This window comes from Novosphingobium sp. (genome assembly GCF_024642085.1).
Classification (GTDB): Bacteria; Pseudomonadota; Alphaproteobacteria; order Sphingomonadales; family Sphingomonadaceae; genus Novosphingobium.
In genome coordinates this window covers 1-56,881 of sequence record NZ_JAHEBV010000014.1, presented here as the reverse complement: position 1 = coordinate 56,881, position 56,881 = coordinate 1, and the positions used below count along the sequence as shown (strand labels likewise).

The following is a 56,881-nucleotide window of genomic DNA, read 5'->3' as shown; positions in this document are numbered from 1 at the left end:
CTTCCTTGCAGCGACGCAGCCGTTCCCGGAACGGTTCTATCGCTGGACCACCCCGGTGCAGATTGGCGCAGCGCAATCCTGGTCCACCTGGCTTGCCGATAGCGGTATCGATCCCGATTCCATCGCAGGCACGATCCTGTCGCACTTCCACGGCGATCACGTGGCCGGCATGGTCCATCTGGCGGACCGCCCGATCCATTGCGCGCGCGCCGGGCTTGAGGCGTTGCGCCGTCCGGGGCGGATCCGGCAGTTGCGCAGCGGGCACCTGGCGGCGCTGGTTCCAAAAACGGCTGACGCCCACGCCCGGTTTTTTGAGGATGCACCGGCAGTGCAGTTGCCTGCGGCCTTTGCTCCATTCGCGGAAGGGCGTGACATTCTGGGCGATGGCAGTTTGCTGGCGGTCGAACTTCCGGGGCATTGCGCGGGGCATTGGGGGCTGGCGCTGCGCACCCAGGATGACCGCGACGTGCTGCTGGCCGCTGACGCTGTCTGGGCGGGCAAGGCGATCGACCTCAGGCGCGCCCCGCCGATGCTGACCACGGCATTGCTGGGGCAAACCCGGCCCTATCGCGAAACGCTGCACCGCCTTCACGCCGCACGGTGCAACAACGCCGATCTGGTTATCCTCCCCTCGCATTGTGCCCATAGCGCGGCGGCGTTCAATGCAGATTGACCGCGCGCTGGCCGCATGGTGGCGCACTCGCCGCGCGCTGCGAATGGACAGGGCGCAGATGGCCGCGGCGCGCGCGCGCGCCTGGCACAAACTGCAGCCCGCGCTGGCCCAAACGCCGGCGCTGGCAGACTTCGCCGGTAAGGCGCTGACCGCCTTTCCGATCACCGATCAATCTGATCTGCGCGCCGATTACGGGCAGTGGAACAGCCTGGGGTTGAGCGATCTGCACCTGCGCTGCATGGCCGATGCTGCCGAGCATGGAGCGGCCACCGGCGATCTGGCGGCCGGCTGGTCCACTGGCACCGGCGGGGGTACACGGGGGATGTTTGTTGCGGGCAGCGCCGAGCGCGCCGATTATATCGGGCAGAGCCTGGCGCGACTTCTGGCGCCCGCCGACCTGCTGAAGCGCCAACGCATTGCCCTGCATCTGCGTGCCGCAAGCAGCCTTTACAGCGATGTGCGCGGCGGGCGGTTCGGCTTCGCCCATTTGCCGCTGGCACCCCCCATAGAACAAACCTGTAGTGAACTTGAGCTATTCGATCCGACCGTTCTGATTGCGCCGCCCCACCGCTTGCTGGCGATGATGGAGCGCGGCCTGCGCCTGCGCAGCCTGCGCCGCCTGTTCTTCGGCAGCGAGCCGCTTAGCTGGGCCGAGACCGATGCCCTGACCGCCCATTTCGGCCTGCGCCCCCGCGCGATCTATCAGGCGACCGAGGGCTTTCTGGGCTTCGGCTGCATGCAAGGCCGACTGCACCTTAACGATGACGCGCTGGTCATCGAACTGGAACCGGTAGAAAGAACCGCCGGCTTCCGCGCGGTAATTACCGACCTTCACCGCCGCAGCCAGCCCGTGGTCCGTGTGCGCGGCGACGATATCATCGAGCCGACCGGCGAGCAGTGCCCCTGCGGCTATGCCGGGCGGGTAATCGCGCCGCTGGCGGGGCGGGTGCAGGATGTGTGGCACCTTTCAGGCCGCAAGGTGCTGCCTTCGCAAGTTGTAGCTGCGGTCGAAGGTGTGCTCGGCGGAACCACGCACTGGCAGGCTGCAGCCTCGGCAAAGGCGATCACCTTGCGTACCGCGCCAGGCTGTGCGGGACACGACGCGGTAACGGCGCTTGCCTCGCTGACCGGCCGCGCGGTGCCTGTGCGCGCGATGGATGATCTCCCGCCCTGGCCCGGGCCCAAGCGCCGCAAAGTGGTGTGGTGCCATGACTGAACGCGTCCTCATCACCGGCGCGCGCTCTGCCGCCGCGCTGGATCTGGCCCGCGATTTCCGCGCGCTGGGATTTGAACCGCACTTGGCCGATTGCAGCCCGGCGTGGATCGCGCGCCTGTCGCGCCGCGTGGAAGCGGTGCACCGCTACCCCTCGCCGGTGTTCGATCCCTCCGGCTTTCGCGCCGCCATTGCCGCGCTTGCCCTGCGCCTTTCGCCGCGCCTTATCGTACCTGCGTGCGAGGAGGTGTTCCATCTTGCCGCGCCGTCGCTGCGGCCCGCGATAGGCAGCCGGCTGTATGCGCCCCGGCTGGAAACCTTGCGCCGTCTGCACGACAAGCTGGCATTTGCCGAGGCGTGTGGTGATTGGAGCCTGCCTGTCCCACAAACGCAGGTGCTTGGCGACCGCGATCGCTATGCAGCCAATAGCACCGAATGGGTGTTCAAACCACGCTTCACCCGCTTTGGCGAATCTGCCCTGATCGGCCCCAGCGCCGCGCAATTGGCTGCCTTGCACGTTCCGGCGGGGCAGGGCTGGATAGCGCAGCGCCGGGTGCGCGGGACCGAGGTGTGCTTTCACGCCGCGGCCAGCCACGGCCGGGTCACCGCCTTTGCCGCTTACCGATCAGCCTGGCGGATGGGCGGCGGGGCGAGCTTCGCCTTCGATACGGTTTCCGCGGAGCGCTCACAGCAGCTCTTCTCCATCGCTCAAACGCTCGCCGCGGCAGCCATGATCACCGGGCAGTTCGCTTGCGATGCGATCATCGATGCGCAGGGCCAGCCGTGGCTGATCGAATGCAACCCGCGCGCCACCAGCGGTGTCCATCTGTTGACGGGTGATGGCTTGCTGGCCAGCGCCATTCTTGGCAATCGTGATCAGGTTCACGCGCCCAGTGCCGCACCGGCCCACCTGGCGCCGGCGATGCTGGTTTACGGCCTGCCCATGGCTGTCGGCGAAGGCCGCCTCGCCGAATGGTGCCAGGCCATGTCCGCTGGCCGCGACGTCCTGGCGCGGCCCGGCGATCGCTTACCCTTGCTGGGCGCGCTGCGCGATGCGGCCCAGTTTGCTTTCACCGGTCGGCGCCGCGGCATTTCCGCCACCGCCGCCACTACACGCGATATCGAATGGAACGGGGAAGACCTGCCATGACAATGATGCCTGCAATCAGCACCACCGCCCTGCCCGATGCCGTGCGCAATGCATGGCATATCGCTGCGCTGTCGCGGCAGGTCCGGCGCGGCAAGGTGCGGCGCGTCGTTGTCTGCGGCACCCCGATTGCGCTGTTCCGCAACGATGACGGGGTGGGCGCGTTGGTCGATCGCTGCCCGCACCGAAATTATCCCCTGTCTGCAGGGCGGGTCCACCAGGGCGGGCTGGAATGCCCCTACCATGGCTGGCGCTTTGCCCGCGACGGCGCCTGCGTGGCCATCCCCGGCTGCACCCTGGGCGCAGAGCAAGCCTCGCGGCTGGCCGCGCAGGCCGTGCGGGTGTGCGAGCGTCATGGCGCCATCTTTGTTGCACTGAGTGACACGGCTCCGGCCGAGCCGCCACTGCCGCCCACCCTGGCCCGCGCCGACTGCGATCACTTCTGGTGGCAGCAGGGTACGTGGAAAGGCCGCGCTTTCGATGCGGTCGAAAACGTGATGGATCCATTTCACACCAGCCACCTGCACCACGGTTTTATTCGTCATCGTGAACGGCGTCTTCCGGTCAGTCTGGAAGTGGCCAGCGACGGACCGACCATCACCATGACCAATGTGCAGACTCAGCCCGACGTGGGCCTGATGTCGCGCTTTCTGGAACGCGAGCGCACCCATTCCGCCTCGCGCTATTTCCCGCCAACGCTGGTTGAGGCGCGGTGGGAAAGCAAACGCGGGCTGACGCTGTGCGTCAGCGCGTTCTTTACCCCGTCCAGCGATGACAGCTTCATGCCGTTTGCGCGGTTTTCTTCACCCCACCGGATTTCACCGGGCTGGCTAAAGGAACTGGCGATCCGGCTGTTCCTGTCCCCGGTCATCGCACAGGACCGTCAGGCGCTGGCCCGCCAGCATGCCGTGATGGAAGAGTTTGGCCGCCCGCAATTCGTCACAGGACCGGGCGATATCCTGGGCAACCGGCTTTACCGGCTATGGAAGGGTGAAGCGCTGGAACCGGGCGCTGATGTGCCCGTTGTCAGCGATCTTTAGAACCGCAGCGCTGCAACCCGGTCACCCACCTGCGCCGCGGGCGCATCTTTCAGCCGCCGGGCCAGCCATTGGGTTGCAGACAGCGCCCCCTGCACGCCCGAATCCTGGTTGCCGATCGGTAGCAGGCCGGCAGGGGTCCAGATCATCCGGGCAAAGGTTTCGCGCTCCCCCGTGGGCGGCATGGGTGCGGCCAGTGGCAATAGAACCCATTCCAGCAGGAAACTGGGATCGCGGCCTTGGAGCGCGGCCATAAGCGCGGTCAGGAACAGCCGCGCGGTGACCATGGCCGATGTCGGGTTGCCAGGCAGGCCCAGCACCCATTTGCCGTGTGCCTGCCCCAGCCACACCGGCTTGCCCGGCTTGATCGCAACCTTGGCAAACAAAGCCGCAAGCCCGTGTGCCGCGAACATCGGCTTGGCGTAATCACGGTCTCCCACCGAAGCACCGCCGGTAATCACGACAACATCTGCGGCGGCAAGTGCTTCACCCGCCGTGGCCGTCAGCGCAGCCAGATCATCTCCGCCGCTGCGCCGCAGGATCAGGTCGCCGCCCTGTTCCGCCACCAGCGCGGCCACCCCAAAGGAAACCGATTCGGGGATGGTCAGCGGGTTGGCGCGCGCTGTGCCCGGCGGAGCCAGTTCATCGCCAGTGGCAATCAGTGCGACGCGCGGCCGCCGATAGACCTGGGCTTCGGCGCGGTCCGCCGCGGCGAGTGTGACCATGGCCAGCGGATCAAGCCGCCGCCCGGCTGGCAGCAATAGGGCACCTGCGGCAAAGTCGCAGCCCTGGCGGCGGATATGAGTGCCGGGGCCAAAGGGCCGCGTAATCGTCACGGCGCCGCTGCTCGCGGCGCAGTTTTCCTGGATCACGACAATGTCCGCGCCTTGGGGCAGCGCAGCCCCGGTAAAAATCCGCACCGCCTGCCCCGGCCCGATGATGGGCGGCATCGATCCGCCAGCGAAGCTTTCCCCAACCAGCGCCAATTGCGCGCCAACGGCGGCGTCTGAACTGCGCAGGGCATAGCCATCCATCGCTGATACATCGCGGCGCGGGCTGTCGAGCGCGGCAATCACAGGCTGCGCCAGAACACGGCCTGCCGCTTCGTTCAAAGCCAAGGTTTCCGTACCCAGCGGGTGCACCGCAGCGGCCAGCAGCGCCTGCGCTTCGTCGAACGAAATCACGCGCACAGATCGCGCAGGCGCGGCAATGCTCCGGCAATCGAACAGGGCTTGTGGCGGCTATCCAATTCCAGTTCCAGCAGCCCGTCCCAGGCATCGCGGCAGGCACCGGTCGATCCCGGCACACAAAAGATGAAGCTGTCCCCGGCCTGCCCGGCAAAGGCGCGCGACTGCATGGCGGCAACCCCGACGGTCTTCAGGCTTTTGGTCTGGAAGGCAATGGCAAAGCCATCCATTTCGCGGCGGAGCAGCGGCTTGACCGCTTCGGGGGTGTTGTCGCGCGGGGAAAAGCCGGTACCGCCAGTGGTCAGGATGATCTCGATAGCAGGATCGGCTATCCATTCGCTCAGCTGGGCCTGAATGGCCGCAATATCGTCGCGAACAATGGACCGCGCACGAAGCGTGTGCCCCGCCCCGGTCAGTCTTTCACACAGCAGAGCGCCCGACGTATCGGTGCTGTGGTCGCGCGTGTCCGAGATAGTCAGCACGGCCATGCCAAGGGGGTGGAAGGTCAGCGAAGGATCGATTCCGGGCATGGGCTGTGCGATGCCACGAATGGGCGGAACGCTCCACCCCTCGTTCTTGCTAGCCTTCGTCAAAAGCAAATGGCGCGACTGTGCGGCGGATGTCGTCTGGCAGGATCTCGCGTCCGACCGGCGGCACGGCGCGCGCGGCGCAGGCAGGCCGGTTGCACAACCGGCAGGTCACGCCAATTGGCGTGGCCGCCGCCGACTTGTGATCGCTGCCGCGGGCATAGGCCAGTTGCGGGGCATGTTCAGCAGCGCAGGCCAGTGCAATCGCGCGGGTTATCGCCGGCCTGTCCCAGCTTCCGCCCCCCGCCCGAACCGTGCGGGCAATGGAGAAAAAGCGCTGGCCGTCAGGCAGTTCAAGGAACTGGGTGACAATCTCGCCGGGGGTGCGGAACACCGAATGGACAGTCCACAGCGGGCAGCCGCCGCCATGCGCGGCAAAGGGAAAGCCCGCTCCGTCCAGCCGCTTTGATACGTTGCCGGCAGGATCGACGCGAATGAAAAAGAACGGAATACGCAGTTGCCCCGGCTTGTTCAGCGTAGTCAGGCGGTGGGCGACCTGTTCAAAACTGGCGCCAAACTGGCGGCTGAGCGCCTCGATATCGTAGGCGCGCGCCTCGACCGCGCGGGCGAACCGGTCGTACGGCATCAGGATTGCCGCCGCGCCGTATGCTGCCAGCGCCCGGCGCACGAGGCTGGCGGCGGTCGGGCTGGACAGTGCAGCACCGTCCAGCGTCGCGGTGATTTCACGTTTCAGCGCGACATAGGCGATGTGGCTGGCGACCTGGAAGGCACGGCTAGCCCCGTCGAGCGTGTCATCGATGAGCAGCTGGCTGTTGTGCCGGTCATGCCGGCGTAGCGCGTCCATCATCACATCGGGCGGCAGATAACGCAGCCGCAGGCCCAGTTCGGCACGCAGCCATTCGGCGTTCGATCCGGCGCGCGCAATTGCAGCGGCAATTTCTTCCGCCTTGATGTCGATCGCGTGAAAGTAGTTACGTTGTTCTGCCACGAAACGGCGCGCTTCGGCCACCGGATCGTTATTCAGCCCGCCGGGCGCTTCGCGCTGCTGGGCAAGGGCCCGCTGTTCGCGCGAATACGCGCCGTGCAGGCGCAGCAGGGCTTCGCTTATTCCGGGAAAACTGGTGGCAAGATCGGCCACTTCCAACGCGGGCAACGCGATATCGGTGAACAGCGGATCGCGCAGTACCTGTCCAATTCGCTGGGTATAGTCCCCGGCATCGTCGCCGGCGAAGTCCGCAAGATCAAGGCGGTAACTGCGCGCCAGGCGCAGCAGCAGGTCGGCGGTCATCGGCCGCTGATTACGTTCAAGCAGCGCAACATAGCTGGGTGAAATCCCCAGGTCGCCCGCCATGGACTGCTGCGTCAATCCCAATTCGCGGCGCAGGCGGCGCATGCGTGGGCCGATATAAAGAGGGCGCGTTTCGCTCATGCTTGCTCCATTGTCATTATCACACAACTTTACAAGGAATAGTTGTAAAGATTGACAATGCGACTCTGCGGCGGGTTATCAGCGACGCTCCCATTGCGCATGCCCGTTTGCGACACGCTGCCCGCAAGGGCGGTTTGAAAAGGGACCACGCCAATGACCTACCAGCAAGCCATCGCCGACGCGGGCAAACAGATCGCGCCGTTCGCTCCGACCTGGAGCGGGATTGACGCGGAAAGCGTGGCGCGGATGCAGCTGCAGAACCGCTTTCAAACCGGGCTCGACATTGCGCGCTATACCGCCGCAATCATGCGCCGCGACATGGCTGCTTATGATGCCGATCCGGCGCAGTACACCCAGTCGCTTGGCTGCTGGCACGGCTTCATCGGCCAGCAAAAGATGATCTCGATCAAGAAGCATTTCGGCACAACCAAGGGCCGCTACCTGTATCTGTCGGGCTGGATGGTCGCGGCGCTACGCAGCGATTTCGGCCCGCTGCCCGACCAGTCGATGCACGAAAAGACCAGCGTTCCTGCGCTGATCGAAGAGCTTTACACTTTCCTTCGCCAGGCCGACGCGCGCGAGCTGGGGATGCTGTTTCGTGATCTGGACGCCGCCCGCGCCGCCGGGGACGAGGTCAAGGCCAAGCAGGTGCAGACCGCGATCGACAACCATGAAACCCACATCGTTCCGATTGTCGCCGACATCGACGCTGGCTTTGGCAATGCCGAGGCCACGTACCTGCTGTCCAAAAAGATGATCGAGGCGGGCGCCTGCTGCATCCAGATCGAAAACCAGGTTTCGGATGAAAAGCAGTGCGGCCACCAGGACGGCAAGGTCACCGTTCCGCACGAGGACTTCATCGCCAAGATCCGCGCCGTGCGCTATGCCTTCATGGAACTGGGCGTGCCCGATGGCGTCATCGTAGCCCGAACCGATTCGCTGGGCGCGGGCCTGACCAAGCAGATCGCTTTCACCCGCGAAGCCGGTGACATCGGCGATCAGTATAACAGCTTCCTTGACTGCGACGAGGTTGACGCGGCCGATCTGGGCCACGGCGACGTGCTGATCAGCCGCGACGGCAAGCTGCTGAAGCCCAGGCGCCTGCCATCGAACCTGTTCCAGTTCCGCGCGGGGACGGGGGAAGACCGCTGCGTGCTCGATTGCATCAACAGCCTGCAGAACGGTGCCGACCTGCTGTGGATTGAAACCGAAAAGCCGCACATTGGCCAGATCGGCGGCATGGTCAGCCGCATCCGCGAGGTCGTTCCCAACGCAAAGCTGGTCTATAACAACAGCCCCAGCTTCAACTGGACGCTGAACTTCCGCCAGCAGGTGTTCGACGCCTGGACCGCACAAGGCCGCGACCTGTCGGCCTATGATCGGGCCAAGCTGATGAGCGTGGATTACGACACCACCGACCTTGCAATCGAAGCTGATGAGCGCATCCGCACCTTCCAACGCGATGCCGCAGCCCAGGCGGGGATTTTCCACCACCTGATCACTCTGCCGACCTATCACACCGCGGCGCTGAGCACCGATAACCTGGCGCGCGAATACTTCGGCGATCAGGGCATGCTGGGCTACGTCAAGGGCGTGCAACGTCAGGAAATCCGCCAGGGCATCGCCTGCGTCAAGCACCAGAACATGAGCGGGTCGGATATCGGCGACGATCACAAGGAATATTTCGCCGGGGAAGCCGCGCTCAAGGCCGGCGGCTCCGCCAATACAATGAACCAATTTGCCGCCTGACCGGCTGCGCGGGAACCAGTTCGCGGCATAACGCCTGCAAAAAGTCTTCCTGGGGAGGAAGTTTGGCCCGTCACGCGCCCCTTTCGCGTGGCGGGCCAAGTCAATTTTAAGAGCTTGGTAAGGGTTGCGCGCCCAGAATGCCGGTATGGCTCACGCGTTCACCCTTGTTGCCCGCCAGACGATCGCACTATCGCCCGACGCCGCGCGCCGCGTGATGATCTATACCTGCGCGCTGGCGCTGATCGGGGCGAGTTATTTCGCACCTGCCGCAGCTGCCAGCACGGTGTGCATGGCCGACAGGGCTTTCGCCGCCTCGTTCAGCTAAGCTTGCAGCAGGCGGTACAGCGCCGCCGCCGCCGCCAATCCCAGTACAATGCCGGTGAAACTGCGCCACACGGCCTCGCCAACCTTGCCGAAAGCTTTCGCGCCCAGCCAGTTGCCCAACAGCACAGCCGGAAATAGCATCGCGGCCAGCAGCGGTTCGCGCCAGGTTGCGACCCCAAGCGCCAGGGCCGCCACGACACCGGCCGCCGAAGTCACCAGGAATATGGTCATCATCGAGGCCCGCGCAAGTTGCGGCGGGATTGCGCGGCGCAGGTAATAGGGCACGACCGGCGGGCCGGGCATTCCGGCAAACCCGGTCAGCACGCCCGATAACAATCCCGTTACCCCTGTTTCTGCAGCGCCAGGCAAATGATGCGCGGGCCGCTTGGGCAACAGGACAAGTACGAACGAAGCGAGCGCAATAAGGGCGATGAGCATCCGCGCCAGCGCCGGATCGGTTACTGCCAGCAGCCACACGCCTGCTGGCGTGGCGACCACCGCCAGCGCGGCGATGTGAAACGCGCTGCGTTCGCTTTGCCCGATGATTTTCCTGAGGCCGACAAGCCCGATTAGCAGCCCAAGCCAGTTGGCCACCACCACCGCCTCACGCGGCGGGATCGCCAAGCCCAGCACCGGTACCAGCAGGATCGCCATGCCGAAGCCGGCCAGCCCGCGCACGAATGCCGCGGCAAGCGCCGCGGCCAGTGCGATGGTGATTTGGGCAGGAGTCAGACCGGCAACAAGAATGGCGCAAACTCCAGATGGTTCACGGCGTTCACAGGCCCGCCTTCATCGCGATGGCCCGAACGGTCACCATGTGGAACGCCGCGATCGCTAGATTGCTGAGCACGACGGGATTGGCCAGCGTACCGACCGTAACCGGTGTAGTGATTTTGTAGACGATCTGTACGATCAGCAGCGCCGCGACAAAGGCCGGAACCGGCCTGAACAACAGCCCGGCAGAGACTAGCAGAATCGCCAGATAGATCGACAGCAGGATCCCCCGCGCCGGACTGGGCGGGCCATAAGCATCTCCAGTCCAGCCCGCGCCCGACAGCAGGCTTCCGCAGACCGGGACCAGCACGGCAATGTTGAGGACCAGTGAAGCCTTGATCAACGTTTCCATCGTCATCCCCCCAGTGCGGCGTGCCGGCCGCTCAGCCGGCGCGCATGTCCGGCGGGGTAGCCTCTGCGGTGAGCAACGCGATCGCTTCGGCCAGCGGCATAACCTTCTGATGTTCAGCGCCAAGTGTCCGAAGCGCCACGGTACCCTCTTCAGCCTCGCGCTTGCCGACCACCAGCAGGTGCGGAACCTTCTTCAGGGAATGATCGCGGACCTTGTAGTTGATCTTCTCGTTGCGGGTATCGCTCTCCACCCGGATCCCGGCGGCGGCAAGCTGCGCGGTAACCTGTGCGGCATAATCATCCGCGTCCGATACGATCGTTGCCACCACGGCCTGAACCGGGGCCAGCCAGACCGGCAGCTTGCCGGCATAGTGCTCGATCAGGATCCCGATAAAGCGTTCGTAGGAGCCGAAAATCGCGCGGTGCAGCATGACCGGGCGATGCCGTTCGCCATCTTCGCCGATGTAACTGGCGTCAAGCCGTTCGGGCAACACGCGGTCGGACTGCATCGTGCCGACCTGCCAGGTCCGTCCGATCGCATCGGTCAGGTGCCATTCCAGCTTGGGGGCATAGAACGCGCCTTCGCCGGGCAGCTCTTCCCAGCCGTATTCCTCGGTTGCCAGACCCGCGTCGATCACCGCCTGGCGCAATTCCTGCTCGGCCTTGTCCCAGTCCGCGTCGGAGCCGAAGCGCTGGTCGGGACGCAGCGCCAGCTTGACCGCGTAGGTGAACCCGAAATCACGGTAGACCCGGTCGGCCAGACCGCAGAAATTGCGCACCTCGGTCACGATCTGGTCTTCGCGGCAGAAGATGTGGCCATCATCCTGGGTGAACTGGCGCACCCGCATCAGCCCGTGCAGCGCGCCGTGCGGCTCGTTGCGGTGGCAGCAACCGTTTTCGACCAGGCGCAGCGGCAGGTCGCGGTAGCTTTTGATCCCCTGGCGGAAGATCAGCACGTGGGCTGGGCAATTCATCGGTTTGAGCGCCATCCAGTCGGCATCGCCGCTGATCACCGGGCCCTCATCTTCGGTGTTGGGCACCTCGTCAGGAATGACGAACATGTTGGCGCGGTACTTGCCCCAATGGCCCGATTGTTCCCACTGCCGGGCGTCCATCACCTGCGGCGTTTTCACTTCCCTGCAACCTGAGCTTTCGACCGCGCGGCGGATGTAATCCTCCAGCTGGCGGTAGATGACATAGCCTTGCGGGTGCCAGAACACGCTGCCGTGGGCCTCGCTCTGGAGGTGGAACAGGTCCATCTCCGCCCCCAGCTTGCGGTGATCGCGCTTGGCCGCTTCTTCCAGCCGGGTCAGGTGCGCATCAAGCTGCTTCTTGTTCAGCCAGCCGGTGCCGTAGATCCGCGTCAGCTGCGCATTCTTCTGATCGCCGCGCCAGTAAGCGCCCGCCACCCGCATCAGCTTGAACGCCGCGGGATCAAGCTTGCCGGTGCTGGGCAGGTGCGGCCCGCGGCACATGTCGAGCCAGTCGGTACCGCTGCGGTAAACCGTCAGCTCCTCGCCCTCGGGCAGTTCGGCGGCCCATTCGGCCTTGAAGCGTTCGCCGTCGGCCTGCCACTTGTCGATCAGCTGCTGGCGCGACCAGACCTCGCGCGTCAGCGGCTTGTCAGCGCGGATAATCGCGCGCATCTGCTCCTCGATCGCGGGCAGATCTTCCATGCTGAAGGGCGCGCGGCCTGCCGGGGCCATCACATCGTAATAGAACCCGTCGTCGGTCGAAGGCCCGAAAGTGATCTGCGTGCCCGGGAACAGCGCCTGCACCGCTTCGGCCAGCACGTGCGCATAATCATGGCGGGCCAGTTCAAGCGCATCGGCCTCGTCGCGATTGGTCACCAGGGCCAGCGCGGCATCCCCGGTAAAAGGCCGGGTCAGGTCGACCAGTTCGCCATCGATGCGCGCGGCAATCGCCGCCTTGGCCAGGCCCGGGCCGATCGCCGCAGCGACATCGGCCGGAGTGGCGCCAGCAGGCATTTCGCGAACGGAACCATCAGGCAGACTGATTTTCAAAGCATTGGTCATGGCACAGGCCCTTAGCGGGCAAGCGCGTCCGCCTCAACCGCTGACAAACTTGCGCTGTCCGGCCAGGACCGTCAGCCGCTTTGTTCCCGCCAGCGCGGTGCCGCGCTGGCGGACCGTTGCCAAGAAGCGCCATTCGCCGGTCGCCGCCTGGGGCGTCAATTCCACCGCCATATAGCCGCGCTGCGCCGTGTCGCACCATTTAAGCTGCGGGTTGCGCGCCACGATATCGCGGGCCAGCTCTGCGGGCTTGCGCCAGCCCAGCTCTTTCTCAGCCCCGGGAGAGGTGACGCTGTGCCCGGCCATTTCGACCCCGACGCGGGCGCCCTTGCGGTCAAGGTCAAAGGCCCAGGCATTGTGGCTGTCGCCCGAAAGGACCAGCAGGTTGGCGTTGGCTTCAAGTGAAGCGCGATAAAGCCGGTCTCGCGCCGCAGGATAGCCGTCCCACGCGTCCATGTTGAAAGGCAGGCCATCGCCGGCCGCTCTGGCGTAGACGGTCAGACGGTCGCGCAGCCATTCCGGCGCCTTGGCGGGCAGGCCTTCCAGCACAGCATCGGGCATGGCGAGCGCGCCCATCACCACTTCCTGGCCAAGTATCTGCCACGGCTTGCGCGCGCGGGCCGAGGTTTTGAGCGCCCGGGCCAGCCAGCTTTCCTGCGCAGCGCCAAGCAGCGTGCGGTCCGGTGCTTGCCAGACCCCGTCCCGAAACGCGTTCAGCGCGGTGTCGAGCTGATCTGGCGCCGCTGACTTTGCCGCGCCGAACAGGTCCAGCTGCTGCGATCGCGCCAGATGCCGACTTTCCAGACGGTAAAGCGAAGCCAGATCGCCGATTTCATAAGCGGCATAATAATCGTCGGAAACAGGCATCCATTCGCGGTAGACCTGCTCGGACAAGCGCTTGCGCGTGGCCCAATCGCCTTCGCCGGGCTGGTGATTTTCCGCCCCGCTTTCCCAGGTATCGTTGGCCGTTTCATGATCGTCCCACATCGCGATCATCGGCAGGATCTGATGGATCCGCTGCAAGTCGGGATCGGACCGGTATGCCGCGAACCGGGCGCGGTACTGGGCCAAGCTGACTGCCTCATCCAAAGGAGATTCGCGCCCTGAAACGACATCCCGGGCCGAGGGATATTCGCCGCGGTGGTATTCATAGAAATAATCGCCAAGATGCACCGCCAGGTCGAAATCCCCGGCTTGTGCTGCATGGGCATAGGCGTTGAAAAACCCGAACCCCAGGTTGGAGCATGAGAATACGGCCAAGCGGAAGCTCGCCACTTTGCCCATTGGCAGCGTGCGGGTGCGGCCCACATCGGACATCGCGCCGTTGGGCGCGATGAAGCGGTAGAAATACCATGTCCCAGGCCTTAGCCCGGTGGCCCAGGCCTTGACGCAGCAGTCATTGGCGGGCGAGGCGGCTACAGTTCCGCCGCTGACGACGCGGGCGAAATCGGCGCTGTCCGCCACTTCCCAGCGCAGCGCGGTATCGGCTGGCGCGGCAAAGCGCGTCCACAGCAGCACCCGATCCGGCCCCGGTTCCCCGCTGGCAACCCCGTGCGTAAAGCCGTGCGGCTGGACCGCGACGAGAGGCACCCCATATGCGGCCAGCCCCAGCGCGCCGCCGGCCAGCAACTGGCGGCGGCTGGCGGTAACTGGCGGCGCGGTCGGGGGCCTGTGGGGCATTGAAATCTCCTAGGAAAGGCGGCGAGCCTAGCGCCCCTGTATGACACTGCAATGGCGATCTTTGACAAAGTCGCATGTCTTTATGTCAACCGTGCTTGACAAAATAGTCGCCCATGTGTAAAGCACCCTTGTCATTCAGACAAAGGAGCTTTCCATGTCCCGCAAGATGTCTCCCGCCGCCCGCCGCTATACCTTGCGCCTTGCCGTGCTGATGACGGCCTATGTCGGCCTGCTGTTTTTTGCCAGGACGATTTTCGACCACGGGATGGCCCATGGCCCGATCGCCTACATCCTTGCCCTCTTGCCCGCGCTGCCGATCATCGGCGTGTTCTGGGCTGTAATGCGCCTGATCGTCGAGGAAACGGACGAGTTTGTGCGCCTTCTTCACGTCCGCCAATGCCTGGTTGCCACCGGGTTCTGCCTGACGGTGATGACCATCTGGGAATGGCTGCAGAACTTCGACCTGGTCGCGTCGGGCAACGGCGGGTTCGGTGCTGCCTTCTTCTGGTTCGCCGGGCTTGGAGTGGGCGCTCTTTACAATCGCCTGACACTGGGAACCGCCGGCGGCTGCGCATGAGAAACCGGCTCAAGGTTTTGCGCGCCGAGCGCAACTGGAGCCAGCAGGACCTGGCCGACCGGCTCGACGTGTCACGCCAGAGCGTCAACGCGATCGAGACCGGCAAGTACGATCCATCGCTTCCCCTGGCGTTCCGCATCGCCGACCTGTTTGCCTTGCCGATCGAAGACATTTTCCAGCGCGACTGATCGCGTCAACCTAAGGACCAAGCCATGAAGCATCTTGTCGCCGCCTGTGCGGCCACCCTTTCGCTCGCCCTGCTGATCCCCGCCGCCCCGTCCCATGCTCGCGCTATTCCCCTTGAACAGGCCGCGCAGCGCCTTAGCCACATTTCGGTTGTACGCCGGGGTGACGCCGGATCGCCGGTCATCCTGATCCCCGGTCTGGCAACCCCGCGCGCGGTGTGGGACGGCGTAGCGGCAAAGCTGGCGAAGGATCACCGGGTCTACCTTATCCAGGTCAATGGATTTGGCGGCGATGGGCCGGGTGGCAATCTGGATACGCCGGTACTGGCCGGGATCGTCGCAGACCTTCACGCGCTGATCCGGCATGACCGATTGAGCGGCGCTGCCGTGGTGGGCCATTCGTTGGGCGGACTGACCGCCATGATGCTGGGCCGCGATCATCCCGAAGATGCCGGACGATTGATGATTGTCGATGCGCTGCCGTTCTTCGGTGTACTGGCCACGCCGCCGGGACGGGAAGCCAGTGTCGCCGGGGTTGAACCCACCGCACAGGCAATGCGTAACGCGGTGGCGGCGACGTACGGCAAGCCAGCTGATCCCGCCATAATCGAACGTCAGACAGCGGGCCTCACTCAAACGCCAGAGGCAGCTGCGCTGGTCCGCACCTGGGCGGCCAAGGCCGACGCAAGGGTTGTTTCGCGCGCGCTGTATGAAGACATGATCACCGACCTGCGCGCCGAACTGCCGCGCATCACCGCGCCAATTACGCTGGTCTACCCCTGGACTGAGGGCCGCTTGACCGCAGACCAGACCGCCGCGTTCTATGCCGCGCAGTTTCGCGGGGCGCGCAGTTTCAAGGCGGTCGAGGTGCGGGGCGCCGGTCACTTCGTAATGCTCGATCAGCCAGCAGCTTTCGCCGCAGCGCTGGATGACTTCCTGCGCTGAAGGTTGCATCACCGCCCGCGCGCGGTCAAAGCATTCCAGGCCATTTCCTACAGCCTTGACTGCTGCCACACTTGACCCATCGCGCAAGGATTGTCGCCATTCTTGATTTTCCGGAACGCCGTGATCTTTGTCAACTTCGAGTGAGAGAGTTTTTGCCATGGAAGGTGTGATGCAACACGTGCTGCCCGATGGCCGCCGCATCGCTTATCGTCATGTAAATGGCGCCGGGCCGACAATCGTGTTCTTGCCCGGCTACATGTCGGACATGACTGGCAGCAAAGCAGTCGCAGTGTTCGACTGGGCAGAGGCGCAGGGCCGGGCCTGTCTGCTGCTGGATTATTCGGGCTGCGGGCAAAGTGACGGACTGTTTGGTGACGGCACGCTGAGCCGCTGGCGGGACGAGGTGCTGGCGCTGATCGAAGCAACCTGTCCAGGGCAGGTGGTACTGATCGGCAGTTCGATGGGCGGATGGCTGATGCTGCTGGCCGGGATGGCTTTGGGTCAGCGGCTGGCAGGCATGGTGGGGATCGCTGCTGCACCTGATTTTACTGATTGGGGCACAACAGCCGATCAGAAAACCGAATTGGCCGCCGGGCGCACGGTTTATGAAGACAACCCTTACGGCCCGAAGCCGACGCCAACCCATCCCCGGTTCTGGGCCGACGGACAGGCGCAGCGGCTGTTGGACAAGCAAATCCCGATTGATTGCCCCGTTCGCCTGCTCCACGGCCAGAACGATGCCGATGTGCCATGGGAAGTGTCGCTTCGTCTCGCCAAGGCAGTGTGTTCAGCCGATGTGCAGGTGACGCTGATCAAGGACGGCGATCACCGCCTGTCGCGCGATGCGGATATTGCGCTGCTGCTGCGCACCTTGGCCGTACTGGCCTGAATACCGGAACTCATCGATGCCTTTGCCCTTTGCCGTGCTGCTTCCCCTGTTGGCCCAGGTTGGTCCGACTGGCACCCAGATCCAGGCCCCCCTGGACATGCCCAAGCGCAAGACCGTGGTCAGCGCGCCTGCCATTACGCCGCCCAGTCCGGTGGCAAAGCGGCTGGGCGAGTGCCTGGACCTGGCGCAGTCCGATCCGGCCGCCGCCGTTACGATTGCCACTGGCTGGCGCGCCGGGACAAAGGGTTCGGCGCGCGTCCCGGCCGGGCACTGCCTGGGCCTGGCGCTTAGCGCGCAGCAATCATGGTTGCCCGCCGAAGCCGCTTTTCTGGAAGCGCGCGCGGATACTTCGGTCACCGATCAGGCCGACCGCGCCCGGCTTGGCGCAATGGCCGCCAATGCAGCGTTGGCGGCTGGGAACGCGGACCGCGCGCTGACACTGCTCGACACCGCCCACGCCGAGGCGCTGGCAGCCGCCGACGCCAGGCTGGCAGGCGAAGTGGCTATCGACCGCGCCCGCGCGCTGGTTGCCCTGAAGCGGGATAGCGACGCTTCTGCCGCGCTGGCCGAGGCGCGCACCAATGCGCCGTCAAACGCTACCGGCTGGCTGCTGTCCGCCACACTGCTGCGCCGCCAAGGCAAGCTGGGTGAAGCGCAAGGGCTGATCGAAAGGGCTGCGGTGCTTGCCCCGCTCGATCCGGACGTGGGGCTGGAAGCCGGGGTTATTGCGGTGCTGGGCTTACGGGACGAGGCGGCACGGCGCAGTTGGCAGTCGGTAATAGCTGCTGCGCCCGGCAGCGATCAGGCGCGAATCGCGAAGCAATACCTTGACCAGTTGGGCCCCGACACGTCACCATCAACCCGGTGATCCCGCTTTCCGTCCTTGATCTTGTTCCCGTGCGCGAAGGCTTTGGCCCGGCCGAGGCGCTCGCTGACGCGGCACGATTGGCGCAATGCGCCGAGAAGGCTGGCTACAAGCGATTCTGGGTGGCCGAGCACCATGCCATGGAAGGAATTGCCGGCGGCGCAACTTCGGTGGTGCTGGCGCATATCGGCAACGCCACGTCGACGATCCGGATCGGGTCTGGCGGGATCATGCTTCCCAACCACAATCCGTTCGTAATTGCTGAACAATTCGGCACGCTGGATGCGCTGTTTCCCGGCCGGATCGACCTGGGGCTGGGCCGTGCGCCCGGTGCCGACATGCGGATTGCCCAGGCGCTGCGCCGCGATCTGGCGCGGGTGTCCGAGCTTTTCCCGCAGGACGTGGTCGAGCTGCGCGCGTTGCTGACCGGCGAGCCCGACATGGGCCTGCGCGCAACGCCAGGTTACGGCGCAAAGGTGGAGATGTGGCTGCTTGGCTCCAGCCTGTTTGGTGCGCAGCTATCTGCTGCGCTGGGCTTGCCTTATGCCTTTGCATCGCACTTTGCGCCCGATCTGCTTGACCAGGCGCTGGAAGTTTACCGCCGCACGTTCCGCCCCTCTCCCGCGCTGGACAAGCCGCATGCCATGGTCGCGATGAACGTGATCGCCGCCGACAGCGACGAGGAAGCCGCGTTGCTTTGTACCTCGATGGACCAGAGCTTTGTGGGATTACGCAGCGGCAATCCCGGCAAGCTCAAGCCGCCGGTACCCGGCTATCGCCAGACTTTGCCGCCCACCGCGCTCGCCATGCTTGAGCATATGCGACAGGTCAGCGCGATCGGATCGGCGGCGACTGTCGCCGATGCCATTGCGCGGATCGCCGATCGGACCCGCGCTGACGAGATCATCGTATCGGGATCAACGTTCGATCCCGCAGCCCGCCAGCGCTCGCTCGAACTGACCATGAAGGCGCTGGCATAGCCGCTTGATGCGCGGGCAAACGCCTTGCAGTCGCATCCGCTTGCTTTTACAGTGCGCAAAATTGCTGCACCAGACAGCAATAATCTAACAAGCAGGATGCGGTGGCCCCGGCTGCCTGAGGAGCGCATAGGATGACAGCGAAGACCGCACGCAGCGGCACGAAAGCCAGCCTGGATCAGGCGATGGCCTCGCGCCTCACATCGGCCATGCTGCCCGGCGACGCGCCGTTTGCCAAGGACGACCTGGCCCGCGCGGTTGATTTCATGCTTGCTGCTGCTGCTGTGCGCAACGGAAAAGAGCCGACGATCACTCTGGAAACTGTGTCGGGCAGCGCCAGCGAACGCTTCATGCGGATCGCGGTTATCAACGATGACATGCCGTTCCTGGTGGATTCCATCGCTGCGACAATCGCTGCTGAGGGATTGGCGATTGATCGGCTGCTTCACCCGATCGTGTTGGCCAGCCGCAATGCTGCGGGCAAGCTGACCGCTATTGCAGCGGATCAGGGCCAGGCCGAATCGATGGTCTACATGGAAGTGCAGCGCGGCGACGCACGCCAGCGCCGCAAGCTGGAGCAGGGCCTGGCTGCAACCCTAGCCGATGTCCGGGCCGCAGTGCATGACTGGCCGCGCCTGCAGGCCGCGATGGCCGCCGATGCCGATCGCTGCGTCGATGCAGAAGGCGCCGCTCTGCTGCGCTGGTTCAAGGATGGCATGCTGACCCAGCTGGGCCATGTCACCCGCCGCCGCGAAGGTAACCAGACTGGCGCCTTGGGCATTTGCCGTAAAAGTGCCAGGGTCTTGCTGCGCGACGTGTCCTTTGACCGTGCCTTTGCCTGGTTTGACAAAGCGAAGAAAGGTGCGCGCCAGCCACTGATCATCAAGTCCAACCTGATCAGCACGGTCCACCGCCGTGTGCCACTCGACCTGTTCATCCTGCCGGTGATCGAAGGCGGCAAGGTTGCCGCATTGTCAGTCCATGCCGGGATCTGGACCAGCGCAGCGCTGGCCGCTGCGCCCGGTGACGTGCCGCGCCTGCGTGCCCAGCTGTCAGGCCTGGCCAAGCGGCTCGGTTTCCGGGAACATGGCCACGCCGACAAGGCGCTTGTCCATGCCCTGACCCGCCTGCCCCACGACCTGCTGATCAGCTTCACCGATGCCGATGTCGAGCGCGTCGCGGCTGCCGCGATGAGCCTGACCGATCGGCCTCGCCCAAAGCTTGCGCTCGTTCCGGCACCGCTCAAACGCCATCTGTTTACCTTTGTCTGGCTGCCGCGCGATGCAATGTCCACGGCGACGCGCCTGCGCATACAGCAGCGCCTGGTCGAGGCATGTGACGCTCCTGTTCTGGACTGGAGCACCGAGATCGAGGGCAATCTGGCGCTGCTTCGCTCGGTCCTCGACTTGCCCGAAGTGGCAAACATTCCGGATGAAGAAGCGCTCGACGCCGAACTGCAGGCCATGCTGCGCGGCTGGACCGAAGCGGTCGAAAGCGAAATTGCCGCTAGCGAGGAACCAAGCCGGGCTGCCGCCATTGCCATGCGCCACGCCGAGGCGTTCCCGCTGGCCTATCGCAGCGAATACGGCGCTGCCGAAGCCGCTCTGGATATTGCCCGTCTGCGCCGCGTGGCCGCGGATGGCGAGCCCGGCCCGCGCCGTGCCACACGCCTGCACATGATGGCCGAAGACGGGCCCGGCATGGCCCGGCTCAAGCTCTACCAGAGGCACGGCTCCCTCGCCCTGTCTGACGTGGTTCCAGCGCTGGAGAACTTCGGATTCCGCGTGATTGAAGATGTGCCAACCGATCTTGACGATGGACGCCTGGGAACGATCCACGATTTCCTGCTGGGCCTGCCAGCCGGGCTTGAGGCCGCACAGTTGCTCAAACGGTCTGACGCGATTGAGGCGGCCGTGTCCGATGTGCTCAACGGCGCGGCCGAGGACGATCCGTTCAACCGCCTGATCACATCCGTCTTGCTCCACGCGCACGAAGCAAACTGGCTGCGCGCGTGGTACCGCTACCTGCGTCAGGCGGGGAACAACTTCTCGATCGCGACTGCGGTCGATGCCCTGCAGCGCGCGCCGGTGGTTACCCGCGGACTGGTCGAACTGTTTGTAGCCCGTCACGACCCTGCTTTTCGCGGCGACCGGGCCAAGGGCGAGGCCCACGCCCAGACCATCATCCGTGACGGCCTTTCGCAGGTTTCGGCAATCAACGACGACCGTTTGCTGCGGCAGTTCCGCGCGCTGGTCGAAGCGATGCTGCGGACTAACGCCTTCGCCCCCGCCGCGGCCGAGGCGCTGGCCTTCAAGCTTGATTCTGCGCTGGTCCCAGGTCTGCCCAAGCCGCTGCCGTGGCGTGAAATCTTCGTCTATTCGCGCCGGGTCGAAGGGGTCCACCTGCGGGCCGGACCGGTGGCGCGCGGTGGGCTGCGTTGGTCAGACCGGCGCGACGATTTCCGCACCGAAGTGTTGGGCCTGATGAAGGCACAGCGGGTGAAGAACGCCGTGATCGTGCCGACCGGGGCCAAAGGCGGGTTCTATCCCAAACAGCTGCCCGATCCCCGTCAAGACCGCGATGGTTGGCTGATTGAGGGCAAGGAGAGCTACAAGGTCTTCATCCGCACGCTGCTGTCAATTACCGACAACATCGTCGGGGCCAATGTTGTTCACCCAAACGCCGTGGTTATACGCGACGGCGAAGATCCCTATTTCGTGGTCGCCGCCGACAAGGGCACTGCAACCTATTCAGACACAGCCAACGCGCTGGCAGAGGAACGTGACTTCTGGCTGGATGACGCCTTTGCAAGCGGCGGCTCCAAGGGTTACGACCACAAAGCGATGGGCATCACTGCCAAAGGTGCGTGGCTGTCGGTTCAGCGGCACTTCCTGGAAATGGGCATCGACGTGCAGTCCGATCCGGTGCGCGTTGCAGGCTGCGGCGATATGTCGGGCGACGTGTTCGGCAACGGCATGCTACTGTCGAAATCGATCAGGCTGGTTGCGGCATTCGACCATCGCCATATCTTCCTCGACCCCGATCCCGATCCAGCCAAGAGCTGGAAGGAGCGCGCGCGGATGTTCGCCCTGCCGCGTTCCAGCTGGGAAGACTACAACGCCAGGCTGATCAGCAAGGGTGGAGGTGTCTTTGCACGCACGCTCAAGGACATTCCGCTGTCGCCCCAGGTTCAGACCATGTTGGGCCTCGACCAGCCGAGCATCGATCCTGACGGGCTCATCACCGCCATACTCAAGGCGCAGGTCGATTTGCTGTGGTTCGGCGGGATCGGCACCTATGTGAAGGCCGCGGCTGAAAACAACGCCCAGGTTGGTGATCCGGCCAACGACGCGCTGCGGATCGATGGCGAAGAACTGCGTGTACGCGTGATCGGCGAAGGCGCCAATCTGGGAACAACCCAGGCTGGTCGCATTGCCTTCGCTCTCAGCGGCGGGCGCATCAACACCGATTTCATCGACAATTCGGCCGGGGTCGATTGCAGCGACAACGAAGTCAACATCAAGATCGCGCTAGCCAGCGCCAAGCGTGCAGGACGGCTAAGCGAACCGGCCCGCGTCCGCCTGCTCGAGGCGATGACCGACGAGGTTGCCGCAATCGTGCTTGAGGACAACCGGCTTCAGGCGCTGGCCCTGTCGATCGCTCAGGCCGGCGGTGCGGCGGCGATGGGCTCGCACTTGCGGCTGGTCGAAGCACTGGAAGCAGCCGGTCAGCTTGACCGCAAGACCGAAGGCCTGGGACCCAGCGACGTGCTGCTGCGCCGTGCCATGGATGGACAAGGTCTGACCCGGCCTGAACTGGCGGTGCTGCTCTCCAGCGCCAAGCTGGCGCTGCAGGACGCGCTTGAGCATTCAACGGTGGTCGACGATCCCGGCTTGGGTGACGAGGTGATCGCCAAGTTCCCGGTGCCGATGCAGGCCAAGTTTAAACGCGACATCCTGCACCACCGCCTGCGCCGCGAAATCATCGCGACCCGCCTGTCGAACCGGCTCGTCAATCGGCTGGGCCTGATTCATCCCTTCGAACTGGTCGACGAGGAAGGGGCCACGCTGGCGCAGGTCACGTCCGCCTTTGTCGCCGTGGAACAGTTGTTCGGCCTGAGCGCCGTTTGGCAAGCGATCGAAACGACACCGATGCCCGAGGCAGCGCGCATCCTGCTGTTCGACCGCGCTGCCGCCGCAACGACCGACCACATGGCCGACATGTTGCGCGCGGGCGGCGGATCGACCCTGCCATCGAAATTGATCAACGACTTTGCCGCTGGCGTGAAGGCACTGACCCACGACAGCGAAGCGCTGTTGGCGAGCGAGGCAAAAAGCCATTCGGTCCGGATGCGCGCCGATCTGGCCGCAGCTGGAGCACCCGAACGAGTAGCAGCGATGGTTGCCAAACTGTTCGATCTGGACGGCACCATCGGCTTGGCGCTGCTGGCCCGGGATTGCGGAGTGCCGGCCCGCGCAATCACTCAGGCCTTTACCAGGCTTGGTGCCGACCTTGGCCTGGACTGGGCTCAAGTGACTGCCGCGCGGATGAGCCCGTCGGACCCGTGGGAGCGCTTGCTGGTCAACGGCCTGGCCCGCGATTTCCAACAAATGCGGCTGGATTTTCTCCGACGCACGATGGGCCGCAAGCGCGATCCCGCCCAAGCTGTAGCAACCTGGACTGAAACGCAGGCTCCGGCAATTCGCCAGTTTCGCTCGGTCGTGGCGCGGGCACAGGGCGCTACGCCAGTTGCCCCGGCGATGCTGGCACAACTGGCCAGTCAGGCTCGAAACCTGCTGACCCGCTAGGCTTTCAATTCTGCCAGGGCCCACCGGGCGGCTTCGGCCACTACCGGATCAGGATCAGCGGTGAGATCGTTGACTTGCTGCAAAAGTCCTGCATCGCCGCTGTTGCCCGCTGCGTAGAGACAATTGCGCACGAATCGGCTGCGCCCGATCCGCTTGATCGGTGAACCGGAGAACAGTGCGCGAAAACCTTCATCATCGAGCGCAAGCAAATCGCCCAGGCGCGGCGCGGTCAGTTCCGCACGCGGCAAAAAGGCCTGCGTCCGGTGCGCGGTGTCGGCAAACTTGTTCCACGGGCACACCGCCAGACAATCATCGCAGCCATAGATGCGGTTGCCCAGCGCTTTGCGGAACTCCAGCGGCACCGCCTCTTTAAGTTCGATTGTCAGGTAGGAAATGCAGCGCCGCGCGTCGACCACGTAGGGACTGGGAAAGGCATCTGTGGGACAGGCCGCCTGGCAGGCAGTGCACGATCCGCAGTGGTCGGCCTCGGCGTGGTCTGGCGCAAATGCCAGGGTGGTGTAGATCGATCCCAGGAACAGCCACGACCCATGTTCCCGGCTGACCAGGTTGCTGTGCTTGCCCTGCCAGCCCAGCCCGGCTGCCTCGCCCAGCGGCTTTTCCATGACTGGCGCGGTATCGACAAACACCTTGACGCCAATATCGCCCAGTCCGCGCGCCGCCGCCTCGGCAACCAGCCAGCGGGCCAGGTTTTTGAGCGCCTTCTTGACTGTATCGTGATAGTCGCGCCCTTGGGCATAAACCGAAATGCGGCCGCGATCAGGGGATTTTCCCAGCGCCAACGGATTGGTAGACGGGGCATAGCTCATCCCCAGAGCAACCACGCTGCGCGCCTCGGCCCACAGCCCTACCGGGCTACGTCGGTGGCCAGCGCGGACCTCCATCCACTCCATTGTGCCGTGCATCCCGGCGTCCAGCCATTCCTCTAACCGCGCCGCTCGCAGCGGGTCTTGGGCCGCCGCGGCAACGCCGCAGGCGACAAAGCCCAGCCGCCGCGCTTCCGCGGCAAGATCATGCTTGAGCGATTGCACTGACGACAAATTAACCAAACTTCCTGTTGCTCCTGTTCACGCGGTCTCCATAAGGCAAGGCGATGATGAAGCTAGGGGAAGGTCCGATGACGAGCAACGCGGACGCGGCGGCCATACGGCCGCTCGCGATCGAGGCGCGCGGTCTGGTCAAGCGGTTCGATGGCTTCACCGCCGTGGGCGGGGTCGATCTGGCTGTACCCGAAGGTTCGATATACGGCGTGCTGGGCCCCAACGGTGCCGGCAAGACCACAACGCTGCGGATGCTGCTGGGCATCATCGATCCCGATGAAGGCCTGCGCCGCGTGCTGGGGCATGACCGCCCGCACGAGGTCGCTCACGCTATCGGCTACCTGCCTGAGGAACGCGGACTATATCCGGCAATGAAAGCCTATGAAGCGATCGCCTTTCTGGGATCGCTGCGCGGTCTGCCGCTGGTTGAGGGCCGCCGGCGCGGCAAGGAACTGCTGGAAGAACACGGCCTTGGCTACGCCATCGACCGGCAGATCCGGCAGCTGTCCAAGGGTATGGCACAGCAGGTCCAGTTGCTTGGCACCCTGGTTCACGAACCGCGCCTGGTTGTGTTTGACGAACCGTTCTCGGGCCTTGATGCGCTCAACCAGGGCAAGCTGGAAAAAATGATCCGCGGGCTGGCGGCCAAGGGTACCACTGTGATCTTTTCAACCCACGTCATCGCCCATGCCGAACGGCTGTGCGACGAGGTTGCGATCATTGCCGGGGGCAAGGTGCCGTTTGCCGGAGCGGTCGATGTGGCACGTGACCGAATCCGCCCGCAGGTGCGGCTCGAAACCCGGGCGGCTGATGGCCCGTGGCGCAGGGCGCTGCCCGCCGATGCCCGAAACGAGGGCGCGTTCTGGCTGTTCAATCTGCCCGAAAGCGGAATTGAGCCATTGCTGCGGGCGCTGATCGAAGGTGAGGCGGGGATCCTTTCGCTGTCGATCGAACGCGCTGGCCTTCACGATGCCTTTGTCGCCATCGCGGGTGAAGCTGCGGCGCGTGCGCTGGAAGAAGACAAGCCCGAGGAGCCACGCTGATGAGCAATCCCACGGGCGGACGCCTGTCGACCCTGGCCGCAGCCTATGTTGTGGCGCGCCGCGATTTTGTCGCCATCCTGTTTTCACGCAGTTTCATCTTCTTCCTACTTGGCCCGCTATTCCCGCTGCTGGTTGGCGGGCTGGCCGGGGGGATCGGTGCCAAAGTCCAGCAGAATGTCGAACCGGCAAAGCTGGGCATCGCCATGACCGAGTTCGATATCCTGTCCATGACGCGTGCGCGCCACGTACTTGCCGGCAAGCTCGATGGTCAGGTCCCTGAACTTGTTGAGGTCAGGCGCCTGAAGCCGGGCGATGCATTTGATCCGGCACTGGCTATGCGTGATACCAAGGCCAACCTGGGCGCGATCGTTAGCGGCACCCCGCAGGCCCCGGTACTGACCGGGCCGGTCGACCGGGTAGAGCGCTGGAAGGGCGAGGTTGAACTGATCGCCGCAGAAGCCGCCGGCATGGGGCCCAAGATTACGCCCGTTGTGACCATGGGCAAGCTGACCGGCAGCACGGCCGATACCAAGCGCAGCCGCGTCGTCACCGCGCAGATGGGCCAGGTGGTATTGTTCCTGCTCACCATGTTGTTAGCCGGCATGGTTTTGTCCAATCTGGTCGAGGAAAAGGGCAACAAGATCATCGAAGTCCTTGCTGCGGCGATCCCGATGGACGCTGTGTTCCTGGGCAAGCTGTTTGCCATGCTGGCTGTGTCGTGGGTCGGTCTGACGGTATGGGGGGTGATGATCGGTTCGGTTTTTGCCAGTGCCGGACAGGGGTTGGGCTCGATGCCGGCCCCGGCGGTAGGCTGGCCGGTGTTTTTTGGTCTGGCGGTGATCTATTTCTCGCTTGCCTACCTGCTGCTGGGATCGTTGTTCCTGGCAATCGGGTCGATGGCAACTACGGTGCGCGAAGTGCAGACTTTGTCGATGCCGGTATCGATGCTGCAACTGCTGAACTTCTTCTTCGCCAGTTGGGCCATGTCGAAACCCGGCAGCGGCGCAGAGATCGCCGGGGCAGTCATCCCGTTCAGCTCGCCCTTCACCATGATCGCGCGGGCAGCGCAGGACGCGGCCCTGTGGCCGCACTTGCTTGGCATCGCCTGGCAGGTGCTGTGTGTGGCGATCCTGGTCCGGCTGGGCGCAAGGCTGTTCCGTAAGTGGGTAATGAAGAGCGGCCCTGCCGGGACGCGCAAGCGGCGCTGGTTTTCACGGAAAAGCAAAAATGCAGCGCCAGTAGCCGCCTGATCCGGGCAGCGTGCGCTATTGACATTCTGGTAAGTTCGGCGGGATAAGTCTCATGCAGAAACGCATCGCGCATTGACGCGGGCGGAGAGGACTAAAGCATGGCGACCCAAGCAACCGCTCCGGATCAGGCCTTCACCTATCGCCGGTCACCGACCGCGATGGAAGCATTCGACGCCTGGCTGAAAGAACACGGGCAGGATTTGCCGCGACACACCGAAAAGTGGGACGTCAGCCGCAGCGACATCTACGTTGAGGATAAATGGCAACCGATCTTTGCCGCGATGCGGGCTGAGGCGCCGATCAATAAAGTCACTGAAAGTCCTTACGGGGCGTACTGGAACGTCTCTACCGTCAAGACCATACAGCATGTCGAATCGCTGCCCGAGCTGTATTCCTCGTCGTGGCAATACGGCGGCATCACAATTGGCGATCCGCCGCCGGATATCGATCCGGCCGTATTGGCCGAACGTCAGCTGCCGATGTTCATCGCGATGGACCGGCCCGAACACACCGGCCAGCGCCGCACCGTGGCCCCCGCCTTCACCCCGGGCGAAATTGCCTTCATGGAAGCTGAAGTGCGGGAACGCACCGCCGCAACGCTGGACACCCTTCCGTTTGGCGAGCAGTTCGACTGGGTTGACAAGGTCTCGATCGAACTGACCACCGGCATGCTGGCTATCCTGTTCGGTTTTCCGTGGAAGGACCGCCGCCTGTTGACATACTGGTCTGATTGGGCAGGCGATGTCGAACTGGGCCTGGCGCGCGAACTGATTGACGTACGCCACGAAATCCTGCTGGAGATGGGGCACTATTTCCAGCGACTGTGGGTCGAACGCTCTGGCGCAGAGCCCAGCCGCGACCTCATATCCATGATGCTGCATTCTGATGCGATGAACCATATGAGCCCGCAGGAGTTCATGGGCAATCTGGTGCTGCTGATCGTCGGCGGCAACGATACCACTCGCAACACAATGTCGGGCATCGTCCATGCGCTTGACCAGTTTCCCGACCAGCGCGCGCTGTTTGAGGCAGATCCCTCAGTCATCCCCAACGGGGTGCAGGAATGCATCCGCTATGTGACGCCGCTGGCCCACATGCGCCGCACCGCGACCGCCGATGCGGATCTGTTCGGACACCAGATCAGCAAGGGCGACAAACTGATCCTATGGTATCTGTCGGCCAACCGTGACGAGACGGTGTTCGACAATCCAGACAAGCTGATCTTGAATCGCGAAAACGCGCGGCGCCACGTCGCTTTCGGCTATGGCATCCACCGCTGTGTCGGCGCGCGGCTGGCAGAACTGCAACTGAAAATCCTGCTGGAAGAAATGCATAAACGTCGCATGCGTGTGCATGTCACTGGCAAGGTTGAGCGGGTGCGCGCTAATTTTGTGCACGGCTTCCGCAAACTGGAAACCACAATCGAAAGGTTCTGATCCGGCTGGCCCTCAGCGGGTGTTGACGGCAAAGGCCAGCAGCCCGCTTTCGCGCGGCATCGGCAGCGGGGTAAGCCAATCGGGGATGCGCCCGTCGGACAGCCGTGCAGCCAGACCATTGGGGCTGAGCGAACGGTAAACGCCAACCTCGTTCGATTGCACATCAAGAACCACATAACGCGCGCCGTGGCGGGCAAGGATCGTGCGGGCAACAGGCGGATCAACCAGGAAGCCGACCATGACGTCATGCATCGAAGCTGCCCCGCGATGGTGGCCGGTGGCAACTACAGCGTGTGCAGTATGCAGCAATATGCGCGGCCCTTCATCAAGGGGGGCAAATATGGTGCCGCGCGGCAAAGCGCCCAGCGCTGCGGCTGCAATTCGGGGATCGCGCGTGCTGACGGATCCATTGGCGGCAGTCGCTGTACTGGAAGCATCGTCCTGTTCCAGGCCCAGTGCTGACTGCGCGAAATAGACTGGCAGCGCAGGCATCACGCAGACTAGCAGTAGCGCGGCCAGGCCAAGCTTGCGGGGAAGGCCGCGCGCCGTTTCCAGCCGCGCGCCCAGCGAACGGACCAGCCAGGCCAGCGGCACCAGGGCAAAGGCAATGGCAAAAGCCATCGAACGCAGAACCATCGTCCCCAACAGCAAACTGCCGGCAAGCAAGAGAAGATAATCGAGCCGCTGCGACCGTTCATCGTCCGCGGCGTTCCGCCACAGCGCGACGGCAGCGACCAGCCCGGCAAAGGGCGGAACGACCCACTGCACCATGGCTGGCGCATCAAGCCACCACACCGGCAGGCCTTCAAGCACATTGTCGTGCCATGCCGTCTTGAGCAATGGGTCGAGAGAACCGAAGGGTCCGGCCAGACAGGCCGGGGCGATTGCCACCAGCACCACACCGGCAGCAGCTCCGCTGATGGCCAGGCCAGCGGCTATGCGCAGCGGCGAAGCGCCGGCGAGCCGCACGGTGATCGCGCTGCCGCAGGCGGCGAGGCACAGGCTGGCGAGGTATGCAGGTGAAACGGCGTCGCAATAATTGGTCCAGTCGGGCCCGCGGGTCAGCGCAAACGCAACGACCGAACCGCCTGCCAGCGCGATCATGAAAGTGATGAAACGCTCGCTTTGCTGGGGGCGGCGCAGCCACGAAAAGGCCAGGACAGCGGCGAACAGCGCCGCAACCGGCAGCAATTCAAGGCTGATAGCCATGCCGATCGCTAGACTGAATCCGGCAATTCGCCCCCCGCGCCGAGCTTCGGGATCGGTCAGGCCAAGCAGCGCGCCCAGGGCGGCAACGATCTGCCAGCCGTGATGATCGACCCGGGTCGGCAGGATCTGGGTGACGATCGGGAACGAGGTTCCCGCCAGTACCGCGCAGTAACCCGCCAGCTGACTGTCGAACAGGCGCCGGGCGATGCGCGCAAGGAGTATCAGGATGACACCGAATGTAGCCAAGGGAACGGCTACACTGGCCGCCTGCTCGGCCAGAGTTGCGCCGAGTACCGGGCGCAGGATCATCTCCACCGCAGCAATCGGCAGATCGACCAGCCGCGACCAGTGCATGACCACACCTTGTGGTGGATCGATGCGGTACTGGTGGAGGTCGAACCAGCCTTGACCCGCCAGCAGATCACGCACCTGGACCAGGCGCAGGGTATCATCGGGATCGGCCTGCTTGAGGGCTGCAATATATGGCCAGCGGTAAATCAGATAGAGCGCGGCAAAGCCGAACCAGAATGGCAAGATCCGGCCCAGCACCCCGGCGGGCTGCGCCGGTGCGGTGCCCGGCAGATTCATGCCTGCACGCGGGTTCGAAAGATCACCGCCTTGCGCAGCATCCAGGTCAGCGTGAAGCTGGCGCCAATCGCGACCAGCTTTGCCAGCCGCGGATCGATTCCCAGATGAGTAGCCGCACCGACGATGGCAGTAGTCAGCGCCAGTCCCAGCAAGGCCGACAGCACGAACAGCGCCTTTTGCCGCGTCCGTTCAGGACCGCGCGCGGCGACCCCTTCGGCAAACACCGCACGGCTGGACAGCAGCCAGTGCGCGACGATCCCCAGCGAATAGCCAATGGTCGCCGCCAGCATGGCAGCCGTGCCGGCATAAAGCAGGGTCAGGAACGTGCCCATGTCCACCCCCAAAGCCAGCACGCTGGCGAGGAGGTAGCGAATGAGGACGATGTCGGCAGCGCGGCGCAGCATCGCGGTTCTCCCGATCAGGCGGCGTCGCGCTTGGCCGGAGCGATCCGTTCCGGAACATCGCGGACCGAAGCGAGTGCGGCGGCCTGGTCTTCGCTGACCTCGCGGCGCGGCGCGGCAGGCAGGACGCGCTCGGCGCCTTCGTCTCCGGCTTCGTGGTATTCGGCATCCTCATTGACGCACCAGGTGTCGTAAACGCGTTCACCGGCCTTGATGTTCTCGACCGTAAGCATGGCGGTCATCATCGCGTGGTCCTGGTTGTTGTAGCGGTGCATGCCGTTGCGGCCGACCAGGTGCAGGGTCGGATGGACCGCTTCGAGTTCGTGGCGCATGGCAGCGACATGGCTGGCATAGTCCTCGTCATAAACCGGATAGGCCTTTTCCTGCCGCACGACCGCGCCGCCGAACACCTGATCGGCGGAAACCAGACCAAGCTGGGCCAGTTCGCGGGTAGCAAGATCGATCAGGTCGTCGTCGCTCATCGACCACAATCCGTCGCCTTCGAAACAGAAGTATTCAAGCCCGACGCAGGCTACCGATTCGTCCGGCACCATTTCGGGCGACCACGAACGGAAGTTCTGGATCCGGCCGACCTTGACCTTGCTGTCATGGATGTAAATCCAGTTATCGGGGAACAGGTCGTCCGAGCGGATTTTGAGCGCCACGGTCAGAAAGTCGCGGTAACGCAGTTCCTTGGCGTTGAGGCTGGTATCGGGCAGCGGATGCAGCCGCGCCGCCAGTTCGCGCATCGGCGCTGAACTGATCGCATGACGCGCGCTGATCACCGTATCGCCCTGCGGGCCGGTTGCGGTCATGCGCCAGCCGCCCTGGCCATCACCGGCAAGCTGCTTGAGCGCGTGACCCATCAGAACTTCGCCTTTGCCGGTCGCGGCGATCTTGTCGCGCGCAGCGTCCCACATCATGCCGGGGCCCTGGCGGGGATAGCGGAATGTTTCGAGCAGGGTTTTGACTTCCTGCCCGTCGTTGGGGCGTTTGTTAAGGCCCAGGCTGCGCTTCAGGCCGTCTACAACCGCACCCCACAGCGAGAGCCCCTTGATCCGCTGAGCGGCCCAGTCGGCGCTCATTTCGTCGCACGGCATGCCCCAGACCTTTTCGGTATAGGTCTTGAAAAAGATCGAATAGAGCTTCCAGCCGAACTGGTTGACCGTCCAGTCCTCAAAGCTTTTGACCTTCTTGTTCGGGAACACCTGCGCCTTGGCAAAGCTGACCATGCACAGGGTCGAACGGATGATCCCCAGGTTGAACAGCGCCTCGAAAGCGCGCAGGGGATAGGAATAGAACTTGCCCTCGTAATAGATGCGGCTCATCCGCGGGCGCTGGATAAAATCATCGGGCAGGATTTCGTTCCACAGATCGACGACTTGCTGGCTCTTCGAAAAGAACCGGTGGCCGCCGATATCAAAGCGGTAGCCTTCGTGTTCGACCGTGCGGCTGATGCCGCCGACATAGGTGTCGTCTTTTTCGATGATCGCAACAGTCAAGCCCGCCTTGGTCAGCAGGTAACCGGCGGTCAGCCCGGCCGGACCCGCCCCGATGATCGCTACGTCTACCTGCTGCGCTGCAGTGCCGGAATTCGAAAGAGTATTACCCACGCCTGTGCCCCCGTCTGGAATTGAGGGCAGGAGTGAAGGAAATTGGCTAATTGATGGTTAACGCCCGCGCATTTTCGCGCATCGGACCTGGCGCTGGTGCGGACGGTGGGACTCGAACCCACACGATCAAGGATCAGGGGATTTTAAGTCCCCGGCGTCTACCATTCCGCCACGTCCGCCTGTGCGCCGTGCTGTGACGAAAGGGCGCGCGCTTGTCCAGAGCAGCGCGTTCAGCCCTTGTCCCGGACAAGCGGGGCCGCCTCGTCCGCACCCAGATGAACATGGGCCAGCAACCGGGCTAGCTGTTCCATGGTCAGGCTGCGCTGCAGGACCAGCCCGTGAACCGGTCCGCGACGCCACCGAACCCGGGCTGCGCCCAGGGCAATGGAGTCATGCGCGATCGTCACTTCCTTGCGCAGCGGCAGCGCTGTAGCGATTTCGATCGAGACACCCAGCAGCGAAATATCCCGCAACTGGGCCTTGTGCTGAACCGCGCCATCGCTGACCACGATGTCGCGGGTCAGTTTAAGGCGCAAGGAACGGCGCGGAAAAGGAGTGCTTTCGCGGACCAGCTCGGTCACGTCGATCCCCTGGTGCAGAAAGCGGAAACCCGCGTGCGAATCGCGTTCCCACACCGGTTCGACGGTGAAGCATTGTCCATTGCCCAGCTCCAGCTTGAGCGGACGTTCCGCCGGTAGCCGGTGGAACAGCCGCGCCTTCAGACCGGTCGATGATACGTCACGCAGGATGCACAGAAATTCGGCCGATGGGCTGATCAGCTTTGCCGCCCGCAGCAGCAGCGAAACCCGCGGGGCCGTGCGCGCCTCGGCATCCGGATTTGCTGCGGCATTGCCATGATCGGCCAGCGCAACCTTCATACGTCCTCCATCCAAAACGGGCTTGATGCCGGATTGGGGGGGACACTATGCGGGCAGCCTTAAAGCGCGGTCAGTGATGACCTGCGGCAAATCCCTAGTTCGCTGGGGAAACGCAATCCGGCCTAATCCGTGTTGAGGCGCGCGCGCATTTCCTTACCCGGCTTGAAATAGGGGACGTGCTTACCGGGTACGTCGACACTGTCGCCAGTGCGCGGGTTGCGCCCTTTGCGCGCATCGCGTTCGCGGGTCGAGAACGAGCCGAAGCCGCGCAGTTCGACCCTGCCGCCCTTCGCCAGCCGTGCGGCGATCTCGTCAAAGAACACGTTCACGATTTTTTCGATTTCCTCAGCCCGCAGGCCGGGATTTTCCTTGGCCAGTTCGGCCAGCAGTTCGGATCTGATCATCGTACGCCCTCCCCGGGTGATGACGCCCGGACGCATTATGCTATGCCACAATATGCCGCGTTGCTTCCGACCCGAAAAAGCGACACTGCATCAACGACACTGCCAGAGCGTGTCAAAGTGTGCAATCCGTAACTATCGATTGTTATGCGTTTTCTTCCAATAATTCCGTCAATGACAGCCCCAAACGCGCAATCCGGTCACGCAGCAGCGGCCATTCCTGTGCCAAAAAGAGATCGCGCTCGCTGGTCTTGAGCCGCTCAGCCGCGCCGCGCGCGACATACATGCCCACGCCGCGCTGCACTTCGACCAGTCCATCGAGCTGAAACTGCTGGTATGCCTTTGCCACGGTCAGAGGATTGGCGCCCTGATCAGCAGCAAAAGCGCGGACCGACGGAAGCATCGCCCCTTCGGGATAGGTGCCATCGATGATCGCCGCAGCGATCAGGTCGCGAAGCTTGAGATAAACGGGTTTGCCGGTTGGAGCCATGGTGACTGACTGCCATAATACAGCGCGTCGGGCAAGCGGCTTCGGCCATTTCGGGGCACATTAGCAATAATCGGAAAGGCGGGGCGAATTTCGCTTCACAGGCTGAAAATCGCGGTTAGTCTCCCGGCCATTCTGGCGCGCTGCATGGCGGCCGCAGATCAGGGACAAGGGATCGCAAATGAAAGATATGTCCGGCTGGACCGAGGGCGACTGGATCGCCGCATTGGGCGCCTTGGCGCTGTTCGCTTTTCTGGCCGTAGGCGGGCTGATTGCCATGCGCCGCAGCGAAGAGGTTGTCGGCCATCCGCGCGGCCTGTTCGTGCTGTTCTATGCCGAAATGTGGGAACGGTTTTCCTACTACGGAATGCGCGCCCTGCTGGTGCTTTACCTGACCAAGCACTGGCTGTTTTCAGACGGCAAGGCCAACCTGATCTATGGGGCCTATGGTGCGCTGGTCTACATCACTCCGGTCCTGGGCGGCATCATTGCCGACCGCTATCTGGGGCAGCGCAAGGCGGTCATTTTCGGCGGCGTGCTGCTCGCGATGGGCCACGGCCTGATGGCGGTGGAAGGCAGCGGCGGGCAAAGCGATCCAACGATCAATGTGTTCTGGGCGGCGCTGGCTTTCATCATCGTGGGCTCAGGCTTCCTCAAGGCAAACATATCGGTCATCGTCGGGCAGCTTTACAAGATGACCGACATCCGCCGCGATGCCGCCTACACTATCTTCTACATGGGGGTTAATGTCGGCGCGGCGCTGGGGACGATCCTGGTCGGCTATCTGGGCGAAACGCTTGGCTGGTCCTATGGTTTTGGCCTGGCTGGGATCGGCATGGTCGTGGGCCTGATCATCTTCGTGATCGGGCGTCCGGCCCTGCGCGGCCGCGGCGAAGCGCCGCAGCCGCTGACCCGCCAGCGCGAAGTGACGCTCTACGGCATCGGCGTGGCCGCGGTGGCGATGATCTGGGCCCTGATACAGTATCAGGACGTGATCCAGAACCTGCTGATTGTCAGCGGCCTCGCGATGCTGGGCTATACGCTGTACGAAGCTTTTAAGCTGCCCAAGGAACCACGCGAACGCATTTTTGCCATGCTGTTCCTGATTGCGCTTAACCCGCTGTTCTGGGGGTTGTTCGAACAGGCCGGGGGCAGTCTCAACCTGTTTACCGACAAGTATGTCGACAAGGGCGGCGTGCCGACCAGCCTGTTCCAGTCGATCAACCCGATCTATATTGTACTGTTCGCGCCCGTGTTTGCCGCGCTGTGGCAGTGGCTGGGCCGCAAGGGGCTGGAACCATCGGCCCCGGCCAAGTTCGGCCTGGCACTGACCCAGGTCGGGATCGGCTTTCTGGTCTTCGTGTGGGGCGCCAATTCGGTCGGCGCCGCGGCGATGACCCCGGTGCTGTTCGTCTTCCTGATCTATCTGCTCCACACCACGGCCGAACTGTGCCTGTCTCCGGTCGGGCTTTCGGCCATGGCGCGGCTGGCGCCGCTGCATCTGGCCAGCTTTGTCATGGGAGCATGGTTCTACATGACCGCGGTGGGCAATTTCGTCGCCGGCAAGATCGGCGAGGCAACCGGCGGGGAAAGCGGCGAGATGTCGAAAGAGCTGACTCTGGCGATCTACAGCAAGATCGGCTGGATCGCGATCGCCATCAGCGTTGTCGTTCTGCTGCTGTCGCCATTGGTGAAGCGCTGGATGCACCTCGACAGTCTGGAAGACCGGGGCAACCCGGACGATCAGCCAACCATCCATGGCGGCGGCGAGGGTGAGGCGGCAACGACCGCGCCGCGCAGCTGACGCTCAATCAAGACAAGGGACGCAGGATGATGGGATCGGCGCGGCACGTCCGGCTGGGGATGATGGCAGCCTGCGCTGTGGCTCTGGCCGCCGCGCCCGCCGGTGCCAGGGACAAGAAAGACAAGGACGAAAGCGCCGCGGTCAAGGCCGCGCGCGATTTCGACAAGAACCCGTTTCCGTCCACCTATCGCCGCTATCCCGGCCGCACCACGTTGATCACTGGGGCAACGGTGTTTGACGGTACCGGCAAGCGGATCGATCAGGGCGCCGTGCTGCTGCGCGATGGCAAGATCGCTGCGGCGGCGGGCGCGCTGGCCGATCTTGATGTTCCGGCCGATGCGGTGCGGATCGACGGCACCGGCAAGTTTGTCACCCCCGGGGTGATCGACGTGCACAGCCACCTTGGCGTCTATGCCAGCCCCGGGGTCGACGCTCATTCCGACGGGAACGAGATGACCAGCCCGACCACTCCGCAGGTCTGGGCGGAACATTCGGTCTGGCCGCAGGACCCCGGCTTTTCCCGCGCGCTGGTCAACGGCGGGGTGACCAGCCTGCAGATCCTGCCCGGATCGGGCAATCTTATCGGCGGGCGCTCAGTGACGTTGAAGAATGTCTATGCGCGCACCGTGCAGGGAATGAAGTTCCCCGGCGCGCCCTACGGGATGAAAATGGCCTGCGGCGAAAATCCCAAGCGGGTCTACGGCGAAAAAGGCCAGATCCCGTCAACCCGGATGGGCAACTTCGCGGTAGACCGGGCGATCTGGATCAAGGCCAGGGAATACCGGGCCAAACGCGCCGCGGGCAAGCTGGAAGAGCGCGATCTTGCGATGGAGACGCTGGCCGGAGTGCTCGACGGCGAAATCCTGGTTCAGAACCACTGTTACCGCGCCGATGAAATGGCCCAGGTGCTCGATATGGCGAAAGAGGCCGGGTACAAGGTCAGCGCGTTCCACCATGCGGTTGAAAGCTACAAGATCGGTGACCTGCTGAAAGCCGCGGACGTGTGCAGCGCGATCTGGGCCGATTGGTGGGGCTTCAAGATGGAAAGCTATGATGCCGTGCCCGAAAATGCCGGCATTTTGTACAAGGCAGGGGCCTGCGTGGTGATCCATTCTGACGACGAAAACGGCATCCAGCGCCTCAATCAGGAAGCGGCCAAGGCCCAGGGATCGGCCCGCCGTGCCGGGATTGCCATTCCCGACGAAGAAGTGGTGCGCTGGTTCACGCTCAACGCCGCCAAGGCAATCGGGGTGGACAAGCTTACCGGCAGCCTGGAAGCTGGCAAGATGGGCGACGTGGTGCTGTGGAACGGAAACCCGCTGTCAACCTACAGCCGCCCGGAAAAAGTCTGGGTCGACGGCGCGCTGCTTTATGACGCGAACGATCCCAAACGCCGCCCGGTCAGCGACTTTGAACTGGGCCAGCCGGGCGAAGGAGACGTGAAATGATCCGGCGCAGCGCTCTGCCCCTGATGGCCGCGCTGCTTGGCGCAACTGCTGCCCAGGCGCAGGATATGGCGATCACCAACGCCCGCGTCGTGATCGGTGACGGGTCGGCCCCGATCGACGGCGGCACGGTGATAATCCGGGCAGGCAAAGTGGCCGCCGCCGGCGCCGGGGTTGCCGTGCCGCCCGGCGTGCCGGTAATCGATGCGGGCGGCAAATGGGTCACACCCGGGCTGGTCGTCGCGGTAACGGACCTGGGTCTGGTCGATGTGGGCGCGGTCGATGCCAGCAATGATGTGGGCGCGGAAAAATCGCCGTTCAACGCGGCGCTGGATGTGGCTCCGGCAATCAATCCCCATGCCCAGCCGATCGCGATTGCCCGTGCCAACGGGGTGACCCGCGCAGCGGTGGCGCCGCTTGGCACCGGGGCGATCTTTGGCGGCCAGGGTGCGATCATCGATCTGGGCAGCGATCCGCGCGCGGTCACACTGCCGCGCGCGTTCCAGTATGCCGAACTGGGCGAGGACGGTGCGCGTCTGGCTGGCGGAAGCCGCGCCGCAACCTATGCCGTGCTGCGCAACGCCCTGGCCGAAGCGCGCGAGATTGCGCTGGCCCCGGCGGGCGCTCGGCGCAACGATGTCCTGCTGACCCGCCGCGATGCGGCGGCGCTGGTGCCGGTGGTGACAGGCAAACAGCCGCTGTACGCACACGTCGAACGCGCCGCCGATATCCGCATGGCGCTGAGCTTGAAAGGCGAGTTTCCCGCCCTCAAACTGGTGATTGTCGGTGCCAGCGAAGGCTGGCTGGCCGCAAGCGACCTGGCTGCGGCAGGCGTTTCGGTTCTGGCCACACCATTGAACGATCTGCCCGCCCGGTTCGAACAATTGGCCTCAACGCAAAGCAACGTCGGGCGCATGGCCGCCGCCGGGGTCAAGGTATCGCTGGGTTTTTTCAACAGCATGTCGCCCACGATAACGCAGTTTGCCGGCAATCTGGTCGCGCTGGGACGCTTGCCGCGCGCGGCCGGGCTGACCTGGGACAAGGCATTTGCCGCGATCAGTTCCGGCCCGGCCGATGCACTGGGCATGGCCGACCGGTTCGGATCGTTGCGCGCGGGCCGCGCCGGCGATGTGGTGATCTGGGACGGCGATCCGCTGGAAGCGCGCAGCGGCGTGGTCAGATTGTTCATCGACGGCATCGAACAGCCGCTTCAGAACCATCAGAGCCGCCTGCGCGATCGCTATCTGACCCCGCAGGAAGGGTCGCTGCCCAAGGCTTACGATTGGTAGGACAGCCGGTAACGCCGCACCGGCTTGCCAAAACGTTTCTTTGTGCTACCCATAGTTAACGCCGTTAACATGGGGAGCTTGAAGATGGACCCGTCTCTTACCCGGCTGATCGCCGCCAGTCTGACGTTCGTGGGCACGCATTTCGTGCTGTCGCATCCCTTGCGCGGCGCCGTAGTCAAGGCCGCGGGTGCCAAAGGTTTCATGGCGATCTATTCGCTGGTCGCGCTGGGCAGCTTTGCCTGGATGGTGCTGGCCTTCCGCGCGGCCGACAGCGGCATGCCGGCGTGGAACGGCCAGGCCGACGCGGCCTGGATCCTGGCCACGCTGATCATGATCCCGGCCTCGATCCTGCTGGTCGGATCGTTCATGGGCAACCCGGCCTTGCCTGCGCCGGGTGCCGCCGATCTGGCGCGGCAAGGGCCGCACGGCGTGTTTCACATCACGCGTCATCCCATGATGTGGTCCTTCACCCTGTGGAGCGCGGCCCACCTGCTGGTCAGTCCTACCCCGCGGGTGATCGTGCTGACGCTGGCCATCGCAGTGCTGGCACTGGTTGGTGCGCATCTGCAGGACCGCAAGAAGGAAGTGCTGATGGGCGCGGACTGGCAGGCCTGGGAAGCAAAGACCAGCTATTGGCCCCGCCCGGCAGGAGCGCTCAAAGCCGGATGGACCCCGCGACTGGGCGGCTTGGCGCTGTGGCTGGTTGCAACCTGGGCGCATATTTGGACGATCGGAATCCCGGCAGGAATCTGGCGCTGGATCGGCTGAATCAGGCCCGCGCCTCTTCCACCCCGGCGCTGTTGTGCCGCAGCGCTATCAGCACGCAATCGACGATCTGCGGAGCGTTCAGCCCGGCCGCGTCGTATTGTTTGTCAGGCGCGTCGTGATCCTGAAACTGGTCGGGCAGACGCAGCGTGCGGATTTTAAGGCCGGCATCGGTCAGCCCTTCGTCGCTGGCCATGGTCAGGACATGCGCGCCCAGCCCGCCAATGCTGCCTTCTTCCACCGTCACGACAACTTCGTGCGTGGCCATCAGCTGGCGGATCAGATCATGGTCGAGCGGCTTTGCAAAACGCAGGTCGGCAACCGTGGTTGAAAGACCCTTGGCTTCCAGCTGGTCAGCCGCCTTGAGCGCTTCGGCCAGCCGCGTGCCGAGCGACAGGATCGCCACCTTGCTGCCGTGGCGCACCACCCGGCCCTTGCCGATTTCAAGCCGCTGCGGAACATCAGGCAAGGCTACCCCGGTGCCGTTGCCGCGGGGATAGCGAAACGCAATCGGGCCGCTGTCATGGCAGGCGGCGGTATAGGTCATGTGGACCAGCTCGGCCTCGTCCGCGGCGGCCATGACGACCATGTTGGGCAGGCTGGCCAGATAGGTCACGTCAAAGCTGCCGGCATGGGTCGCGCCGTCGGCCCCGACCAGACCGGCACGGTCGATCGCAAAACGCACTGGCAGGTTCTGGATCGCCACATCGTGGACCACCTGATCGTAGGCGCGTTGGAGGAAAGTCGAATAGATCGCGCAGAACGGGCGCATACCCTGCGCGGCAAGGCCGGCGGCAAAGGTCACCGCGTGCTGTTCGGCAATGCCGACATCGAAAGCGCGGGCAGGGTGCGCCTGGGCAAACTTGTCCACCCCGGTGCCGCTGGGCATGGCGGCCGTGATGGCGCAGATCGTGGGATCGCTGTCAGCCAGCTTGGCCAGGGTTTCACCAAACACGTTCTGGTAGGACGGTGCGCCAGGTGCGGCCTTGACCTGCTGGCCGGTGATGACATCGAACTTCTGCACTCCGTGGTATTTGTCCGCCGCCGCTTCGGCCGGGCCGTAGCCCTTGCCCTTTTGCGTAACGACATGGACCAGGCACGGGCCGACTTCGGCATCGCGGACATTTTCAAGGACCGGGATCAGCTGATCGAGGTTATGCCCGTCAATCGGGCCGACATAATAAAAGCCCAGTTCTTCGAACAGTGTTCCGCCCATGGCCATGCCGCGGGCAAACTCGTCGGTCTTTTTTGCCGCCTTGTGCAACGGTTCGGGAAGCTTGCGCGAAAAACGCCGCGCCAGTTCGCGTAACGACAGGAAGGGGCGCGAAGATACCAGCTTGGCCAGATAGGCTGACAGCCCGCCGACCGGCGGGGCGATCGACATGTCGTTATCGTTGAGGATCACGACCAGCCGGTTGCCCGCATCGGCGGCGTTGTTCATCGCTTCATAAGCCATGCCCGCGCTCATCGCGCCGTCGCCGATCACGGCAATGCCCTTGCCCGGGCGATCCGACAGCTTGTTGGCAATCGCAAAGCCGAGCGCCGCCGAAATCGAGGTGGAGCTGTGCGCCGCGCCGAACGCATCGTATTCGCTTTCGCTGCGCTTGGTGAAGCCGGACAGGCCGCCGCCCTGGCGCAGCGTGGTCATCCGCGCCCGCCGCCCGGTCAGGATCTTGTGGGGATAGGCCTGATGGCCAACATCCCAGATCAGCCGGTCATCGGGCGTGTTGAAAACATAGTGGATCGCCACGGTCAGTTCGACCACACCAAGGCCCGAACCCAGATGCCCGCCGGTCTGCCCGACCGCAGAAATCATTTCAGCCCGCAGTTCATCGGCCAGCTGGCGCAACTGGCCAGGGGGCAGGCGGCGCAGGTCGGTGGGTGTATCGACAGTATCGAGCAGGGGCGTTGCCGGAGTTTGGCTCATGGTCAGTGCCTTACACACTTGCTACACGGGTGTCGATTGTACCGTTGGGGCACGCCTGCCCCGATCGCCTTCGCGGAGACCTGCCAATGTCGCTTCCAGCCACCGCCCAGCCGCTGGGCTTCGTCATCACTGCCGACCGTTCGCGCTCGAAGCCGTTCTACGCAAATGTTTTAGGCCTGCGTGTGCTGGGCGAGGACGAGCATGCCGTGACTTTCGATCTGGGCAACCGCACCCCGATGCGGCTGACCACGGTCGATGGCTATCAGGCGGCAGGCCACACCGTGCTGGGGTGGCATGTGTCAGACATTGCAGCAACCGTCGCCGCGCTGAAAGCCAAGGGGGTAGCGTTCAAGATCTATGAAGGGTACGATCAGGGCCCGGATGCCATCTGGCGCTCGCCCCAGGGCGGATCGGCCGTGGCCTGGTTCGCCGATCCCGATGGAAACCTGCTGAGCCTGACCCAGTTCGGGTGACTCAGGCCTCGTTCGAACAGTCGGCGCACAGCCCGCGCAGTTCGACGACCGGGCGGATATCGGCAAAGCCCGCCTGGTGCGCGGCCTCGACCAGCGCGCCGGTCAGCTTGTCATCATCGATGTGGGTTGCCTTGCCGCAGCTGTCGCAGATCAGAAAGATGCAGTCATGGCGGCAGCCCGGGTGCGGGTTGGCGACATAGGCGTTGGCGCTTTCCACCCGGCGCGCCAGGTTGGTTTTCACGAACAGATCGAGAATGCGGTAAACCGAATTGGCCGCTACGCGTTTGCCGCGCGCCTTTGATACATCCTCGGCAATATCATAGGCGCTGGCAGGGCGTGACTGGTCCGCCAGCGCCTGGAATACCTCGCCGCGCATGTCGGTCCACTGTTCACCCGCTTCGACAAGTTCCGCGCGGGCGGCCTCGATCAGGTTGTTGCCGCTGGGTTCGTGATGATGATGATGGTGTGCCGCCATCGGGCGGATATAGGATGCCCTGCGCCGCGGGGCAATCGGAACGCTTAACGGGTCTGGTCGACCGCGACCGGTGCCGCCTGAGCCGCAGCGACGATGCCGCTCTGGGGTTCTGCACCGCGCGTCCCGACCGTCGCCACCAAGGCGGCTGCGCCAAGGGCAAAGCCGATGGCAAACGAACGGTACAGATCGGCTTTGAACAGGCCCATGAAACGGCTTTCGGAAAAATGGTGCGTGATTCGCTTGACGGCCTCTGTGCAGACAATGCCCTTACCGCCAAGTGAACACGGCGGATTCGTGACCGTTCACGCGGTGAAGCGATCCGCAGCTGCGTTGAAATGATGGTTTACGCCAATGGTCAATGGCGGAAATGGCGCATTCCGGTAAACACCATCGCCAATCCGGCTGCATCGGCGGCGGCAATAACCTCGTCGTCGCGGATCGATCCGCCCGGCTGGATCACCGCGGTCGCGCCGGCTTGCGCCGCGGCCAGCAGCCCATCGGCGAAGGGAAAGAAGGCATCGGAAGCGACTGCGCTGCCCACCGCGCGGCTCTGTTCCCAACCGTGTTTATCGGCCGCTTCAGCTGCCTTCATCGCGGCGATGCGGGACGAATCGCGGCGGTTCATCTGGCCGGCACCGATCCCGGCGGTGATACCGTCGCGGGCATAGACGATCGCGTTCGACTTCACGTGGCGCGCCACAGTCCAGGCGAACAGGCAGTCCTTCATTTCCTGCGGGCTGGGCGCACGCTTGGTCACTACCCTGAGGTCAGCCTCCTCAATCGCGCCGCTGTCCCGGTCCTGCACCAGGATGCCCCCGGCAATGATCGCCAGCGTCTGCCCCGGCCGGCGCGGATCGGGCAGGCCATCGGTGATCAGCAGGCGCAGGTTCTTTTTCCTGGCAAAGGCCGCGCGCGCTGCATCGTCTGCTCCGGGCGCGACGACGACCTCGGTGAAGATCTGGCAGATCGCTTCGGCCGTGGGGCCGTCCAGCGGGACATTGGTCGCCACGATCCCGCCAAAGGCCGACACATCGTCGCAGGACAGTGCGCCCTGCCACGCCTTCAGCAAGGTATCGGCCTGGGCAACCCCGCATGGGTTGGCGTGTTTGACGATGATCACGGCGGGCTGCTGTCCGGCAAACTCTGCAGCAAGTTCCAGTGCAGCATTGGCATCGTTGTAATTGTTGTAGGACAGCGCCTTGCCCTGAACCTGCTGGGCCTGGGGCAGGCCTTTGGCGTGGGGGCCAGCCGGAAGATAAAGCGCGGCATCCTGGTGCGGGTTTTCACCATAGCGCAGCGTCCCCGCCAGCTTGCGGGTCATGCTGACCATCGGCGGGAATTTCTGCCCCTGATCGGCATAGGCGAACCATTGCCCGATCATGCTGTCATAGGCGGCGGTGGCAGCAAAGGCCTTGGCGGCCAGCAGTCGGCGGAAGGCCAGCGTGGTCGCTCCATCTGTCTGCGCCAGCTCGGCCAGCAGCCCGGCATAGTCGGCCGGGTCCGTGACAATCGCCACGAACTGGTGGTTCTTTGCCGCCGAGCGAACCATCGAGGGGCCGCCGATGTCGATGTTCTCGATGATCGTGTCGCGGTCAGCGCCTTTGGCCACGGTCGCCTCGAACGGGTAGAGGTTGACCACAACCAGATCGATCGCGCCGATCCCGTGGGATTCCATCGCAGCGGCGTGTTGGGGGTTGTCGCGCACCGCCAGCAACCCGCCGTGGACGGTCGGGTGCAGGGTCTTGACCCGTCCGTCCATCATTTCAGGAAAGCCGGTCAGCTCCGATACGTCCTTCACCGCCAGCCCTGCATCGCGCAGGGCCTTGGCCGTGCCGCCGGTCGAGACCAGCTCCACCCCGCGCGCGGCCAGCGCTTGGCCCAGCTCGACCAGTCCGGTCTTGTCGGACACTGACAGCAGCGCCCGGCGGATTTTTACATCGCTCACGTGGAATTACCCCATTTTCTTGAGCAGCCAGGCAAAGCTGCCGCCGCCGCGCGAAACCATGCCGGAAATTACCAGCTGCTGGATCGGCTGCGGGCGGCCCTGCCCATCGGCCCACAAACTCTCTTCAATCGAAACCTGATTGTCGCCCCCGGCGCGGAACTGCCAGTACGACCCATCGGGCAAGGCAAGCCCGGCACCCTGCCCGTCATCAGACAGGCCCAGTTCAATCCCCACCCCCAGGTGAAAACGGATCGCGAAAGCCACCTTCCCGGTCTTGCCTTTGCCGCTGCGCGGAACCAGCAGATCTTCGCCGCGCAGTTCGCTGCCGTCATCGCGCAAGATCAGGATGCGGCGGTGGATCAGCCCGTGCCGCGAGGCATAGCCGTTATGGCTTGCTTCCAGCCGGGTTGCCCCGCCCTGTCGTTCTCCGGCGATCAGGCGGCGATCGACCTCAACCTCGGAAACACCGCTGCCCAGTTTACCGTTGATCACCACGGCAGTTGAATTGGCATCGTCGAGCACCAAGGTCGAATGGGCCGCGGTGGCGCGCAACCCCTGTTCCAGCCGGACCGGTATTAGCCCGCCCGCACAGGCGGCGCCGCCGCAATTGACCACAATACGATGAGGCCCCTGGCTGAGTTCGAAGGCCAAGGTCGAAGCGCAGCCCGAACGCGCGTGCCGGGCCAGCGGCGGCGGCGCAGCATCGAACTGCAAGATTGTCTTGCCCGCCACGATGCGCTGATATCCCCACTGCCGCACATCGCGCAGTGGCCGGCTGCGTACCCCGGTTGCGGTGACCAGAGTTGCCACATCGCTGGCATCGACTGCCCAGCCGCCCTGCCACGACCCCAGCGATCCATCACCGTGCGTCAAGGCCAGCAGCGGCGGCACCAGCAGGCTGAGGATCGCATCAAGCGCAGCGGGCGGATCGCGCCGCACCGCGGAATAGCAGGCGCGCAGCCGCACCAGCAGCGCGATCGCTTCCATCTGCATCAGCGGGCTGCGCGACAGGACGCCGCCATCGTCGCCGACCATCTCGCCCAGCGCCTTGATCAGTCCGGCTTCGCCAAACAGACGGCGCGGCTTGCCATCGGGCATCAGCAGTCCGGCGGCAACGATCCCGCTCCACCCGGCAACCTCGCCCAGCAGATCGTCGGCGCGGCCCACGTTCTTATCAAGCCAGCGGGCGGTATCGGACAGGTGATTGAACACGCGGGCGCGCAATGCTGCATCGCCGCCCGACAGGATCAAGGGCGCATGAACCAGCCAGTTGAGCACACGCGTTCCGGCATTGCCGACCATCCAGGCCGGGCCTTTGCCAGGCCGCGATGGCGGCTTGGGGTTTGAGCCCAGCCAGGCGGTCAGGATCCGTTCGGCAACAGGCGCGCCTTGTTCGCGCGGACCGCAGGTTTCCACATCGGACAGCCACGCAAACGAATGGACCACCCGTTCCAGCGGCGGGGCCATTCGTGCCGCCCCGGCGAAATCGACCTGGGCAATCGGCGCCTTGATTCCGTGGACCAGAAAATGCCCGGCGCGCAGGGCCGTTCCTGCCATGCGCGATCCCGGCAGCGGATTTTGCACCGTTGCCAGCAAGCGCGGCCTGGCCGCCTTGCCCAGCCGCCCGGACAGCGCCGATCCGGGTACGCCCAGGCGGTATGCCATGCGCAGCAACCGTTCGCCCGCGCCAACCGCAGGTGGCGCAAAATCTGCCAGAGCCAGCGCGCGGCCCGGTTCAATCACTTCACCCGGGGCCTGGGCCGGCAGTGCATCGGCAGGCGGAATATCGGCCTCGGTCAATGCGTGCTCCTCATTGCCCGCGGCCAGTGGAACGGCCCGGTTCTGCCCGCCCGATCCGGCCAAGCTGTCGCCGGTCGATCGGGCAGCTTCGCGGATGGACAGGGCATCGGCCATGGTTCACCCCAAACCCTTGAGCGCGGCAATGTTGGCCGCATAGCATTCTGGCCCGCCCCGAAACGTTGCTGTGCCTGCGACCAGCACGTCCGCTCCAGCCAAGACGCACAGCGGTGCGGTCGCGGCATCTACGCCGCCATCGACTTCCAGGCGGATATCGCGCCCGGTCTTGTCGATCATCTTGCGCACCGCCTCGATCTTCCTGAGCTGGCTGGTAATGAAGCTTTGGCCGCCAAAGCCGGGGTTGACGCTCATCACCAGGACGAGGTCGATTTCGTCGATCAGATAATCAAGCATCTTGGCCGGCGTCGCCGGGTTGAGCGAGATTCCTGCCTTCTTCCCATGTGCCTTGATCGCCTGAACTGTGCGGTGGGCGTGGGGCCCGGCTTCCGGGTGAAAGGTGATGACATCGGCTCCGGCCTCGGCAAAGGCGTCGATGAAACTGTCGACCGGGCTGATCATCAGGTGGACGTCGAGCGGCTTGGTGGTGTGCGGACGCAGCGCCTTTACCACCATCGGCCCGATCGTGAGGTTGGGCACGAAATGCCCGTCCATGACATCGACATGGATCCAGTCCGCCCCGGCCGCGTCCACGGCGCGCACTTCCTCGCCCAACCGGGCAAAGTCGGCAGACAGGATAGAGGGCGAGATCAGCGGCGCGGGCATGGGGTTAATGCAGCTCCTTACCCGGCGCTTAGCCACCACATATGGGGGGAACAAGCGCTTTGACCGGTGTTTTCCACACAGTATGTCGGATCAGGGCGAGGGATCGGGGCTTAGCGGCGCAGTTGACCTTGGCCGGGCGTGAAGGCAAGGCTGGCTTCATGTCGCCGCCGCACAGTTCTATGGAAGCACTTGCGCAGATGGAGCGCGAAACGCGGTGGAACCGCGGTAGTGTGCCGATCGGCCTTGACGGCACGGCGGCAACACCCGGGCGATGGCAGATGGCGGCTGGCCGATTTCTGCTTCGCTGCGAAAGTGGATTTGGCTTTCTGTACGAAGCAGGTCGGGGAATCACGGTCGAATGGCCTGATGGCGGCGATCCGCAAGAAGAACAGCTATGGCGATGCGGGACCGTTCATACCGGGATCGCCTGCCTCAATGGCCTTGTCCCGATCCACGCTTCAGCGGTTGAGCATGACGGCCAGGTCTTTGCCTTTGCCGGACCGTCGGGTGCTGGCAAGTCAACACTGGTCGCTGCGCTGGGCCAGCGCGGGCTGACGCTGTTTTGTGATGATACCCTGCTTGTTCATTCGCCGGGCGATGGCCCGATCATGGCTCTGCCCGGACACAAACGGCTCAAGTTGCTGGAGGATGCGGTTGAAATGACCGGCGCGGTCGGGGAAGCGGCGGTGGGCGCGGGGACAAACAAGCGTTTCGCGGCCGCGGCTGCTGGCGCTTCGACACAGCCGCTGCCGCTCGTATCGCTGACATTCCTGGAAACAGGGCCGGATATGCGTTGCGAACCGGTGCGCGGTGCAGACCGTTTCGCGCGGCTGGCCGATGACCACTATACGCAAGCCATATTTGAGGCTGCCCAGCCTGACCGGTCTGCCCTGTTCGCGCTTCGCGCCAAGCTGGCCCAGGGGATTGTGATGACGCGGCTGGTGCGTCCCATAAATCGCAGCCGGTTCGCCTCATCCGTGGATGCCGCCTTGAACCACATCCTACGTTTTCCAGGGCGCAAGGCGGCGTGAGCAGCGTTCTTGTAAAAAACTCTGCTGCGTTCAGCGAAACGACGATTGATGGCGAAGTTGTTGTCATGAGCCTGGATACAGGTACCTTCTATTCGCTGACCGGTAGCGCAGCAGCAACGTGGGCGCTCATCGATGGCACGCGCGATTACACGGCCCTGCTTGATGATCTGGCTGCCCACTTCAAGACATCGCCGTCCCTGATCGGCGCGGACACCGATGCTTTTATAAAAAGCCTGGTCGAAGCTGGCCTGATCGCCGGAGGCTGAGGCATTGGCAAAGGTTCGCTGGTGGAGCACGGTAGCCGAAGCAATGATATTGCTGGCCGCGGCCCGCCTGCTCGTCGCTGCGGTCGCGTTAAGGCACTGGCGCTTTCTGCTTGGCGATGTCGGAACTGCAAACGCCGGCCAGCCGGCTTCAACCTGCGACTGCACCATGCTGGTCCCGGCCGTTGAGCGGGCCGCGGCGCGGCTTCCGTTTCATACAAAGTGCCTGCCGCGCGCGACAGCCTTGCATGTCATGTACAGGCGGCGAAAAATACCCAGCAAACTTGTTATCGGCGTACTGGACCCGCGGCGGCGCGGCGCGGTCGAAGACCTACATGCCTGGGTCGAATCCGGCGGCGCTGTAGTAATCGGAGCCATCGCCGAGCCGTTCCATCCGATCATTCGCTTTGGCTAAGACCTTGCGGCTTGGCACAATCACGAAATCGTTTTATGGGGCGCTGAGACGACAAGGTTTAAAAACGGGCGCATAGGATCACATCATGTCGATACAGCCGCAGGATCTTCAGCCAGCATGGACCCGTCCCGAACTGGTCAAGCTTGGCACCTTGAAGGATGTTGCCCCCGGTCTGCCCGGTACGACTGAAGGGAACAGCGGCAAATCCTGACTTGCCGGTAATCCGGCAGTTGGGTTGGCCGCTTCGTCCGGACAGCTGTGTTTGCGATCGATTGGTATGACCGCGCGCCATCGCAGCAGTCCGCTGACCAATTGGGTTCGTCCCTCTCCGCTGGCTTGTCCCGTGCCGCTGCGGCGGTTACCGATGGCGGTCTGACCTTCGCGCGCCTTTTTGCGCACAACGATCTCCGCCGCGCAAAGCGTTGGGCCGTCCCCCGCGCGCAGCACCTTTCGGTCCTGTTCACGGGCCATCTGGACAATGCTGCCCCGATTGCCGCGTTGCTGGGGCGGCCCTGCCCGGCTGCAGGCGATCCGGACGAACTGGCGATCCTGTATGGTCATGCATTGCTGGCGTGGGGCGCAGATACCGATCTGCGTCTGATCGGCGAATATGCCGTAGCAATCGCCGATCCGTCCTTGCGCACACTACGACTGGCGCGCAGCCCCTTGCGTGCGCCGCCGCTTCATTTCTACCAGGCCGGCGGACGCATGATCGCATCCACAGCCGTCCGGGCCATTTTTGCTTGCGGCATCGAAAAGCGCACCAATCCGGCCAAGCTTGCCGACATGGCGTGGTTCAACGCCTCGGACGAGGGGCGGGGCTGGTATCTGGGCGTCGAACGGGTTGCGTTAGGCAGCACGGTAACGCTCGGGCCAGGCAGGCGGGAAACGCAGCGCTTTTATGATCTTGGCGCGCTGAAGCCGCTCCCGCGCATGACCCGCGCCGATTACCTGGCGACGGCACGTGACTTGCTGGCCGAAGGAACGCGCGCGGCCCTGGCTGGAAGTTCACGTCCCGCAATCATGCTGTCAGGCGGGCTCGACTCCTCGCTCGTTGCGATAAACGTGCTTGATGCACTGCCTGGCGATCAACCGGTCGATACCTATACATTCACCGTTCGTCATGACTGGGATGGGCATACCCCGCCGGGCACCTATGGCGATGAGAGGCCCCGCGTAGCAGCGCTGTGCCAGCGCTATCCGCGTTTGACGCCGCACTTCCACAGCAACGATGACCGGGCATTTACCGACGATCTTACCAAGCTGTTTCACACTATCGGAGGCGCGCCGCAGGGTTTGGCCAACATGGGCGTCTACCATAGCCTGTGGCAGGCCGCGCGCGGCGATGGATGCGACAGGGTGTTGCTGGGCGAGTTCGGCAACATGACGGTCAGCGATGACGGCAACTGGGCCTACTCCCATTATTTCAAGACGCTGCGCTGGATTCAGTTATTTCGGGCGCTGCGCAGTGCGCCGGACGATCAACGGAGCCTGTTGAGGCGCTTTGCCGCATTGGCGGTAATGCCGTTCCTGCCCGACAGCCTATGGCACTGGCAGCGCGGCATCCGCGGCATCGAAAACCTCTATCCGCTCGCCTCACCGCTGCGCCAGGACTATGCCCGCAAAAGCGGCGCGGTCGATCGGGCAAAGGCCGCGAACCTGCCCAATCCGCGCTATCCGCTGCGCGACCGGTTGGCGATGATCCGCGAAGTGCACGACAACACCTGGGGCGAGTTTTCCGACGTCTACAGCGGCTTTGAACAGATCTATGGCATGGAGCAGCGCGACCCGACAGCATACCGCCCCTTTTTCGAGTTCTGCGCCGGCTTGCCCGCCAACATGGTACTATATGACGGTCAGGACCGCCGCCTGGCCCGCGATCTGCTGAACGGCAGAATGGACGATGAATTCCGCTTGTCCCGCCTGAATGGGTCACACAATGCCGACTGGTATACCCGCATGACGCCGCGCGTTGCCGACCTGCGCGAGGAAATTGACCGCGCGGCCAATGACCCGGACCTGGCAGAGATGCTCGATTTCGATCGCCTGCGTATGGCACTCGATTCTTGGCCCGAAACCTCGGACATGTCATCGCGCGAACGGCTTGTGTGTTCGGCTGCCATTCCGCGTGCAATACTTTATTCCCGCTTCTTTGCTTACACCGAAGGCCGCAATGACCTCTGATCGCCGATCGCTGGTGCGGCTTATCGGTCCACATGAACGGGCCGGCGCGGTGCGGCTGATCTTGCTGATGGTAGGCGCAGCCCTGACCGAAGGTCTTGGTGTGATGCTACTGGTTCCGCTGCTTGCCGCGCTCGATCCGGGAAACACCAGCCAGCTGGCAACCCTGTTTTCGCGCCTTCATCTGGAGCGGAGCCTGGGCACAGCCCTGCTGCTGTTCGTAATCCTGATCGTCCTGCGAGGAATACTTGCCCTGACCCGGGGGATGGCCACTTTGCGCTTCGAGTTGGGTGTGGTCGACCGGCTGCGCCGCCAGGTATGGCGCGCGCTGCTGGGTGCGGACTGGCGCATGCTTGCATCGCTCAGGCGGTCGGACAGCACCAGCGTGCTGGTCACCGGCATTGACCGGGTAGGATATGCGATGAATCAGGCGGTCCATGGCCTTGCCGCGCTGCTGACCTTGTTCGGCCTTGGTCTGGCCGGGCTGGTCGTTGCGCCGCTGATTACACTGGGAGGGATGCTTGGCGGCTTGCTGGTGCTGTTGGCATACGGCCGTCTGCGCCGCCGCGCAGCCCATCTGGGAGACCGGCTGGGCGCCGCCTATGGTGCGATGCAGGGCAGTCTTGCCGACAGCCTTGGGGCAATCCGTGTTGTCAAAAGCCTGGGCAGCGAGGCCCGCGCCGAACAAGCCGCATTTACGGATTTTGCGCAACTCAGCGGATCGCGCCTGGCTTATCAGCGCGACATGGGCCTGGGCCAGATCATGCTGCAGATCGGCGGGGCAATGGTTCTGGCCGTGCTGGTGTGGACCGCAGCCGTCCGCTGGCATTTGAGTGCCGCGCAGATACTGCCGGTTGTCGCGCTGTTCGCGCGCAGCCTGCCGCTGCTCGGCAGTGTTCAGGAATGTTGGCAAAACTTTGCCCATGCGCGCCCGGCCATCAACGCCGCCTTTGCGCTGATCGATCAGGCCGAAGCGGCGCAGGAAGGCGAAGCGCCCTCTACCTTCGTTCATGTCCCTGCGCTGGGAAGTGAAATCCGGCTTGAACGGGTACGTGTTCACTTCGATGGATCGCCGTTTGATGCGCTGGCGGATATCGATCTGCTCATCCCCGCGCGCAGTATCGTGGCGCTGACGGGGGCATCGGGTTCAGGGAAAAGCACACTTGCGGATCTGCTGGGCGGATTGATTTCCCCCGATGGCGGGAAGCTCTCGGTCGATGGCGTAACCATAGATGCCGCCAACCGCCGGGCCTGGCGCACGCGCGTTGCTTACGTGCATCAGGACGCCGTGCTGATCGCCGCGACGCTGCGCGAAAATCTGGCGTGGGGCCGGCCTTTTGACGACGATGCCCTGACCCGGGCGTTGCGTGCCGCAGCTGCGGATTTTGCACTGGACCTGCCGCAGGGGCTCGACACGGTGCTTGGCGATGGTGGCCGGGTGCTTTCGGGCGGCGAACGGCAGCGCATCGCCTTGGCCCGCGCCTTGTTGCGCGAACCAGCCTTGCTCATCCTGGATGAAGCAACCAGCGCGCTTGATCCTGCGAGCGAAGCGCAGGTAGGCGCAGCTGTTTCCCAGCTCGCCCAGCGTATGACAGTGCTGGTGATCGGGCATCGCAGCGGACTGCTTGCACAGGCCGATCAAGCGGTTAGACTGGATCGGGGCAGAATCGTGCCACACGATTATCGAACGGGAAAGCTATGAAACACTCGGCCGTCGCGCGGCACGGATTGCGCATTGCAGGGGCGCTGGCAGCCTGGGCGTGCATCGCTTCGACATGCGTCGCTCAGCCACTGCTGCCGCCCGCCGAATGCGTTGGCGAGGTCAGCGACACCTGGCTTTACGTCGCAGTAACCGACGTGCGCAAAGGTACCGGCCTGGTAGCCTTCACGATCTATGACGATGACCGCAGCCGGTTCCTGGTCAAACGCGGATCGTTGGCGGTCATGCGGGTCCCGGCGCAGCTGGGTGAAACGCGCGCCTGCATTTTTCTGCCCAGGGCGGGCACTTACGCCTTGGCCGTTTACCACGATGAAGATGGCAACCAGGCGTTCAATCGCAGCGGGCTGGGATTGCCCAACGAAGGGTTTGGATTCAGCAATAACCCGACCACCCTGGCCGGCCTGCCCAGTTTCAAGGCCGTGCGGCTGAGCGTGCCAAAGCCGGGTCTGCTGACAAGGATACGGCTTAAATACCCATAGCAGCCGCGTAGACTGCGGCCAGTTCGCGCGGGGCCTGCGCTTCGGCCAGGGCGTGGGCGCGTGGATCATCGACATCGAGCCACCATGCTCCGCCAACGTCCCAGGTCGCCGCACGTCCGGCATCGGCCAATGCCTGCATTCCGTCGGACAAGCTGCCCGCCTTGCCCGCCGCGATGGCGGCTGCGATCGCCAAGGACAGCTCTGGCGTGGCAAGAAAAGCACCGCAATCCACCGCATCGTATACCGGGATTGACTTGCCGATCGCGCGGATAAAGCCGTGCTCTTCGGTTTCGACCCACGTCGCGTCATCGGGATCGACCAGCGGATTGTCGGTGTTCCGATCAATCGCAAGAGTCACTCCGCGGTCCTTGCCGCCCTGCGCGGCGAGCCCGGTCAGGATGGTGTCCGAGAAAATGTGATCGGCCATCATCAACAGGTAATCACCATCGATCCGCGCCGCACCGGTAATCACTGACCAGCCGTTAGGTTTCGACCAGTCATCCACCCGCGCCGCTTCTATCGGTATCCCGCAGCGCGCGGTCAGCCCGCAAAGCGCCGCTTCGAGCATTTCCGCTTCGTGCCCGGTTGCAACGACCACCTTGGCCGCGCCCGCCGCCTTGGCTTGCCGCACGCCAAGTTCGAGCAGCGGCACACCGGCAACCGGCGTCATGGGTTTGGAATCGGAAAGATCGCGCAAGCGGCTGCCGAAACCGGCGGCGATAATCAGGGCGTCCATCGGGAGTCCTCAAAAGCAAACGGCGCCGGTTGCCCGGCGCCGTCTCTCAATCCGGTAAAGTCAGGCCTATTCAGCTGCGAGAGGCGTTTCGGCGACGTATTCTTCAACCATCTGGGCTGCCAGATCATCGACAAACTGCTGCGGCGGATGCTTGCAGAAGTAAGCCGACGGACCGATCAGGGCGCCGCCCTCACCGCGTTCCAGCGCGACCTTGCAGCAACGGATCGCGTCCATCACGCAGGCTGCCGAATTGGGGCTGTCTTCCACTGACAGGCGCAGTTCCAGGTTCATCGGCACATTGCCCCACTGGTTGCCTTCAAGGCGCAGGAAGCACAGCTTGTTGTCCTTTTGCCAGGGAACATAGTCAGAAGGACCGACATGGATATTTTCATCGGCCAGACGCTGGGCGAGCATGGCCTGGACGGCTTCGGTCTTGGATTCCTTCTTGGAGCCGAGACGCTGGCGGTCAAGCATGTTCATGAAATCGGTGTTGCCGCCGGTGTTGAGCTGGTAGGTCCGTTCAACGGTCACGCCGCGGGCGGCGAACAGGCTGGACAGGACGCGGTGGACGATGGTGGCGCCAACCTGGGCCTTGATATCGTCCCCCACGATCGGAATGCCCGCGTCACGGAAACGCGCTTCCCATTCGGGGCGGCTGGCGATGAACACCGGCATGCAGTTGACCACGGCCACGCCTGCTTCCAGCGCGCATTCCATGTAGAACTCGGTCGCGTCTTGCGAGCCGACGGGAAGGAAGTTGAGCAGCACTTCAGCGCCCGTATCCTTCAGCGCGGCAACGATGCTTTCGTGGGTGGCTTCGGCGGCATCGGCAACAATGAAACCCTTGTCGCCAACCTGGGTCATGTGCGGCGCAACGCCGTCCAGCACCTTGCCCATGATAACCTTGTTCCCGGTCTGCGGGACCTGCGGCATGAACACAGTCGTATTGTTGGGGGCAGCGAAGATGGCTTCGGAAATATCCTTGCCAACCTTGCGCGAATCGACATCGATGCCCAGCACGAAATCGACGTCACCGGCACCGTAGCCACCGATCTTGTCATGGATCAGGCCTTCGGACGAATTGTTCTGGCGGTAATAGGCAACCCCCTGGACCAGCGAACTTGCGCAGTTGCCAACGCCAATCATGGCGACCTTGATGGGCTTCATGTGCGATTCAATCCCTTATCGTGAGGTGACGCGTGCGCTTATATGTTACGTTTCGGCGTCAACGTGGCGCAGTCCAAAGCAACTGCGTGGCCTGACGTCAAGCCGAATGGCGATTCGCGCCTGAAACTGCGGTGAATAGCGGGGTCAAAATGGGTCATGCTGCATTGCCAGTGGCCCCGAACGCGCTATTTCAGTCAATCTGAGACGCCAGAACAAGGACGGCAGAGTGGATTCGGCAACAATTTCGGCGCAGGCCGCGCCCCAGCGGCCCATGCGCCCGCGCGAATTGCAGGACGCCCTGAACTTTCATCTGTACCACCCGCTTGCCTGGCAGCTGGCCCGGCTTCTGGCGCGCACCCCGATCACTCCCAACATGGTTTCGGTCTGCGGTGCGGCACTGGTCGTGCTGGCCGCGGCCGCCTATGCCCAGCCGTGGTATCCGCTGGGTGCGATGCTTGGCATGGCGCTGCACATGAGCTGGCACGTGGTCGACGGAGCCGACGGCGATCTGGCGCGTCTGACCGGGCGCGCCAGCCCGATTGGCGAGATGGTCGACGGCCTGTGCGACTATCTCAGCCATATCGTGCTCTACTTCGTTCTCGGGTGGATACTGACCCATGCAGGCGGCTGGTGGGGCGGGTGGCACGGCTGGGCGCTGATGGTGGTCGCCGGGATTGGCCACGCCGTCCAGTCAAACCATGTCGAAGTGCAGCGCCGCCAGTACCAGTCCTGGGTTTATGGCACCCCGTGGCTGCGCTCCAGCCATGCTGGTGAAGGGTCGGCGACCGGGCAAAGCTGGGGCGGCGCGCTGGTATCGGGCTATCTCGCGGTGGCCAGCGGCATGACGCCCCACGCGCTGCGGATCGATGCGGCAGTCGAAGCGGCCAGAGGCGATCCGGCGCGCCTGAGGGCGATTGCCGATGCGGTCCGCGCCGAAGCGCCGCCCCTGTTGCGGCTCTGCAAGATCCTGGGGCCCAACCCGCGCGCGGTGGTGCTGGGTCTGTCGATGCTGGCAGGCAGCCCGCTGTGGTATTTCCTTTATCAGGCAGTTGCGCTCAACGTGCTCCTGGCCATCTCGGTACGTGCCCACAACGCATCGGCGCAGCGGATCGCGGCGCGGATCGCGGCCTAGACGCGCAGGCCCGTACAGCTATCATCGCCAGCTTGGCCAAACGGAGTTCCCATGCTGCACGAAACGCTGATCGAAGATGCCCGCGCTTTGCAGGGTGACATCACCGCCCTGCGCCGCGCCATCCATGCCGAACCCGAACTGGGCCTCCACACCCCGCTAACCCGCGACAAGGTCCGTGCCGCTCTGGCCGATCTGCCGCTGACCTGGCGCGAAGGCCCGTCGACCACCGGGCTTGTCGCCGCACTGCAAGGCGGCGCCGGGCCGGGACGCAGCGTGTTGCTGCGCGGCGACATGGACGCGCTTGCCATGCCAGAGGAAACCGGACTGCCCTATGCCTCGACCATTCCCGGCACGATGCACGCTTGCGGGCACGATGCGCATACCGCGATGCTGGCCGGCGCGGCGCGGCTGCTGTGCGCGCGGCAGGCAGAACTGACGGGCGAGGTCCGTTTCATGTTCCAGCCGGGTGAGGAAGGCTATCACGGAGCGCGCTTCATGCTTGACGATGGACTGCTGGGCGGCGGAGCGGACGGCTTGCCACTGCCCGACGCGGCCTTCGCCCTGCACGTTATGCCCAATGCCCGCCACGGCCAGATCGCCGGCCGCGCGGGCGCGCTGATGGCAGCGGCTGACAAGTTCGACGTAGTAGTCAAGGGGCGCGGCGGCCACGCATCTATGCCGCACTTTGCCGCCGACCCGCTCCCCGTGGCGGCGGAAATCGTGCTGGCCCTGCAAAGCGCGGTGACTCGCCGCTTCGACGCGCACGACCCCGTCGTCTGCACCGTTTCGAAGATTGAGGGCGGGACAGCACACAACGTGATTCCCGACAGCGTCAGCCTGCTTGGCACGCTGCGGTCGCTTTCCCCGCGCCACCGCGCTGCCCTGCACGCCATGGTTCATGAAGTCGCCAGCGGGATTGCGAGAGCCCACGCAATGCGCGCCGAAGTGACCGTTACCGAAGGGTTCCCGGTGACGCTATGCGATCCGCGGGCGGTGACAATGGGCGAGGAAACCGCCAAGGCGCTGTTCGGCGAAGGCGCATGGCACGGCCTTCAGCGCCCGATCATGGGGGCAGAGGATTTCAGCTACGTGCTTGAAAAGGTCCCCGGCGCGATGTTCTTTCTGGGCGTCGCGGCAGAGGGCGCAGACTGGCATTGCTGCGAGGGGATCCATTCGACCCGCATGGTGCTGGACGAGGCGGCGCTGCCCGGCGGCGCGGCGCTGCTGGCGGGATTGGCGAAGCGATTCCTGGCTCAGGGTTTCGCCTGACCGCACGCCTTATCCGCGCGCTGCACTGCC

General features: G+C 64.1%; 52 protein-coding genes and 1 tRNA gene (1 of these 53 cut by a window edge). 30 read left to right on the top strand and 23 right to left on the bottom strand.

Annotated elements, in window-relative coordinates; translation table 11 throughout:
• The 4 genes in view from Q0L62_RS07915 to Q0L62_RS07900 are tightly spaced (each overlapping or abutting the next) and all read left to right on the top strand, a layout consistent with a single transcriptional unit that may run on beyond the window.
• A protein-coding gene (locus tag Q0L62_RS07915) for an MBL fold metallo-hydrolase (protein WP_296678658.1) crosses the window boundary here: on the top strand, positions 1–673 show its 3' portion. It extends 167 nt beyond the left edge of the window; 673 of the gene's 840 nt are visible here — the last part of the coding sequence; its start codon lies off the left edge, out of view; the stop codon is at positions 671–673.
• Positions 663–1,889 carry a hypothetical protein gene (locus Q0L62_RS07910; RefSeq protein WP_296678656.1) on the top strand — a complete coding sequence of 409 codons (1,227 nt, stop codon included), beginning with the start codon at positions 663–665 and terminating at the stop codon, positions 1,887–1,889. Before Q0L62_RS07915 ends, Q0L62_RS07910 begins: the two co-directional genes overlap by 11 nt.
• Positions 1,882–3,036, top strand: a complete 1,155-nt coding sequence (locus tag Q0L62_RS07905) for an ATP-grasp domain-containing protein (RefSeq protein WP_296678654.1) — start codon at positions 1,882–1,884, stop codon at positions 3,034–3,036. The genes Q0L62_RS07910 and Q0L62_RS07905 overlap by 8 nt, the downstream gene beginning before the upstream one ends.
• Positions 3,033–4,073, top strand: coding sequence for a Rieske 2Fe-2S domain-containing protein (locus Q0L62_RS07900; protein WP_296678652.1), 1,041 nt, complete (start codon positions 3,033–3,035; stop codon positions 4,071–4,073). Before Q0L62_RS07905 ends, Q0L62_RS07900 begins: the two co-directional genes overlap by 4 nt.
• On the opposite strand, the gene Q0L62_RS07895 is transcribed toward Q0L62_RS07900, so the two are convergent.
• From Q0L62_RS07895 to Q0L62_RS07885, 3 genes are read right to left on the bottom strand one after another with little or no spacing between them, the layout of a single operon-like run.
• Positions 4,070–5,254, bottom strand: coding sequence for a molybdopterin molybdotransferase MoeA (locus Q0L62_RS07895; RefSeq protein ID WP_296678651.1), 1,185 nt, complete (start codon positions 5,252–5,254; stop codon positions 4,070–4,072). The two genes, Q0L62_RS07900 and Q0L62_RS07895, sit on opposite strands and share 4 nt — an antisense overlap.
• A complete protein-coding gene (locus tag Q0L62_RS07890) occupies positions 5,251–5,787 on the bottom strand; it encodes a molybdopterin-binding protein (protein WP_296678650.1) in 537 nt (178 codons plus the stop codon). Before Q0L62_RS07890 ends, Q0L62_RS07895 begins: the two co-directional genes overlap by 4 nt.
• A gap of 49 nt (positions 5,788–5,836) precedes the next feature.
• Positions 5,837–7,234 carry a short-chain fatty acyl-CoA regulator family protein gene (locus Q0L62_RS07885; RefSeq protein WP_296678648.1) on the bottom strand — a complete coding sequence of 466 codons (1,398 nt, stop codon included), beginning with the start codon at positions 7,232–7,234 and terminating at the stop codon, positions 5,837–5,839.
• Positions 7,235–7,387: 153 nt separating this feature from the next.
• Between Q0L62_RS07885 and Q0L62_RS07880 the strand changes: the two genes are divergently transcribed.
• A complete protein-coding gene (locus Q0L62_RS07880) occupies positions 7,388–8,983 on the top strand; it encodes an isocitrate lyase (RefSeq protein ID WP_296678646.1) in 1,596 nt (531 codons plus the stop codon).
• A gap of 145 nt (positions 8,984–9,128) precedes the next feature.
• Positions 9,129–9,308 carry a hypothetical protein gene (locus tag Q0L62_RS07875; protein WP_296678643.1) on the top strand — a complete coding sequence of 60 codons (180 nt, stop codon included), beginning with the start codon at positions 9,129–9,131 and terminating at the stop codon, positions 9,306–9,308.
• On the opposite strand, the gene Q0L62_RS07870 is transcribed toward Q0L62_RS07875, so the two are convergent.
• The 4 genes from Q0L62_RS07870 to Q0L62_RS07855 form a co-directional block, all read right to left on the bottom strand.
• A complete protein-coding gene (locus tag Q0L62_RS07870) occupies positions 9,305–10,012 on the bottom strand; it encodes a sulfite exporter TauE/SafE family protein (protein ID WP_367183273.1) in 708 nt (235 codons plus the stop codon). The genes Q0L62_RS07875 and Q0L62_RS07870 overlap by 4 nt on opposite strands.
• A 70-nt stretch (positions 10,013–10,082) precedes the next feature.
• Positions 10,083–10,433, bottom strand: coding sequence for a hypothetical protein (locus Q0L62_RS07865; protein ID WP_296678641.1), 351 nt, complete (start codon positions 10,431–10,433; stop codon positions 10,083–10,085).
• 31 nt (positions 10,434–10,464) lie between these two features.
• The gene (thrS, locus tag Q0L62_RS07860) at positions 10,465–12,468 is read right to left on the bottom strand and encodes a threonine--tRNA ligase (RefSeq protein WP_296678639.1); all 2,004 of its coding nucleotides are present in this window, start codon (positions 12,466–12,468) and stop codon (positions 10,465–10,467) included.
• 33 nt (positions 12,469–12,501) lie between these two features.
• Positions 12,502–14,145: an alkaline phosphatase D family protein gene (locus tag Q0L62_RS07855; RefSeq protein ID WP_296678638.1), complete on the bottom strand. Its 1,644-nt coding sequence runs from the start codon at positions 14,143–14,145 to the stop codon at positions 12,502–12,504.
• Positions 14,146–14,299: 154 nt separating this feature from the next.
• Here Q0L62_RS07855 and Q0L62_RS07850 point away from each other — a divergent pair, with 154 nt between their 5' ends.
• The 7 genes from Q0L62_RS07850 (at position 14,300) to Q0L62_RS07820 (ending at position 23,391) form a co-directional block, all read left to right on the top strand.
• Positions 14,300–14,722 carry a hypothetical protein gene (locus Q0L62_RS07850; protein ID WP_296678636.1) on the top strand — a complete coding sequence of 141 codons (423 nt, stop codon included), beginning with the start codon at positions 14,300–14,302 and terminating at the stop codon, positions 14,720–14,722.
• Positions 14,719–14,910, top strand: a complete 192-nt coding sequence (locus Q0L62_RS07845) for a helix-turn-helix transcriptional regulator (protein ID WP_296678634.1) — start codon at positions 14,719–14,721, stop codon at positions 14,908–14,910. Before Q0L62_RS07850 ends, Q0L62_RS07845 begins: the two co-directional genes overlap by 4 nt.
• 24 nt (positions 14,911–14,934) lie before the next feature.
• Positions 14,935–15,852: an alpha/beta hydrolase gene (locus tag Q0L62_RS07840; protein ID WP_296678632.1), complete on the top strand. Its 918-nt coding sequence runs from the start codon at positions 14,935–14,937 to the stop codon at positions 15,850–15,852.
• A 169-nt stretch (positions 15,853–16,021) separates the two neighbouring features.
• Positions 16,022–16,741 carry an alpha/beta hydrolase gene (locus Q0L62_RS07835; protein WP_296678630.1) on the top strand — a complete coding sequence of 240 codons (720 nt, stop codon included), beginning with the start codon at positions 16,022–16,024 and terminating at the stop codon, positions 16,739–16,741.
• A gap of 16 nt (positions 16,742–16,757) precedes the next feature.
• Positions 16,758–17,609 carry a hypothetical protein gene (locus Q0L62_RS07830; protein ID WP_296678627.1) on the top strand — a complete coding sequence of 284 codons (852 nt, stop codon included), beginning with the start codon at positions 16,758–16,760 and terminating at the stop codon, positions 17,607–17,609.
• Positions 17,606–18,586, top strand: coding sequence for an LLM class flavin-dependent oxidoreductase (locus tag Q0L62_RS07825; protein WP_296678625.1), 981 nt, complete (start codon positions 17,606–17,608; stop codon positions 18,584–18,586). Before Q0L62_RS07830 ends, Q0L62_RS07825 begins: the two co-directional genes overlap by 4 nt.
• Positions 18,587–18,717: 131 nt before the next feature.
• Positions 18,718–23,391 carry an NAD-glutamate dehydrogenase domain-containing protein gene (locus tag Q0L62_RS07820; protein ID WP_296678623.1) on the top strand — a complete coding sequence of 1,558 codons (4,674 nt, stop codon included), beginning with the start codon at positions 18,718–18,720 and terminating at the stop codon, positions 23,389–23,391.
• Here the strand turns inward: Q0L62_RS07820 and queG are convergent.
• Positions 23,388–24,458 (bottom strand): tRNA epoxyqueuosine(34) reductase QueG, encoded by a 1,071-nt coding sequence (queG, locus tag Q0L62_RS07815; protein WP_296678621.1) that lies wholly within the window; start codon positions 24,456–24,458, stop codon positions 23,388–23,390. The genes Q0L62_RS07820 and queG overlap by 4 nt on opposite strands.
• Positions 24,459–24,526: 68 nt before the next feature.
• Here queG and Q0L62_RS07810 point away from each other — a divergent pair, with 68 nt between their 5' ends.
• The 3 genes from Q0L62_RS07810 to Q0L62_RS07800 all read left to right on the top strand — a co-directional run bounded on the left by Q0L62_RS07810 (position 24,527) and on the right by Q0L62_RS07800 (position 28,178).
• Positions 24,527–25,492 (top strand): ABC transporter ATP-binding protein, encoded by a 966-nt coding sequence (locus Q0L62_RS07810; protein WP_296678619.1) that lies wholly within the window; start codon positions 24,527–24,529, stop codon positions 25,490–25,492.
• The gene (locus Q0L62_RS07805) at positions 25,492–26,742 is read left to right on the top strand and encodes an ABC transporter permease (protein ID WP_296678617.1); all 1,251 of its coding nucleotides are present in this window, start codon (positions 25,492–25,494) and stop codon (positions 26,740–26,742) included. The genes Q0L62_RS07810 and Q0L62_RS07805 overlap by 1 nt, the downstream gene beginning before the upstream one ends.
• A gap of 98 nt (positions 26,743–26,840) precedes the next feature.
• Entirely contained in the window at positions 26,841–28,178 is a 1,338-nt protein-coding gene (locus tag Q0L62_RS07800; protein WP_296678615.1) for a cytochrome P450, read from the top strand.
• Positions 28,179–28,190: 12 nt separating this feature from the next.
• On the opposite strand, the gene Q0L62_RS07795 is transcribed toward Q0L62_RS07800, so the two are convergent.
• The 7 genes from Q0L62_RS07795 to Q0L62_RS07765 all read right to left on the bottom strand — a co-directional run bounded on the left by Q0L62_RS07795 (position 28,191) and on the right by Q0L62_RS07765 (position 33,758).
• Positions 28,191–29,975, bottom strand: coding sequence for a hypothetical protein (locus Q0L62_RS07795; protein ID WP_296678614.1), 1,785 nt, complete (start codon positions 29,973–29,975; stop codon positions 28,191–28,193).
• Positions 29,972–30,379, bottom strand: coding sequence for a GtrA family protein (locus tag Q0L62_RS07790; RefSeq protein WP_296678612.1), 408 nt, complete (start codon positions 30,377–30,379; stop codon positions 29,972–29,974). Before Q0L62_RS07790 ends, Q0L62_RS07795 begins: the two co-directional genes overlap by 4 nt.
• Before the next feature lie 14 nt (positions 30,380–30,393).
• On the bottom strand, positions 30,394–31,989 hold the full coding sequence (locus Q0L62_RS07785; RefSeq protein ID WP_296678610.1) for an NAD(P)/FAD-dependent oxidoreductase: 1,596 nt from the start codon (positions 31,987–31,989) through the stop codon (positions 30,394–30,396).
• Positions 31,990–32,083: 94 nt separating this feature from the next.
• Positions 32,084–32,168 (bottom strand) — tRNA-Leu (locus Q0L62_RS07780).
• Between the two features lie 51 nt (positions 32,169–32,219).
• Entirely contained in the window at positions 32,220–32,867 is a 648-nt protein-coding gene (locus Q0L62_RS07775) for a PilZ domain-containing protein (protein ID WP_296678608.1), read from the bottom strand.
• Positions 32,868–32,989: 122 nt separating this feature from the next.
• On the bottom strand, positions 32,990–33,271 hold the full coding sequence (gene ihfB / locus Q0L62_RS07770) for an integration host factor subunit beta (RefSeq protein WP_296678606.1): 282 nt from the start codon (positions 33,269–33,271) through the stop codon (positions 32,990–32,992).
• Between the two features lie 142 nt (positions 33,272–33,413).
• Complete coding sequence (locus tag Q0L62_RS07765; RefSeq protein ID WP_296678604.1) at positions 33,414–33,758, bottom strand: GntR family transcriptional regulator; 345 nt, start codon at positions 33,756–33,758, stop codon at positions 33,414–33,416.
• A gap of 178 nt (positions 33,759–33,936) precedes the next feature.
• Here Q0L62_RS07765 and Q0L62_RS07760 point away from each other — a divergent pair, with 178 nt between their 5' ends.
• The 4 genes from Q0L62_RS07760 to Q0L62_RS07745 all read left to right on the top strand — a co-directional run bounded on the left by Q0L62_RS07760 (position 33,937) and on the right by Q0L62_RS07745 (position 39,061).
• Positions 33,937–35,559, top strand: coding sequence for a peptide MFS transporter (locus Q0L62_RS07760; protein ID WP_296678602.1), 1,623 nt, complete (start codon positions 33,937–33,939; stop codon positions 35,557–35,559).
• A 26-nt stretch (positions 35,560–35,585) separates the two neighbouring features.
• Positions 35,586–37,007, top strand: coding sequence for an amidohydrolase (locus Q0L62_RS07755; protein ID WP_296678600.1), 1,422 nt, complete (start codon positions 35,586–35,588; stop codon positions 37,005–37,007).
• Entirely contained in the window at positions 37,004–38,293 is a 1,290-nt protein-coding gene (locus Q0L62_RS07750) for an amidohydrolase family protein (RefSeq protein ID WP_296678599.1), read from the top strand. The genes Q0L62_RS07755 and Q0L62_RS07750 overlap by 4 nt, the downstream gene beginning before the upstream one ends.
• 84 nt (positions 38,294–38,377) lie before the next feature.
• On the top strand, positions 38,378–39,061 hold the full coding sequence (locus Q0L62_RS07745; protein WP_296678597.1) for an NnrU family protein: 684 nt from the start codon (positions 38,378–38,380) through the stop codon (positions 39,059–39,061).
• A gap of 1 nt (position 39,062) precedes the next feature.
• Here Q0L62_RS07745 and dxs read toward each other — a convergent pair whose 3' ends face one another.
• Positions 39,063–40,985, bottom strand: a complete 1,923-nt coding sequence (dxs, locus tag Q0L62_RS07740; protein WP_296678596.1) for a 1-deoxy-D-xylulose-5-phosphate synthase — start codon at positions 40,983–40,985, stop codon at positions 39,063–39,065.
• A gap of 86 nt (positions 40,986–41,071) precedes the next feature.
• On the opposite strand from dxs, the gene Q0L62_RS07735 reads away from it, so the two are divergent.
• Positions 41,072–41,458: a VOC family protein gene (locus Q0L62_RS07735; RefSeq protein ID WP_296678594.1), complete on the top strand. Its 387-nt coding sequence runs from the start codon at positions 41,072–41,074 to the stop codon at positions 41,456–41,458.
• Position 41,459: 1 nt separating this feature from the next.
• On the opposite strand, the gene Q0L62_RS07730 is transcribed toward Q0L62_RS07735, so the two are convergent.
• From Q0L62_RS07730 to rpe, 5 genes are all read right to left on the bottom strand, one after another.
• The gene (locus Q0L62_RS07730) at positions 41,460–41,933 is read right to left on the bottom strand and encodes a Fur family transcriptional regulator (RefSeq protein WP_296678592.1); all 474 of its coding nucleotides are present in this window, start codon (positions 41,931–41,933) and stop codon (positions 41,460–41,462) included.
• A 44-nt stretch (positions 41,934–41,977) separates the two neighbouring features.
• Entirely contained in the window at positions 41,978–42,139 is a 162-nt protein-coding gene (locus Q0L62_RS07725) for a hypothetical protein (protein WP_296678590.1), read from the bottom strand.
• A 149-nt stretch (positions 42,140–42,288) separates the two neighbouring features.
• Positions 42,289–43,878, bottom strand: a complete 1,590-nt coding sequence (gene purH, locus Q0L62_RS07720; RefSeq protein WP_296678588.1) for a bifunctional phosphoribosylaminoimidazolecarboxamide formyltransferase/IMP cyclohydrolase — start codon at positions 43,876–43,878, stop codon at positions 42,289–42,291.
• Positions 43,879–43,884: 6 nt separating this feature from the next.
• A complete protein-coding gene (locus tag Q0L62_RS07715) occupies positions 43,885–45,792 on the bottom strand; it encodes a heparinase II/III family protein (RefSeq protein WP_296678586.1) in 1,908 nt (635 codons plus the stop codon).
• Positions 45,793–45,795: 3 nt separating this feature from the next.
• Positions 45,796–46,458, bottom strand: a complete 663-nt coding sequence (rpe, locus tag Q0L62_RS07710) for a ribulose-phosphate 3-epimerase (RefSeq protein WP_296678583.1) — start codon at positions 46,456–46,458, stop codon at positions 45,796–45,798.
• A gap of 158 nt (positions 46,459–46,616) precedes the next feature.
• Here rpe and Q0L62_RS07705 point away from each other — a divergent pair, with 158 nt between their 5' ends.
• The 7 genes from Q0L62_RS07705 to Q0L62_RS07675 all read left to right on the top strand — a co-directional run bounded on the left by Q0L62_RS07705 (position 46,617) and on the right by Q0L62_RS07675 (position 52,547).
• On the top strand, positions 46,617–47,489 hold the full coding sequence (locus Q0L62_RS07705) for a hypothetical protein (protein WP_296678581.1): 873 nt from the start codon (positions 46,617–46,619) through the stop codon (positions 47,487–47,489).
• The gene (locus Q0L62_RS07700; protein ID WP_296678578.1) at positions 47,486–47,755 is read left to right on the top strand and encodes a PqqD family protein; all 270 of its coding nucleotides are present in this window, start codon (positions 47,486–47,488) and stop codon (positions 47,753–47,755) included. Before Q0L62_RS07705 ends, Q0L62_RS07700 begins: the two co-directional genes overlap by 4 nt.
• 4 nt (positions 47,756–47,759) lie before the next feature.
• Entirely contained in the window at positions 47,760–48,167 is a 408-nt protein-coding gene (locus tag Q0L62_RS07695; RefSeq protein ID WP_296678577.1) for a lasso peptide biosynthesis B2 protein, read from the top strand.
• 85 nt (positions 48,168–48,252) lie between these two features.
• Entirely contained in the window at positions 48,253–48,378 is a 126-nt protein-coding gene (locus Q0L62_RS07690) for a hypothetical protein (RefSeq protein ID WP_296678575.1), read from the top strand.
• A gap of 101 nt (positions 48,379–48,479) precedes the next feature.
• A complete protein-coding gene (locus tag Q0L62_RS07685; RefSeq protein ID WP_296678573.1) occupies positions 48,480–50,351 on the top strand; it encodes an asparagine synthase-related protein in 1,872 nt (623 codons plus the stop codon).
• The gene (locus tag Q0L62_RS07680) at positions 50,341–52,050 is read left to right on the top strand and encodes an ABC transporter ATP-binding protein (RefSeq protein WP_296678571.1); all 1,710 of its coding nucleotides are present in this window, start codon (positions 50,341–50,343) and stop codon (positions 52,048–52,050) included. Before Q0L62_RS07685 ends, Q0L62_RS07680 begins: the two co-directional genes overlap by 11 nt.
• Positions 52,047–52,547 (top strand): DUF2141 domain-containing protein, encoded by a 501-nt coding sequence (locus Q0L62_RS07675; RefSeq protein WP_296678569.1) that lies wholly within the window; start codon positions 52,047–52,049, stop codon positions 52,545–52,547. The genes Q0L62_RS07680 and Q0L62_RS07675 overlap by 4 nt, the downstream gene beginning before the upstream one ends.
• Here Q0L62_RS07675 and Q0L62_RS07670 read toward each other — a convergent pair.
• Both Q0L62_RS07670 and Q0L62_RS07665 read right to left on the bottom strand, forming a co-directional pair.
• Positions 52,534–53,283 (bottom strand): NTP transferase domain-containing protein, encoded by a 750-nt coding sequence (locus tag Q0L62_RS07670; RefSeq protein ID WP_296678566.1) that lies wholly within the window; start codon positions 53,281–53,283, stop codon positions 52,534–52,536. The two genes, Q0L62_RS07675 and Q0L62_RS07670, sit on opposite strands and share 14 nt — an antisense overlap.
• Before the next feature lie 66 nt (positions 53,284–53,349).
• Positions 53,350–54,450, bottom strand: a complete 1,101-nt coding sequence (locus Q0L62_RS07665) for an inositol-3-phosphate synthase (protein ID WP_296678565.1) — start codon at positions 54,448–54,450, stop codon at positions 53,350–53,352.
• A 226-nt stretch (positions 54,451–54,676) separates the two neighbouring features.
• On the opposite strand from Q0L62_RS07665, the gene Q0L62_RS07660 reads away from it, so the two are divergent.
• Both Q0L62_RS07660 and Q0L62_RS07655 read left to right on the top strand, forming a co-directional pair.
• Positions 54,677–55,582: a CDP-alcohol phosphatidyltransferase family protein gene (locus Q0L62_RS07660; RefSeq protein ID WP_296678563.1), complete on the top strand. Its 906-nt coding sequence runs from the start codon at positions 54,677–54,679 to the stop codon at positions 55,580–55,582.
• A 51-nt stretch (positions 55,583–55,633) separates the two neighbouring features.
• Positions 55,634–56,851: a M20 family metallopeptidase gene (locus Q0L62_RS07655; protein ID WP_296678561.1), complete on the top strand. Its 1,218-nt coding sequence runs from the start codon at positions 55,634–55,636 to the stop codon at positions 56,849–56,851.
• Positions 56,852–56,881 lie beyond the last annotated feature (30 nt).

Coding starts and splice junctions, on each gene's coding strand:
- Q0L62_RS07910 (WP_296678656.1), top strand. CDS start 663: ATGCAGATTGACCGCGCGCTGGCCGCATGGTGGCGCACTCGCCGCGCG.
- Q0L62_RS07905 (WP_296678654.1), top strand. CDS start 1,882: ATGACTGAACGCGTCCTCATCACCGGCGCGCGCTCTGCCGCCGCGCTG.
- Q0L62_RS07900 (WP_296678652.1), top strand. CDS start 3,033: ATGACAATGATGCCTGCAATCAGCACCACCGCCCTGCCCGATGCCGTG.
- Q0L62_RS07890 (WP_296678650.1), bottom strand. CDS start 5,787: ATGCCCGGAATCGATCCTTCGCTGACCTTCCACCCCCTTGGCATGGCC.
- Q0L62_RS07885 (WP_296678648.1), bottom strand. CDS start 7,234: ATGAGCGAAACGCGCCCTCTTTATATCGGCCCACGCATGCGCCGCCTG.
- Q0L62_RS07880 (WP_296678646.1), top strand. CDS start 7,388: ATGACCTACCAGCAAGCCATCGCCGACGCGGGCAAACAGATCGCGCCG.
- Q0L62_RS07875 (WP_296678643.1), top strand. CDS start 9,129: ATGGCTCACGCGTTCACCCTTGTTGCCCGCCAGACGATCGCACTATCG.
- Q0L62_RS07865 (WP_296678641.1), bottom strand. CDS start 10,433: ATGGAAACGTTGATCAAGGCTTCACTGGTCCTCAACATTGCCGTGCTG.
- thrS (WP_296678639.1), bottom strand. CDS start 12,468: ATGACCAATGCTTTGAAAATCAGTCTGCCTGATGGTTCCGTTCGCGAA.
- Q0L62_RS07855 (WP_296678638.1), bottom strand. CDS start 14,145: ATGCCCCACAGGCCCCCGACCGCGCCGCCAGTTACCGCCAGCCGCCGC.
- Q0L62_RS07850 (WP_296678636.1), top strand. CDS start 14,300: ATGTCCCGCAAGATGTCTCCCGCCGCCCGCCGCTATACCTTGCGCCTT.
- Q0L62_RS07845 (WP_296678634.1), top strand. CDS start 14,719: ATGAGAAACCGGCTCAAGGTTTTGCGCGCCGAGCGCAACTGGAGCCAG.
- Q0L62_RS07840 (WP_296678632.1), top strand. CDS start 14,935: ATGAAGCATCTTGTCGCCGCCTGTGCGGCCACCCTTTCGCTCGCCCTG.
- Q0L62_RS07835 (WP_296678630.1), top strand. CDS start 16,022: ATGCAACACGTGCTGCCCGATGGCCGCCGCATCGCTTATCGTCATGTA.
- Q0L62_RS07830 (WP_296678627.1), top strand. CDS start 16,758: ATGCCTTTGCCCTTTGCCGTGCTGCTTCCCCTGTTGGCCCAGGTTGGT.
- Q0L62_RS07820 (WP_296678623.1), top strand. CDS start 18,718: ATGACAGCGAAGACCGCACGCAGCGGCACGAAAGCCAGCCTGGATCAG.
- Q0L62_RS07810 (WP_296678619.1), top strand. CDS start 24,527: ATGACGAGCAACGCGGACGCGGCGGCCATACGGCCGCTCGCGATCGAG.
- Q0L62_RS07805 (WP_296678617.1), top strand. CDS start 25,492: ATGAGCAATCCCACGGGCGGACGCCTGTCGACCCTGGCCGCAGCCTAT.
- Q0L62_RS07800 (WP_296678615.1), top strand. CDS start 26,841: ATGGCGACCCAAGCAACCGCTCCGGATCAGGCCTTCACCTATCGCCGG.
- Q0L62_RS07795 (WP_296678614.1), bottom strand. CDS start 29,975: ATGAATCTGCCGGGCACCGCACCGGCGCAGCCCGCCGGGGTGCTGGGC.
- Q0L62_RS07790 (WP_296678612.1), bottom strand. CDS start 30,379: ATGCTGCGCCGCGCTGCCGACATCGTCCTCATTCGCTACCTCCTCGCC.
- Q0L62_RS07775 (WP_296678608.1), bottom strand. CDS start 32,867: ATGAAGGTTGCGCTGGCCGATCATGGCAATGCCGCAGCAAATCCGGAT.
- ihfB (WP_296678606.1), bottom strand. CDS start 33,271: ATGATCAGATCCGAACTGCTGGCCGAACTGGCCAAGGAAAATCCCGGC.
- Q0L62_RS07765 (WP_296678604.1), bottom strand. CDS start 33,758: ATGGCTCCAACCGGCAAACCCGTTTATCTCAAGCTTCGCGACCTGATC.
- Q0L62_RS07760 (WP_296678602.1), top strand. CDS start 33,937: ATGAAAGATATGTCCGGCTGGACCGAGGGCGACTGGATCGCCGCATTG.
- Q0L62_RS07755 (WP_296678600.1), top strand. CDS start 35,586: ATGATGGGATCGGCGCGGCACGTCCGGCTGGGGATGATGGCAGCCTGC.
- Q0L62_RS07750 (WP_296678599.1), top strand. CDS start 37,004: ATGATCCGGCGCAGCGCTCTGCCCCTGATGGCCGCGCTGCTTGGCGCA.
- Q0L62_RS07745 (WP_296678597.1), top strand. CDS start 38,378: ATGGACCCGTCTCTTACCCGGCTGATCGCCGCCAGTCTGACGTTCGTG.
- dxs (WP_296678596.1), bottom strand. CDS start 40,985: ATGAGCCAAACTCCGGCAACGCCCCTGCTCGATACTGTCGATACACCC.
- Q0L62_RS07735 (WP_296678594.1), top strand. CDS start 41,072: ATGTCGCTTCCAGCCACCGCCCAGCCGCTGGGCTTCGTCATCACTGCC.
- Q0L62_RS07730 (WP_296678592.1), bottom strand. CDS start 41,933: ATGGCGGCACACCATCATCATCATCACGAACCCAGCGGCAACAACCTG.
- Q0L62_RS07725 (WP_296678590.1), bottom strand. CDS start 42,139: ATGGGCCTGTTCAAAGCCGATCTGTACCGTTCGTTTGCCATCGGCTTT.
- Q0L62_RS07715 (WP_296678586.1), bottom strand. CDS start 45,792: ATGGCCGATGCCCTGTCCATCCGCGAAGCTGCCCGATCGACCGGCGAC.
- rpe (WP_296678583.1), bottom strand. CDS start 46,458: ATGCCCGCGCCGCTGATCTCGCCCTCTATCCTGTCTGCCGACTTTGCC.
- Q0L62_RS07705 (WP_296678581.1), top strand. CDS start 46,617: ATGTCGCCGCCGCACAGTTCTATGGAAGCACTTGCGCAGATGGAGCGC.
- Q0L62_RS07690 (WP_296678575.1), top strand. CDS start 48,253: ATGTCGATACAGCCGCAGGATCTTCAGCCAGCATGGACCCGTCCCGAA.
- Q0L62_RS07680 (WP_296678571.1), top strand. CDS start 50,341: ATGACCTCTGATCGCCGATCGCTGGTGCGGCTTATCGGTCCACATGAA.
- Q0L62_RS07675 (WP_296678569.1), top strand. CDS start 52,047: ATGAAACACTCGGCCGTCGCGCGGCACGGATTGCGCATTGCAGGGGCG.
- Q0L62_RS07670 (WP_296678566.1), bottom strand. CDS start 53,283: ATGGACGCCCTGATTATCGCCGCCGGTTTCGGCAGCCGCTTGCGCGAT.
- Q0L62_RS07665 (WP_296678565.1), bottom strand. CDS start 54,450: ATGAAGCCCATCAAGGTCGCCATGATTGGCGTTGGCAACTGCGCAAGT.
- Q0L62_RS07655 (WP_296678561.1), top strand. CDS start 55,634: ATGCTGCACGAAACGCTGATCGAAGATGCCCGCGCTTTGCAGGGTGAC.